The organism is Aureibaculum luteum, assembly GCF_003449015.1.
Lineage (GTDB): Bacteria > Bacteroidota > Bacteroidia > Flavobacteriales > Flavobacteriaceae > Aureibaculum > Aureibaculum luteum.
Genome location: NZ_QRGD01000004.1, coordinates 230,686 through 288,356, shown reverse-complemented (window position 1 = coordinate 288,356; position 57,671 = coordinate 230,686). Strand labels below are relative to the sequence as shown.

General features: G+C 30.5%; 49 protein-coding genes and 1 pseudogene (2 of these 50 only partly in view). 21 read left to right on the top strand and 29 right to left on the bottom strand.

The window, feature by feature from the left end:
• From katG to D3P13_RS11885, 4 genes are all read right to left on the bottom strand, one after another.
• A protein-coding gene (katG, locus tag D3P13_RS11900) for a catalase/peroxidase HPI (RefSeq protein ID WP_117882672.1) crosses the window boundary here: on the bottom strand, positions 1-1,361 show its 5' portion. It extends 886 nt beyond the left edge of the window; the window shows 1,361 of its 2,247 coding nt (coding positions 1-1,361); it begins with the start codon at positions 1,359-1,361; its stop codon lies off the left edge, out of view.
• A gap of 604 nt (positions 1,362-1,965) precedes the next feature.
• Complete coding sequence (locus D3P13_RS11895) at positions 1,966-2,589, bottom strand: class I SAM-dependent methyltransferase (RefSeq protein WP_117882670.1); 624 nt, start codon at positions 2,587-2,589, stop codon at positions 1,966-1,968.
• Positions 2,590-2,907: 318 nt separating this feature from the next.
• A complete protein-coding gene (locus tag D3P13_RS11890; protein WP_117882668.1) occupies positions 2,908-4,440 on the bottom strand; it encodes a sulfatase-like hydrolase/transferase in 1,533 nt (510 codons plus the stop codon).
• Positions 4,441-4,880: 440 nt separating this feature from the next.
• Positions 4,881-6,557 carry an RluA family pseudouridine synthase gene (locus tag D3P13_RS11885; RefSeq protein ID WP_232829176.1) on the bottom strand — a complete coding sequence of 559 codons (1,677 nt, stop codon included), beginning with the start codon at positions 6,555-6,557 and terminating at the stop codon, positions 4,881-4,883.
• 525 nt (positions 6,558-7,082) lie between these two features.
• On the opposite strand from D3P13_RS11885, the gene recQ reads away from it, so the two are divergent.
• Complete coding sequence (gene recQ / locus D3P13_RS11880; RefSeq protein ID WP_117882666.1) at positions 7,083-8,861, top strand: DNA helicase RecQ; 1,779 nt, start codon at positions 7,083-7,085, stop codon at positions 8,859-8,861.
• Between the two features lie 152 nt (positions 8,862-9,013).
• Here recQ and D3P13_RS11875 read toward each other — a convergent pair whose 3' ends face one another.
• The 4 genes from D3P13_RS11875 to D3P13_RS11860 all read right to left on the bottom strand — a co-directional run bounded on the left by D3P13_RS11875 (position 9,014) and on the right by D3P13_RS11860 (position 13,935).
• On the bottom strand, positions 9,014-9,922 hold the full coding sequence (locus D3P13_RS11875; protein WP_117882664.1) for a hypothetical protein: 909 nt from the start codon (positions 9,920-9,922) through the stop codon (positions 9,014-9,016).
• A gap of 86 nt (positions 9,923-10,008) precedes the next feature.
• Positions 10,009-10,374: a DUF2200 domain-containing protein gene (locus tag D3P13_RS11870; protein ID WP_117882662.1), complete on the bottom strand. Its 366-nt coding sequence runs from the start codon at positions 10,372-10,374 to the stop codon at positions 10,009-10,011.
• Positions 10,375-10,492: 118 nt separating this feature from the next.
• Complete coding sequence (locus D3P13_RS11865) at positions 10,493-11,221, bottom strand: hypothetical protein (RefSeq protein ID WP_117882661.1); 729 nt, start codon at positions 11,219-11,221, stop codon at positions 10,493-10,495.
• 155 nt (positions 11,222-11,376) lie between these two features.
• A complete protein-coding gene (locus D3P13_RS11860; protein ID WP_117882659.1) occupies positions 11,377-13,935 on the bottom strand; it encodes an ATP-dependent Clp protease ATP-binding subunit in 2,559 nt (852 codons plus the stop codon).
• Between the two features lie 221 nt (positions 13,936-14,156).
• On the opposite strand from D3P13_RS11860, the gene gyrA reads away from it, so the two are divergent.
• Together gyrA and D3P13_RS11850 are read left to right on the top strand one after the other, a co-directional pair.
• Positions 14,157-16,676, top strand: a complete 2,520-nt coding sequence (gene gyrA, locus D3P13_RS11855) for a DNA gyrase subunit A (RefSeq protein ID WP_117882657.1) — start codon at positions 14,157-14,159, stop codon at positions 16,674-16,676.
• A 33-nt stretch (positions 16,677-16,709) separates the two neighbouring features.
• Positions 16,710-17,981, top strand: coding sequence for a tetratricopeptide repeat protein (locus D3P13_RS11850; RefSeq protein WP_117882655.1), 1,272 nt, complete (start codon positions 16,710-16,712; stop codon positions 17,979-17,981).
• A 116-nt stretch (positions 17,982-18,097) separates the two neighbouring features.
• Here the strand turns inward: D3P13_RS11850 and D3P13_RS11845 are convergent, their stop codons facing one another.
• Both D3P13_RS11845 and D3P13_RS11840 read right to left on the bottom strand, forming a co-directional pair.
• Positions 18,098-18,868: a C40 family peptidase gene (locus tag D3P13_RS11845; protein WP_117882653.1), complete on the bottom strand. Its 771-nt coding sequence runs from the start codon at positions 18,866-18,868 to the stop codon at positions 18,098-18,100.
• 10 nt (positions 18,869-18,878) lie between these two features.
• A complete protein-coding gene (locus tag D3P13_RS11840; RefSeq protein WP_117882651.1) occupies positions 18,879-20,054 on the bottom strand; it encodes an acetyl-CoA C-acyltransferase in 1,176 nt (391 codons plus the stop codon).
• Positions 20,055-20,248: 194 nt separating this feature from the next.
• Here D3P13_RS11840 and D3P13_RS11835 point away from each other — a divergent pair, with 194 nt between their 5' ends.
• The 10 genes from D3P13_RS11835 to cls all read left to right on the top strand — a co-directional run bounded on the left by D3P13_RS11835 (position 20,249) and on the right by cls (position 27,899).
• Positions 20,249-22,321, top strand: a complete 2,073-nt coding sequence (locus D3P13_RS11835) for an HD family phosphohydrolase (RefSeq protein WP_117882649.1) — start codon at positions 20,249-20,251, stop codon at positions 22,319-22,321.
• Positions 22,322-22,529: 208 nt separating this feature from the next.
• Positions 22,530-22,859, top strand: coding sequence for a YtxH domain-containing protein (locus tag D3P13_RS11830; protein WP_117882646.1), 330 nt, complete (start codon positions 22,530-22,532; stop codon positions 22,857-22,859).
• Positions 22,859-23,206, top strand: coding sequence for a phage holin family protein (locus tag D3P13_RS11825; RefSeq protein ID WP_117882644.1), 348 nt, complete (start codon positions 22,859-22,861; stop codon positions 23,204-23,206). Before D3P13_RS11830 ends, D3P13_RS11825 begins: the two co-directional genes overlap by 1 nt.
• A 9-nt stretch (positions 23,207-23,215) precedes the next feature.
• Positions 23,216-23,419 carry a hypothetical protein gene (locus D3P13_RS11820; RefSeq protein ID WP_117882642.1) on the top strand — a complete coding sequence of 68 codons (204 nt, stop codon included), beginning with the start codon at positions 23,216-23,218 and terminating at the stop codon, positions 23,417-23,419.
• Positions 23,420-23,683: 264 nt separating this feature from the next.
• Positions 23,684-24,574, top strand: a complete 891-nt coding sequence (locus tag D3P13_RS11815; RefSeq protein WP_117882640.1) for a mechanosensitive ion channel family protein — start codon at positions 23,684-23,686, stop codon at positions 24,572-24,574.
• Between the two features lie 131 nt (positions 24,575-24,705).
• Positions 24,706-25,164 (top strand): hypothetical protein, encoded by a 459-nt coding sequence (locus tag D3P13_RS11810; RefSeq protein WP_117882638.1) that lies wholly within the window; start codon positions 24,706-24,708, stop codon positions 25,162-25,164.
• A gap of 46 nt (positions 25,165-25,210) precedes the next feature.
• Entirely contained in the window at positions 25,211-25,372 is a 162-nt protein-coding gene (locus D3P13_RS11805; protein WP_117882636.1) for a DUF1328 domain-containing protein, read from the top strand.
• 124 nt (positions 25,373-25,496) lie between these two features.
• Entirely contained in the window at positions 25,497-25,946 is a 450-nt protein-coding gene (locus tag D3P13_RS11800) for a ferritin-like domain-containing protein (RefSeq protein ID WP_117882634.1), read from the top strand.
• A 147-nt stretch (positions 25,947-26,093) separates the two neighbouring features.
• Entirely contained in the window at positions 26,094-26,432 is a 339-nt protein-coding gene (locus tag D3P13_RS11795) for a hypothetical protein (RefSeq protein ID WP_117882632.1), read from the top strand.
• Positions 26,433-26,477: 45 nt separating this feature from the next.
• On the top strand, positions 26,478-27,899 hold the full coding sequence (cls, locus tag D3P13_RS11790; RefSeq protein ID WP_117882630.1) for a cardiolipin synthase: 1,422 nt from the start codon (positions 26,478-26,480) through the stop codon (positions 27,897-27,899).
• A 72-nt stretch (positions 27,900-27,971) separates the two neighbouring features.
• Here the strand turns inward: cls and D3P13_RS11785 are convergent, their stop codons facing one another.
• The 3 genes from D3P13_RS11785 to D3P13_RS11775 form a co-directional block, all read right to left on the bottom strand.
• Positions 27,972-29,156, bottom strand: a complete 1,185-nt coding sequence (locus D3P13_RS11785; protein ID WP_117882627.1) for an acetate/propionate family kinase — start codon at positions 29,154-29,156, stop codon at positions 27,972-27,974.
• A gap of 52 nt (positions 29,157-29,208) precedes the next feature.
• Complete coding sequence (pta, locus tag D3P13_RS11780; RefSeq protein ID WP_117882625.1) at positions 29,209-31,302, bottom strand: phosphate acetyltransferase; 2,094 nt, start codon at positions 31,300-31,302, stop codon at positions 29,209-29,211.
• An 83-nt stretch (positions 31,303-31,385) separates the two neighbouring features.
• Complete coding sequence (locus tag D3P13_RS11775; RefSeq protein ID WP_117882623.1) at positions 31,386-32,351, bottom strand: cadherin repeat domain-containing protein; 966 nt, start codon at positions 32,349-32,351, stop codon at positions 31,386-31,388.
• A gap of 379 nt (positions 32,352-32,730) precedes the next feature.
• Here D3P13_RS11775 and D3P13_RS11770 point away from each other — a divergent pair, with 379 nt between their 5' ends.
• Positions 32,731-33,075, top strand: coding sequence for a single-stranded DNA-binding protein (locus D3P13_RS11770; protein ID WP_117882621.1), 345 nt, complete (start codon positions 32,731-32,733; stop codon positions 33,073-33,075).
• Between the two features lie 81 nt (positions 33,076-33,156).
• Here D3P13_RS11770 and D3P13_RS11765 read toward each other — a convergent pair whose 3' ends face one another.
• The 5 genes and pseudogenes from D3P13_RS11765 to D3P13_RS11745 all read right to left on the bottom strand — a co-directional run bounded on the left by D3P13_RS11765 (position 33,157) and on the right by D3P13_RS11745 (position 38,665).
• Complete coding sequence (locus D3P13_RS11765; RefSeq protein ID WP_117882619.1) at positions 33,157-34,356, bottom strand: hypothetical protein; 1,200 nt, start codon at positions 34,354-34,356, stop codon at positions 33,157-33,159.
• Positions 34,353-35,189: a type 1 glutamine amidotransferase gene (locus D3P13_RS11760; protein ID WP_117882617.1), complete on the bottom strand. Its 837-nt coding sequence runs from the start codon at positions 35,187-35,189 to the stop codon at positions 34,353-34,355. The genes D3P13_RS11765 and D3P13_RS11760 overlap by 4 nt, the downstream gene beginning before the upstream one ends.
• 181 nt (positions 35,190-35,370) lie before the next feature.
• On the bottom strand, positions 35,371-36,468 hold the full coding sequence (locus D3P13_RS11755) for a carboxylate-amine ligase (RefSeq protein WP_117882615.1): 1,098 nt from the start codon (positions 36,466-36,468) through the stop codon (positions 35,371-35,373).
• A 408-nt stretch (positions 36,469-36,876) separates the two neighbouring features.
• Positions 36,877-37,824, bottom strand: a pseudogene (locus D3P13_RS11750) (ATP-grasp domain-containing protein); the annotation flags it as partial.
• 121 nt (positions 37,825-37,945) lie between these two features.
• Complete coding sequence (locus D3P13_RS11745; RefSeq protein ID WP_117882613.1) at positions 37,946-38,665, bottom strand: alpha/beta hydrolase-fold protein; 720 nt, start codon at positions 38,663-38,665, stop codon at positions 37,946-37,948.
• A 140-nt stretch (positions 38,666-38,805) separates the two neighbouring features.
• Between D3P13_RS11745 and D3P13_RS11740 the strand changes: the two genes are divergently transcribed.
• Positions 38,806-39,624, top strand: coding sequence for an alpha/beta hydrolase (locus tag D3P13_RS11740; protein ID WP_117882611.1), 819 nt, complete (start codon positions 38,806-38,808; stop codon positions 39,622-39,624).
• 93 nt (positions 39,625-39,717) lie between these two features.
• Here the strand turns inward: D3P13_RS11740 and D3P13_RS11735 are convergent, their stop codons facing one another.
• The 6 genes from D3P13_RS11735 to D3P13_RS11710 form a co-directional block, all read right to left on the bottom strand.
• Complete coding sequence (locus D3P13_RS11735; RefSeq protein ID WP_117882609.1) at positions 39,718-40,215, bottom strand: DUF2911 domain-containing protein; 498 nt, start codon at positions 40,213-40,215, stop codon at positions 39,718-39,720.
• A gap of 31 nt (positions 40,216-40,246) precedes the next feature.
• Positions 40,247-41,086, bottom strand: a complete 840-nt coding sequence (locus tag D3P13_RS11730) for a DUF2911 domain-containing protein (protein WP_117882830.1) — start codon at positions 41,084-41,086, stop codon at positions 40,247-40,249.
• An 84-nt stretch (positions 41,087-41,170) separates the two neighbouring features.
• Positions 41,171-42,811 (bottom strand): gliding motility-associated ABC transporter substrate-binding protein GldG, encoded by a 1,641-nt coding sequence (gene gldG / locus D3P13_RS11725; protein ID WP_117882607.1) that lies wholly within the window; start codon positions 42,809-42,811, stop codon positions 41,171-41,173.
• A complete protein-coding gene (gene gldF, locus D3P13_RS11720) occupies positions 42,808-43,521 on the bottom strand; it encodes a gliding motility-associated ABC transporter permease subunit GldF (protein WP_117882605.1) in 714 nt (237 codons plus the stop codon). Before gldF ends, gldG begins: the two co-directional genes overlap by 4 nt.
• 81 nt (positions 43,522-43,602) lie before the next feature.
• Entirely contained in the window at positions 43,603-43,887 is a 285-nt protein-coding gene (locus D3P13_RS11715; RefSeq protein ID WP_117882603.1) for a putative quinol monooxygenase, read from the bottom strand.
• Between the two features lie 109 nt (positions 43,888-43,996).
• Positions 43,997-44,815, bottom strand: coding sequence for an SAM hydrolase/SAM-dependent halogenase family protein (locus tag D3P13_RS11710; protein WP_117882601.1), 819 nt, complete (start codon positions 44,813-44,815; stop codon positions 43,997-43,999).
• Between the two features lie 137 nt (positions 44,816-44,952).
• Here D3P13_RS11710 and D3P13_RS11705 point away from each other — a divergent pair, with 137 nt between their 5' ends.
• A complete protein-coding gene (locus tag D3P13_RS11705) occupies positions 44,953-45,900 on the top strand; it encodes a PhoH family protein (RefSeq protein ID WP_117882599.1) in 948 nt (315 codons plus the stop codon).
• 31 nt (positions 45,901-45,931) lie between these two features.
• Positions 45,932-46,879: a phosphoribosylaminoimidazolesuccinocarboxamide synthase gene (locus D3P13_RS11700; protein WP_117882597.1), complete on the top strand. Its 948-nt coding sequence runs from the start codon at positions 45,932-45,934 to the stop codon at positions 46,877-46,879.
• A 67-nt stretch (positions 46,880-46,946) separates the two neighbouring features.
• Here D3P13_RS11700 and D3P13_RS11695 read toward each other — a convergent pair whose 3' ends face one another.
• From D3P13_RS11695 to D3P13_RS11675, 5 genes are all read right to left on the bottom strand, one after another.
• Positions 46,947-49,208, bottom strand: a complete 2,262-nt coding sequence (locus tag D3P13_RS11695; protein WP_117882595.1) for a M1 family metallopeptidase — start codon at positions 49,206-49,208, stop codon at positions 46,947-46,949.
• A 161-nt stretch (positions 49,209-49,369) separates the two neighbouring features.
• A complete protein-coding gene (locus D3P13_RS11690) occupies positions 49,370-50,698 on the bottom strand; it encodes a coiled-coil domain-containing protein (RefSeq protein WP_157972903.1) in 1,329 nt (442 codons plus the stop codon).
• Between the two features lie 158 nt (positions 50,699-50,856).
• A complete protein-coding gene (locus D3P13_RS11685; RefSeq protein ID WP_117882591.1) occupies positions 50,857-51,351 on the bottom strand; it encodes a DUF6702 family protein in 495 nt (164 codons plus the stop codon).
• A 64-nt stretch (positions 51,352-51,415) separates the two neighbouring features.
• Positions 51,416-52,249 (bottom strand): carboxypeptidase-like regulatory domain-containing protein, encoded by an 834-nt coding sequence (locus D3P13_RS11680; RefSeq protein ID WP_117882589.1) that lies wholly within the window; start codon positions 52,247-52,249, stop codon positions 51,416-51,418.
• Positions 52,239-53,018, bottom strand: coding sequence for a carboxypeptidase-like regulatory domain-containing protein (locus tag D3P13_RS11675; protein WP_117882587.1), 780 nt, complete (start codon positions 53,016-53,018; stop codon positions 52,239-52,241). The genes D3P13_RS11680 and D3P13_RS11675 overlap by 11 nt, the downstream gene beginning before the upstream one ends.
• Before the next feature lie 550 nt (positions 53,019-53,568).
• Between D3P13_RS11675 and D3P13_RS11670 the strand changes: the two genes are divergently transcribed.
• From D3P13_RS11670 to D3P13_RS11655, 4 genes are all read left to right on the top strand, one after another.
• Entirely contained in the window at positions 53,569-55,296 is a 1,728-nt protein-coding gene (locus D3P13_RS11670) for an HAD-IIIC family phosphatase (RefSeq protein ID WP_117882585.1), read from the top strand.
• Positions 55,297-55,306: 10 nt separating this feature from the next.
• Positions 55,307-55,549 (top strand): acyl carrier protein, encoded by a 243-nt coding sequence (locus tag D3P13_RS11665; RefSeq protein WP_117882583.1) that lies wholly within the window; start codon positions 55,307-55,309, stop codon positions 55,547-55,549.
• A gap of 155 nt (positions 55,550-55,704) precedes the next feature.
• Positions 55,705-57,060: an MBOAT family O-acyltransferase gene (locus D3P13_RS11660; protein ID WP_157972902.1), complete on the top strand. Its 1,356-nt coding sequence runs from the start codon at positions 55,705-55,707 to the stop codon at positions 57,058-57,060.
• 11 nt (positions 57,061-57,071) lie between these two features.
• A protein-coding gene (locus D3P13_RS11655) for a hypothetical protein (protein WP_117882579.1) crosses the window boundary here: on the top strand, positions 57,072-57,671 show its 5' portion. The gene runs 339 nt beyond the window's last position; the window shows 600 of its 939 coding nt (coding positions 1-600); the start codon lies at positions 57,072-57,074; the stop codon falls past the right edge of the window.

Genomic DNA, 57,671 nt, shown 5'->3' with positions numbered 1-57,671 from the left:
GGCACATCAGTACCAAAGTATCTTGCTTTTGGTCCCATATCTCTATGCGTTAATTTGAACCAAGCACGAGCAAAAGTATCTGAAAAATAGTGTTGATCGTTCATAAATTTTAATGAGATCTCTTTATAGATAGGATCTACTTTCATGGCCATATCGGCATCAGTCATCATTGGGTTATGACGAATACTTGAATCTTCAACATCTACAGGTCTGTCTTCCTCTTTTATACTTATAGGTTCCCATTGCCAAGCACCAGCAGGACTTTTAACTGACTCCCATTCGTGTTTAAACAACATTTCAAAAAATCCACCATCCCATTTAGTAGGGTGTGTAGTCCATGCTCCTTCAAGTCCGCTTGTTACTGTATCGCGACCTTTTCCTGATTTATTAGGGTTGTGCCAACCTAAACCTTGTGCTTCTACATTTGCAGCTTCAGGTTCTGGTCCCAAAATACTAGCATCGCCATTACCATGTGTTTTCCCTACTGTATGTCCGCCTGCCGTTAAAGCCACAGTTTCTTCATCATTCATAGCCATACGTTCAAAAGTTTCACGTACTTGAGCCGCTGTTTTTAATGGATCTGGTTTTCCGTTAACTCCTTCTGGGTTCACATAAATTAACCCCATTTGTACTGCAGCTAAAGGGTTTTCCATAGTTGAAGGTTTGTCTACACTATCATAACGTTCGTCACTTGGTGCTAGCCATTCTTTTTCTGCTCCCCAATAGGTATCTGTTTCAGGATGCCAAATATCTTCTCGCCCAAAAGCAAAACCAAAGGTTTTTAAGCCCATATCTGCATAAGCAATAGTACCTGCCAAAACAATTAAATCGGCCCAACTTACTTTATTTCCATATTTTTTCTTGATGGGCCATAATAATCTTCTTGCTTTATCTAAACTAACATTGTCTGGCCAAGAATTTAAAGGTGCAAAACGCTGATTACCTGAGCCACCACCACCACGACCATCAGAAATACGGTACGATCCAGCCGAGTGCCAAGACAGCCGTATGAATAAACCTCCGTAATGCCCCCAGTCTGCTGGCCACCATTCTTGACTGTCAGTCATTAAAGCATGCATATCTTTAGTTAATGCCTCAATATCTAATTTTTTTAGTTCCTCATGATAATTAAAATCTTGACCTAAAGGATTTGTTTTAGTATCATGTTGATGTAAAATGTCGAGATTCAGTGCATTAGGCCACCAATCCATAACAGATTCTTTTGTAGTAGTATTTCCTCCGTGCATTACTGGGCACTTGCCTGTTGACGAAGAATTATTCGCTTCAGAAAGAACAGCACCTCTTACTTGTCCATGATTTACTGGGCATTTACTTTCATTATCTGATTTATTATTTTCCATATTAAAAGTTATAAAGATTTAATTTTTTTTTTGTGTACCAAAACTAGCCTAATTCTTAGTTGTAATTATCAATCGATAATGTTCATATCTTATTTAACTATAAGTATAATTTATAGAAAATTGTAATTGTATAAATTACGTATATACACAACTTGTAAAGCAACTTATGTGAGCGTAACCAGTTTAATTGATTATTCTCATTTTACAAAACAGCAGATGCTTTAACAGTTTAAAAAGGAGATACAATAAAATCAATTACTGAAAAAAAAGATGCAATGAAATGAGTTATAACTCCTGTAAATAATAGTTAATTACTTATTATATAAATAATTGCTGATTTTAAAACTTAATTTATAAGTTGTTTAAATTTAAGATTTTAGTGTCTTAATTTACGCTATTTTATTGAATTTAACAAATTTTAAAAGCATTGTTGTGGTTGCTTTTTTTGTATTTGAAAACACTTATTTATAATTACGATCTAAAGTATTTAATATGTTTTTTTCCTCATTTACAAGTGTAGAGTGTCTTTTTCTAATTGCTTTATATGAACCATAGGTTAAAGTCAAGCTGATAATTCACTTCAGTTTTAGGTTTGTATTAGAGTTTATTTCTCAAAGACAAAGGAAATTAATCTAGGAAGTTCGTTTTCATTTTTTTTATCAAACCATTCTTTTATTTCCACTAATTTTAATCCATTATTTTTAGCATTTTCAATATATTCTGATATATGATGAATATATACTTCTAGTTCCTGAGTCTCACTTTCAGTTTCATATCGTGCTTTACTTCCAGAGTACTGTTTAAAAGGATGTAATTCACTTATAAAAAATAATCCATTTTTCTTTAATTTCTTATTTGCCTCATTAAAAATATGGTCTAAGTCTATGATATGTTCAAGTGTTAAGCTACTGGTTATAAGGTCTGCAAAGTTATTGTCAATATCCCAATTTTCAGTTAAATCAGCTTTTTTGAAAATCACTTTTTCACTAATAATTTTTTCTTTTGCTTTAGTCAACATTTCTTGTGAAAAATCAAGCCCAATTATTCGGTTGGCTTTTTTTAATAACCAATTTGTATTTTTTCCTGTTCCGCAACCTAGCTCTAATACATTTTCAAATTCATAGTTGCTTAATGTTTCAATGGTAGCTATTTGATCTAAATCCCTTGTTCGATTTTTATTTGTATCATATTGGTTAGCCCAAATATTATATGCTTTTTCTATACTCATTGTGTTATTTTAATATTTCCACCCTTAAATTATGACAACAGGTTAAAATTCCTTGAAAGTCAGATTGGGATGATAATTTATGTACAATATTTGGTGTTTGCAAGTCTAAATATATCTGCAATCTTATTTCGATTAATAATTAAATTACATTTTTTTCGGCTCTTAGAGATTGAGAATGTTGGCAAAATACTTTTAATACAGGCTTTAACTAAAGCTAAAGAAAGAGAGTATCTTGATCAAAATTAAAGAAGTAATCTATTGATAAAGAAATGAATATTTCTAATTCAATATGTTATTAGAGCTATTTCAACCCTTTTTTTACTTGTATAGACCATTATAAAAATCTCCGTCACAGGCAATTAAAAGTTTACTTTTAAGTTCGTCTAATTTCTCAGGAAAATCTTTTGATAAATTTTTTTCTTCTCTAAAATCATCAGGTAAGAAATATAATTCAAATGCATTATTTTTTAAATAGGTCCTTATTTTCCATCCGTTCTTAGTAATAAGTGTAGGGCCTAAATAAGAAGAGTATACTACAAAGTCGTGTTCATGTTTATTACTTTTTTGAATCAATTCATCATAGAATGAAAGACCATCAGTTTTATACTTCTTAGAATATCCTGTTATTTCTGCAATGGTAGCTAAAATATCATAATTAGCTATAAGTCTCTTGCTAACTCTTCCTTTTTGGATCGCTTTTGGCCATCTAACAATTAAGGGTACATTGATTCCTCCTTCAAGATTACTTCTTTTTAATCCAGCTCGACCTCCATTACCATTAAAAACATCACCTGCTAAATTGCTGTAGTATTTTCGTTCATAATCATCAAAACGTTCTCCAGTTTGCATATTTGTATAAGGCTTAAGAGTTCTCCCTGATTTACTATAATATATTTCATGCCCGTTATCCGCAGTAAAAATTACAATAGTGTTCTCATTAAGATTGTGCTCTTTAAGTTTTGATAGAATTTGGCCTACATTATCATCCAAAAGTTTAACCATAGACGCGTATTCTTTTTCAATTTGAGTTAATCGATTATTATTAATGAAATCGGGGTGTACTTTGGGTATAGAAACGGGACCATGTGGTAGTTGAGTTGGAAAATATAGAAAAAATGGATTATCTTTATTAGTATCAATAAACTTTATAATGCTATCCATAAAGATGTTCTGAGAATACATTTCTTTACCCTTCATGTTCCACCGTTCTTTAAAAGTTTTTGGAGTTTCAGGCTCTCCAGATTTTCCGGAATTATTGAGAGTATTCCCTTTTATATTTATCATTTTACCATTTTCAAATAGAAATGGAGGATAAAATCCATGTGCCCTTAAATGATCTAGGTAACCAAGATAATAATCCCAACCATGTCGTTTCATTTGTTTGTCTGTAGCAGAAAAACCCCATTCCAATTTACCAAATTGAGCTGTTTTATACCCCCTATTTTGTGCCACTTCTCCTAGAAAAACTTGTCTGTTAGGTATTGGAGATAACTTTTTATTTATGGTTTCTTCAATTTCATTTAAAGAAGATGGTTCCGCATTAATATAGGCACCTCCATTTGTTATCTGGAATCTTTTTTGATGGGAATCGTGAAAACCTGTGATAAGTGAAGCTCTTGCTGGTGCACATAGCATATTCGAATATGCCCGCTCGAAACGAATTCCTTCTTGGGCCAATTTGTCTATGTTGGGTGTTTTAATAATTCTTTGTCCTTCATGGCTAAGCAACCCAATGCCTAAGTCATCTGCATAAATTAGGATAATATTTGGTTTTTTTGATTGTGCTATTGACTTGTAACAAGAGGCACAGAGAAGAAAAATAATAATTGGTAATAATATTTTTTTATTCATAATTAACTAATATTTTTTTATTTGATAAAAACGGCACCATAAGTTTTCATATCTGAATCTTTTTTAATTTTTGCTTTTGTATGAAAACTAAACCCGCTTTATAGTCCGAAATATCAAATTTAATTAGACTATATTTTCCTTTTGAAATGTCATGTGTTAATGTGTTCTCAGTTATGTTATTTTCATTTTTAAACAAATCTATATCATTAGCGAATTTTTCGGTAAGTTTTTGTTTTAGAGTGCTACACTCAATTAGTTCTTTTAATTATAATAGATTTGATGTCTAACTTTGTTAATATTTCAAAGTTAATAAATAAGCTGAATTAATTGCTCTTATAAAAGTTAATTACGGCTAGAGGTTTGAGAATGAATAGTAGCTACATTATGCGTTTTGCTCTTTATAACATGATCTTTTAATTAAAATGAAAAAGGAGCGATTATTAAAATTCGGCTTTTTTATGAAATATCATTTTTTGCTTATTTGTAGGATGTGAAAACTCTAATGTATCTGCATGTAAATACAATCGATTAGATTTTTTTCCATATAAATCATCACCAACAATAGTAGTATTTAGGCCTAATGAATGAGAAGCATGTACCCGTAATTGATGTGTACGTCCAGAAATAGGGTAGAAGTGTATTTTCGTTTTTCCATTTTTTCGTTCAATAACTTCCCAATTTGTTTCTGCAGGTTTCCCGTGTTCAAAACAGACCAACTGTCTTGGTCTGTCATCTAAATCAACTCGAAGAGGTAATTTTATTGTTCCGTTATTTCCATTTACAATTCCGTCCAACAATGCTGTATAACGTTTGTGTACCGTTTTGTTTATAAACTGACTTTGTAGATTTTTGTGAGCTTTTTTGTTCTTTGCGAGTACTAATATACCAGAAGTAGACATGTCTAATCGATGTACTATAATTGGTCCGGAAATATTTTTTACTTGTTGCTTAACTCGGCTATATACCGAATCTTTAATGTGGATGCCAGGTACCGATAAAAACTCAGCAGGCTTGTAAACAACAATTAACTCTTCATCTTCAAATATAGTTTCAAGTTCTTTACCAATAGCAGGGTTTTTTAATAATGGATTTGTATCCATATCAATACCCGATAACATATGTGTTAAAATAGGTTTGCACTTTCCTTGACAAGCTGGATAAAATTGTTGGTGTTTTCTTATTTCTTTATTTGGTGATTGTCCCCACCAAAATTCAGCCATTGCAATAGGTTTAAAATTGTTTAAAAAAGCAAATTGTAATAATTTAGGTGCGGCACATTCTCCAGAGCCAGCTGGTAAATTTTCCACAGAAGTTTCGGCAAATAAATCGGTTAAATTTTTGACTTCCTTTTTTGAATTTAAAAAGTGATACTGTTCAGATAAATACTGTTGCAATACTATTGATTTGGCTTTACGTTGCTCTTTTAATTGTGATATTTTTGTGGTAAAAACCGAAAGTTTATCTTTGATAGGTCTTAAGGTATATGCCCAATAGCGATTTACATTATTGAAAAAATATTTTGATTCTAAACTTTCTTTACTTAATGTTTCTTCAAAATTAGCATAAGCCTCTGATGATAATTCGGATTTTGCTTTTCTTCTTTGTAAGTCTCTATTTATTTTAGCCGCCTTTAACGCCTCCTTTTTTTCTCTAATATCAATAGCTGCTTTTTTATTTTCAGATTTATATTGAACTAATAAATCTAAATACTCAGTATTGTTTAATGAATTTTCTAAAGCTATATTGATGGTGTTTAAAGCCTTTTTTTCTTGCAGAAAATAGGAATCTTTAGTGAGCATATCATAAACAGGTGGAACAAATTTCTTATGGCTATTTTTTTCTGCCAACGTCCCTGAAACTGCTGTGATATATCCTATTTCGTTTTGATGATTTTCTACCACCAACACTCCAAACATTTTTCCTATAACCAATCCTTTTTTAGAAGTGTCTAACCCGAAATTATGTTGAAAATCGGTTTGTGTTTTTAAATAATTTTGCACTTCGTTTGCGGCTAATTTGCACAAAGGGTGAGGTTCATAATAAAATGGAAAGGTAAACTTACTAGGAAGTTCAATTTCGTTTATAGAAGTAGAAAAGTGTTGAAAATATTTTTGCACAATTGTTTGAGTAAAATTCTGAGCAAATATATTGTTTTGGAATTTCAATTCAAATGTAAAATCACATTAGCGTTTCAATCAGGTGAACCGAAGATCGTTTTAAAATGTCTCAGTACGGTTTCAGTCCATAAATTAATACATGTATTTCCGGCTATGAATAATTGAGTACATTCTGCTAAAAACGAATGTAATTAGTTATCAGCCGAATACTATTTTTAAGAAGTTCTATGTCTGCAGAGAAAAAATCGAAAAAAAGTATTTCAAAAAATTAAAAAAGAGCATTAAGGCCTGTAGAGGTGCATCTTAACTGTTATTTTTATAAAACAAATATTTTAAACGCATTAAAACAAAGTACAATTGACATGAAACTTAGGAAACAACTCTGAAATTAGTACCTTTGAATCCAGAAAAAAATCCCAAAATTTTATTATTATCACAAATAAGCATTATAAAAGTGTTTATGGTGAAAAGGTAACGGAAATAGGATATATAAACCCATTAAACACAAAATAGCATAAAACAATAATGATAACCGCAAAAACGACTTTAAACCTTTTAAAAACTCATTTTGGGTATAGCAGTTTCAGACCTCAACAAGAAAGTATTATCAATGATATTTTATCTGGAAAAGATGTAATGACCATTATGCCCACTGGTGGTGGAAAATCGATTTGCTTTCAGTTACCTGCCTTAGCACTTTCTGGCACAACTATTGTAATTTCGCCCTTAATTGCTTTGATGAAAGATCAAGTAGATTCCTTATTGGCAAACGGAATATCAGCTTCGTATTATAATAGTAGTCAAGAAAGTTACATACAAAATGAGACACTTAAAAAGCTGCAGGTTGGAGAGTTAAAATTATTATATGTGGCTCCTGAAAGTTTACAAAACTTAATACCCCATTTTGCGTCAATAAAAATTAGCCTAATTGCAGTAGATGAAGCTCATTGTATCTCTTCTTGGGGGCACGATTTTAGACCTGCCTATACTAAATTAGGACATTTAAAAAAACAGTTTCCCAATACATCAATTGCCGCATTTACGGCTACGGCAGATAGTGCAACGCAACAAGATATTGTTACACAATTAAATATACCAGAAGCTGAAGTACATTTGTCTTCTTTCGATAGAAAAAATCTGTATTTAGAAGTGCGGCCAGGTAATAATAGAATAGATCAAATTTTAAAATATTTAGATTCTCGTCCTGATGAAAGTGGTATTATTTATTGTTTAAGTAGAAAAAGCACAGAAAAATTAGCATCTAAGTTAAATAGTAACGGATTTAAGGCGAAAGCCTATCACGCTGGTTTATCAGCTGACGAACGTAGTAGTATTCAAGAGGATTTTATCAATGACAGAACGCCAATAATTGCAGCAACTATTGCATTTGGTATGGGCATCGACAAAAGTAATGTGCGTTGGGTTATCCATTATAATATGCCAAAAAATATTGAAGGCTATTATCAAGAAATAGGTCGTGGTGGTAGAGATGGACTTCCAGCAGATAATTTGTTGTTCTATAGTTATGCTGATGTGGTAATGCTTAGGAAATTTGCTAAAGGCAGTTCTAATGAAGAATATCAAATTGCCAAACTCGAAAGAATGCAACAGTTTGCAGAGGCTCTAAGTTGTAGAAGAATTGCTCTTCTCAATTATTTTGGTGAACACTTTACCGAAAATTGTGGAAATTGTGATATTTGTACATCACCACCTAATTATTTTGATGGTACTGTTTTAACTAAAAAAGTATGCTCTGCAGTATCCCGATTAAATGAACAAGAAGCAACGGGAATGGTAATTGATGTATTACGTGGTGCTCAAAATGCACAAGTATTAGAAAAAGGGTATCAGAATATTAAAACCTACGGAACAATCAAGGATACTTCGTGGGTTGACCTGCAGCAATATGTAATACAGATGATTAATCAAGGTATTTTAGAAATCCGTTTTCACGAAAATGGACGTTTGGTTTTGACACCTTTAGCAAAGAAAGTTTTATTTAAAGATAAAAAAGTGCAATTAGCTATTTTACCCAAGCTAGAGGATAAAATAGAGGACAAGGTGGTTACATCAAAGGCCCCATCTAATTTATTTCAGAAACTACGAGAACTACGATTGGTTATTGCAAAGGAAGAAAAGGTTCCTGCATATATCATTTTTAGTGATGCAAGTTTAAAAGATATGGAAAAAAAGCTTCCTAAATCTAATGCAGATTTTAAACAAATTCAAGGGGCAGGAAAAGTGAAAATAGATAAATACGGCAGTCGGTTTATGGGTGTAATTTCAAGACATCAGGCAGAATAATAAAAGCTTTTATAACGGAAAATTATAAAATTTTTGAGCTATTAAAATGATAATATTAAGTTAATCATCTTATTTAGATTTAAATACTTAACAAGCTTAATGTTAAGTGTTAGTTTTTTTTTATCTATTAGTTTTAATAATCATTTTTTTTATTAATTATTGTTGGGGTCAGTACTTTTTATTACAGTTCCGTTTTTAATTGAATTTTCAGTTTCTTCAGTAGTCATTAAAATTATTTCTGGTTGATTTTCACTTCCTTTTGTAGCTTTTTGTTTTGTAGCTATATCAGATACAATTTCATTATCTCCATTTTTTTTATAATTGTCTAGCATCTCTAAAGTTTGCGTATAATCATAATCCATTTGATCCTCACCATACTCCTTTAGTAAATTATGTAATTGGACGTAACTAATCACTCTGCTATCAATATTCTTGAATAATTCTACTGAAAAATGTTTGTTTAACATGGTGTACGTTTCTGTTTTGTATTTTAAATCTAATGTACCAGCTACTAACTGATTCGTAATTACATTAATTTCGTCAAGTAAAGCCTTAACAGAGCTATCTTCAAACCCTTTCTTTTTAAACTGGGTATTTGGACATGTATTCATGTCTTCGGTATTTTCTTCAACGTTTTTAAAATGAGCTCTTAAAATAGTGGCTATTTTTAATTTGTTTTGAAAGAATTGTTTGTCAACCCTATACGTATTCATATTGTTAAAACGACCAAATTGTTCTGGTATCACATAGGTTATAAAAAAATCTTTATATCCTTTTGGGGTTGCATTTTTAAGAATTTTCTGATCTATAAGTGATTTTTCAATATCCTTAAACGAACTTTCTCCATTAATTAAAGTTTCATAAAGACAATCGGATAGATAATTAGTGGTGTCAGTAACTTTGTGATTTACAGATGTAATACTTGGCTCACTATGGGTAGAATTTAAATTTGTAACAACAATATTTGTTTCTGAATTATCTTCTTTGTCCGTAGTTTTCGTATTGCAATTAAAAAGAAAAATAGAGCTTAAAAGTACTATTGATATTGTTTTGATTCTCATGTTTAATAGGTTCTAGTTTATTCTCAATTTTAAGGTTTATGTTTCGTTGACTCTTTTAAAATTAAATGTCGTGGTGGGGTACTGACTTATGTGTTTCTTATTATTTTCTCTAGTTTACGACCCTTAGCCAACTCGTCTACTAACTTGTCTAAATACCGGACTTGTTGGGTCAATGGATTTTTTATTTCTTCTACACGATAGCCACAGATAACACCAGTGATTAACTGAGCATTAGGGTTTAAAGTTGCTTTTTGGAAAAATAATTCAAAAGTCATTTTATTTTCAATGAGTTCTTCTATCTTTATAGTATTAAAGCCAGTTAACCATTCAATTACGTAATGTAATTCTTCTTTTGTTCTGCCTTTTTTCTCAACTTTTGAAAGATAATGAGGGTATACAGATGCAAATGTCATTTTGGCAATACGCTCATCATGATGACTTGTGTATTTCATATACTTGAAATTTGAATGGTTTTTATAAAGTGAAGTTTATACTCAGTTAAGTTATTTTTATTTTTCATAAATATATAGAAAACATAAATAATAGTAACACTATGTATTGATCAGCTATTTAACCCCAATCTGCATACAAAAGCACTTCATTCTTCTTGTTATCTAAGAAAAGATGAATACGGTCTTCTCCAAAATTGATATAGTTGTAACCAGTTACAGACCCAATAAATTGTTTGGTTTCTTTGCTTTCGTTGTTGTTTTCTAAGAGTTCTATAAAAGATTCAAAGTCATTATAATCAATTTCACCGCCAATATTTTCAAAGATTTCTCTTTCATGGCCGCTATTTGCATCAGAATAGAATCCACCTTGAATAAATTTTCCTGTTTCTAAGTATTTGTCCCGTGTTATCCAATAATTAAAAAGTCCTTTTGCATAATGATAATAATCAAAATCATTAGTGTTTCTTTTTTCAAGACTTTTGTTTAAATTACTTTCATTGACTTCGTTTCGTTGCTGTTGTTTTAAAAAGCTTGTTTTATTTTTGCGATATTCTTTATCGGCTTCGTTATACCATTTTTCAACTTTTTTAAAAGCCTTAACTCCATCAAGTTTACCATCAAAAAGGTATTTATTACCGTCACGGATAAATTTAATATAATTATAATCGAAAACACCTGGGTCTAAATCATCATCAGGGTCGCCATTTCCCCAGACAGAAACAAAGTGCACTAATCCTTCACCAAGGTTGTGTTCAGCTAAATCAATAGTTAATAATGGGAAAAATATGTATTTGTAATGCTCTTTTGGGAATTTAAATACCTCTTCTATGGTTGGAAATAATTTCATATCTGTTTTATTAGGGTAATTAGTACTAATTACGTTTATGTTTATATTTTGTTTTAAAGTTAATTATTTTGATAAAAAATAATGTTATTAGTGTGGAGTATAACAAAAAAAAAGTTGCCAATCGGCAACTTTTTAAAAAAATATGTTATTGATATTTACTCTTCTTTATTTTCTTCAACTGACTTTTTTGCTTTTTTAATTTTAATAGTCAGTTCTTGTTTGTCTTCATCTAAATCCATGAAAATGGTATCATTTTCTTTCAGTTTAGCGTTGACAATTTCTTCGGCTAGAGCATCTTCAATATACTTCTGTATGGCTCGTTTTAAAGGTCTCGCACCATATTGGCGATCAAAACCTTTGTCAGCAATATAGTCTTTGGCTTTTTCGCTCAATATAAGTTTATAGCCTAATCCATCAATACGATCCAACAATTTTGCCAATTCAATATCGATAATAGCGTGAATATCTTCTTTTTCTAAGGCGTTAAATACGATTACATCATCTATTCTATTTAAAAACTCAGGAGCAAAGCTTTTCTTTAAGGCGTTTTCTATAACACCTTTAGCGTTCGCATCCGCCTGTGAATTTTTAGAAGCGGTACCAAAACCAACACCAGCACCAAAGTCTTTTAATTGTCTGGATCCAATATTAGAAGTCATAATGATAATAGTATGTCTAAAATCAATTTTTCTACCTAAACTATCGGTAATATAACCATCATCTAAAATCTGCAAAAGCATGTTAAACACATCTGGATGGGCTTTTTCAATCTCATCCAACAGAACCACAGCATAAGGCTTGCGTCTTATTTTTTCAGTCAATTGTCCACCTTCTTCGTAACCTACGTATCCTGGAGGTGCTCCAATTAATCTAGAGATTGCAAATTTCTCCATGTATTCACTCATATCTATGCGAACTAAAGCATCTGGAGAGTCAAATAACTCTCTTGCCAATACTTTTGCTAATTGTGTTTTACCAACACCAGTTTGTCCTAAGAATATAAATGAACCAATCGGTTTGTTTGGGTCTTTTAGTCCAACCCTGTTTCTTTGAATGGCCTTTACAACTTTTCCTACAGCCTCATCTTGCCCGATAACTTTACCTTTTATCATATTAGGTAAGTCTGCAAGTCTAGAGCTCTCAGCTTCAGCTATTCTATTTACAGGAATACCAGTCATCATTGAAACTACTTCAGCAACATTATCTTCAGTTACAGTTTCTTTATTTAACTTCGATTGTTCTTCCCATTCTTTTTGAGCTATTTCTAATTCTTTTTCTATACGTTTTTCATCATCACGCAGACGTGCAGCTTCTTCGTATTTTTGACTTTTCACCACATTGTTCTTCAATTCTCTAACCTCTTCTAGTTGTGTTTCAAGTTCAAGTACTTGTTTAGGTACAACAATATTGGTAATATGAATTCTAGATCCTGCTTCATCCAATGCATCAATAGCTTTATCTGGCAAAAATCTATCGGTCATATATCTATTGGTCAATTTTACACAAGCCTCAATAGCTTCATCGGTATAGACTACATTATGGTGATTTTCGTATTTATCCTTAATGTTATTCAAAATTTGAATGGTTTCTTCAACAGAAGTTGGTTCAACCATTACTTTTTGAAAACGACGCTCTAAGGCCCCATCTTTCTCAATATTTTGTCTAAACTCATCTAAGGTAGTGGCTCCAATACATTGGATTTCGCCTCTCGCTAATGCGGGTTTAAACATGTTAGATGCATCTAAAGAGCCTGTAGCTCCACCTGCACCAACAATGGTATGTATTTCGTCAATAAACAAAATGATATCATCGTTTTTCTCTAATTCATTCATTAGAGCTTTCATACGTTCTTCAAATTGACCACGGTATTTTGTACCGGCAACCAAGCTCGCTAAATCTAATGAAACAATACGTTTGTTAAACAGAATACGCGATACTTTACGTTGAATTATACGTAATGCCAAACCTTCAGCTATGGCAGATTTACCAACACCAGGTTCACCAATAAGTATTGGATTGTTCTTTTTTCTACGACTAAGTATCTGCGAAATACGTTCAATTTCCTTCTTACGACCTACAACAGGGTCTAATTTACCTTCTTCTGCCATTGCAGTAAGGTCACGACCAAAGTTGTCTAATACAGGAGTTTTTGACTTTGTATTTGCTTTTGCTGGTTTAGCACCAGAACTGCCAAAAGGATTTTGTTTAGGTTCGTCAAATTCGTCACCCTTATCACTTTCCGCGGTTGGGGTTTCTGTAATGTCTACTTCGTCAGTAAATAATTGTGAAAACAATACTTTTACTTCGTTGTAGTCAATATCAAACTTATTTAACAATTTTGTGGTAGGGTCATTCTCGTTACGTAAAACGCATAACAATAAATGGGCTGTACTTACCGCATTACTCTTAAATAATTTAGCTTCTAAAAAAGTTGTTTTTAATGCTTTTTCCGCTTGTTTTGTGAGGTGTAAACTTTTTTTATCATTGCCTGCCGCATTGTCAGTATTGGCAGGACTCAAACTCTCAATTTTCTTACGTAGCATCGCTAAGTCAACATCCAATGCATTTAAGATATCAATTGCATCACCATTAGCTTTACGTAATAAGCCCAGCATTAAATGTTCTGTACCAATAAAATCATGCCCTAGTCGTAATGCCTCTTCTTTGCTATACGCTATTACATCTTTTACTTTAGGTGAAAAATTATCGTCCATTTTATAAAATTTATAGGGTAAAATTACTAGATTTTTTTTAATAATAATTGCAAAAGTTGTACCGAACTTTTGGGTTGTCAGTAAATTTATGAAAAACAGTATGTTTACTGGTGCTAATTGTTAATAAATAATGATAATAAATACATTTTTATATAACTTGAAAAAAGCAGATTTGTTGTATATTGCTCTCTTAAATTTAATACAAAAAATAGATAAGTTTTATGGAAGAAGGTGAAAAATTAATTCCTATTAACATTGAGGATGAAATGAAGTCATCTTACATTGATTATTCAATGTCAGTGATTGTATCTAGGGCGTTACCAGATGTTCGTGATGGTTTAAAGCCAGTACACAGAAGGGTATTGTTTGGGATGCACGAATTAGGGATTAAAGCAACAGGAGCTCATAAAAAATCTGCCAGAGTAGTGGGTGAAGTATTAGGTAAGTACCATCCACATGGTGATACTTCCGTTTATGATGCAATGGTACGTATGGCTCAAGATTGGAGCATGCGTTATCAAATGGTTGATGGTCAAGGTAACTTCGGTTCTGCCGATGGTGATAGTCCGGCTGCCATGCGTTATACAGAGGTTAGAATGCAAAAAATATCAGAAGATATGCTCGCTGATATTGAAAAAGATACCGTAGATCATCGTTTAAATTTTGATGATACGTTACAGGAACCAACGGTATTACCTACGCGTATACCAAGTTTATTGGTAAATGGTGCGTCAGGTATTGCTGTAGGTATGGCCACAAACATGGCACCACATAACTTAACTGAAGTGATTAATGGTACCATTGCGTATGTAGATGATAATGATATTGATATTGATGGATTAATGCAACACATTAAAGCACCTGATTTTCCTACAGGAGGAACAATTTATGGTTACGACGGTGTTAAAGATGCCTTTCATACGGGTAGAGGGCGTATTGTAATGCGTGCAAAAACAGTTTTTGAAGAAGTTAACGGTAGAGAGTGTATTATCGTTACTGAATTGCCATATCAAGTAAATGGAGCCGATTTAATGAAGAAAACGGCTGACTTGGTTAATGATAAGAAAATTGAAGGTATCGCTTCGGTTCGTGATGAAACAAGTAGAAAAGGGCGACGTTTAGTATATGTATTAAAAAGAGATGCAATACCAAATATTGTTTTAAACAAATTATATAAATATACAGCTTTACAAACTTCGTTTAGTGTAAATAATATAGCATTGGTTAATGGGCGACCAGAAATGTTGAATCTTAAAGATTTGATTAGACATTTTGTAAACCATAGACATGATGTTGTAACACGTAGAACTAAGTATGAATTAAATAAGGCTGAAGCTCGTGCTCATATTTTAGAAGGATTAATAATTGCTTCTGATAATATTGATGAAGTTATTAAAATTATTAGAGCTTCTAATAATGCAGATGAGGCAAGAAATAACTTAATTGAACGTTTCGAACTCTCTGAAATTCAGGCTAAAGCAATTGTTGAGATGAGATTGCGTCAGCTTACTGGTTTAGAGCAAGATAAGTTAAGGGGTGAGTATGAAGATATTATGAAATTAATTATAGACTTAAAAGATATTTTAGCCAGTGAGTCTAGAAGAATGACCATTATTAAAGATGAATTAATCGAAATTAGAGATAAATATGGTGATGAGCGTCGTTCAGTAATTGAATATGCTGGTGGTGATGTAAGTATTGAAGATATGATTCCTGATTCTCAGGTTGTTGTAACTATTTCTAATGCTGGTTATGTAAAGCGTACGAATTTAGAAGAGTATAAAGTTCAAAATAGAGGTGGACGTGGACAAAAAGGAGTTGCTACTAGAAATGAAGATTTCTTAGAGCATTTATTTGTTGCTACAAATCATCAATATATGATGTTCTTTACACAAAAAGGGAAAGTATTCTGGATGCGAGTCTATGAAATACCTGAAGGTAGTAAAACCTCTAAAGGTAGGGCGATTCAAAACTTAGTTAATATTGATCCTGATGATAATGTAAGTGCATTTATTTGTACACAAGATCTTAAAGATGAAGCGTACGTAAATAGCAACTATATTATAATGGTTACTAAAAATGGACAAACTAAGAAAACTTCTTTAGAGCAATATTCAAGACCTAGATCAAATGGTATTAATGCTATTACAATAAAAGAAGGTGATGAATTGTTAGAAGCTAAATTAACTGATGGTAAAAGTCAGATAATGATTGCAATCAAATCTGGTAAAGCTATTCGTTTTGAAGAAAGTAAGTCTAGACCAATGGGTAGAAATGCTTCTGGTGTTAGAGGTATTCGTTTAAAAGATGATAAAGATGAAGTAATTGGAATGATTTCATTGAATGACATGGAAAGCGATGTACTTGTAGTATCTGAAAAAGGATATGGTAAGCGTTCTAGTTTAGATGATTATAGAATCACTAATAGAGGTGGTAAAGGTGTAAAAACTATAAACGTTACTGAAAAAACAGGTAAATTAGTAGCTATTAAAAACGTAACTGATGAGGATGATCTTATGATTATCAATAAATCGGGAATTACGATTAGGATGGCGGTAGCTGATTTACGTGTAATGGGTAGAGCAACACAAGGAGTTAAGTTGATTAATATCAAAGGTGATGATTCTATTGCAGCTGTAGCTAAAGTAGTTCATGAAGAAGTGGATGAGGATGATGTTGAAGAACTTGGCACGGATATTGAAAATAACCAAACCGATCAAGTAAGTGATCAGGAAGAATAACAAACAAAAATGAACACTAAATTTTAAACAAAAATGAAAAAAGTAGTATTATCGATGTTGGCATTATCTATGAGTTTGTCAATTTTCGCACAGAAAGACGAATTAAAGGCTGCTGATAAAGCCCTTAAAGGTGAAGATTTAGCTAAGGCTAAAGCTTCAATAGATCAGGCAGAAGGATTAATAGCTAATGCAGATGCTAAATTAAAAGCGAAGTTTTATTTCTTAAAAGCGAAAGCTTATTATGAAATAGGTAAGAAGCAGCCTGCTTTGGCCGCGGATGCTTATGATGTAGCAGCTCAGAGTTTTACAGAATTAATTGATTTTGAAAAAAAGTCTGGGAAAGCAAAATATACGGAAGAAGCTCAACCGTTATTAAATAGTTTAGTTGCAGATGTATCTAATAAAGGTATTAAAGAATATCAAGAAAAAGATTATGCTACAGCTAAGAAAACACTTTTGCAAACTTATAATTTAAGTAAAAAAGATACTGTCTTTTTAGAGTATGCAGCAACTGCAGCCTATTTAGATAAAGATTTTGACACTTCACTTACACATTTTAATATGTTAAAAGAGTTGGGTTATACAGGTATCGCAACAACGTTTTCTGCGATTAATGTTAAGACTAATGAATCTGAAAATTTTGGTTCTAAAACGGAAATGGATCTAAGAGTTAAAACGGGAGAATATAAAGATCCCAAATCAGAGACTTCAGAATCAAAAAGAGCAGACATAATCAAAAATATAGCATTGATTTTGGTTGAAAAAGGAGAAACTGAAAATGCTATTGCAGCAGTAAAAGAAGCAAGGAAAGCAAACCCAGATGATTCTGATTTAATTTTTACAGAAGCTAACATTCAATTAAAATTAGGTAATAAAGATGAATTTGCCTCTTTAATGAAAGAAGCTATCAAGAAAGATCCAACAAACCCTAGCTTGCATTTTAATGTAGGTGTTATTAATCAAGAACAAGGTCGTTTAGAAGAGGCTAAAGCTAATTATGAAAAAGCTATTGAGTTAGATCCTAATTATGGTGATGCTTATTTAAATATGGGTGCATTAGTTTTGGAAAAAGATAAAGAGTTGGTTGAAGAAATGAATAAAAACTTAAGCAACTTTAAAAAATATGATGAGATTAAAGCTAAGCAATTAGATTTGTATAAAGTAGCTTTACCATATTTTGAAAAGGCTCGTGAAGTTAAAAAAGACAACATGGATGTTGTTAGAACATTGATGAGTATGTATGAGAATCTTGAAATGGATGACAAATACAAAGAGATGAAAGCCCTATGGGATGCTTCTAAATAATTAGTCTTAAAATAAAAAAATGCCTTCTGGATACAGAGGGCATTTTTTTTGTTTGTGATATACGAGAAAGTCATTTGATCTTATCTTTCCTTTGTATATATTAGGTTGGGATTCTTTTAAAATATCTTCTTAATAACTCTTAGCTTGTGAGTATGTTTTTTAAGGTCGCTATTGTAAATACCACTATGATCAAGTTGGTCAATTCTAACTTTCCCACTGCAATGGATAATATGATGGTTGGCTAAGATAATACCAACATGAATTATTTCACCTTCACTATCATCAAAAAAAGCTAAGTCTCCCGGTTCTGACTCTTCGATAAAACTTAAAACTTCACCTTGTGTTGCTTGTTCAGATGCTTTTCTTAATAGTGAATATCCATTTAATCTATAAACCATTTGGGTAAAACCTGAGCTGTCAATACCGAATGATGTTCTTCCACCCCACAAAAAAGGTGTATTTATGTATAAGAATGCGGAATTTATAATGGATGCTTTAGATCGTTTCTGATATGTAACATTACCTTCAAAAATAAATGCTTCATCCAATAAGTTAAAAGATTTTTCTGCATAAAATGGTAATCTGGAGCCTAATAGAACCGATGACAACCTATGCTTTTCATCTTCAATAAAATCAACTAATTCATTTGTAACTATAGTCTCCGAATTGTTTAAATCATCATAGTAGTCTTCAGAAATTTCAGTGTGTTGAATGCTTTCAATCCAACCTTCACAGTGATCAAATTCTAAGCGAATTTTAACCCATTCCTTATTTTCTTGTAAGACTTTATAATGATCTCCAAAAAGGATTTGAGAAATCATTTCACTGGTATGATCAGCAATCATACGTAAGGGAATAGTACTTAAGTTACAAATACCGTACTTCATTAAGAAATGCTTAGTTGTTTTCAATTACGATAGCACTAGCACCACCGCCACCATTACAGATAGCCGCTGCTCCTAACTTACCGTTATTTTGTTTTAGTACATTTATTAGTGTAACTATAATTCTAGCACCAGAACAGCCTAGGGGATGCCCTAAGGATACAGCACCGCCATTTACATTAACCTTTTCAGGATCTAAACTTAGAATTTTTGTATTGGCTAAACCTACTACAGAAAATGCTTCATTAAATTCAAAATAATCAATTTCATCTAAAGTTACATTTGCTTTTGAAATTGCTTTAGGTAAGGCTTTAGCTGGAGCAATTGTAAACCATTCAGGTTCTACAGAAGCATCTGCATATCCTTTTATGGTTGCTAGTGGGGTTAAATTTAACTCAGCTGCTTTTTTCTTACTCATTAATACAAGAGCAGCTGCACCATCATTTAATGTAGAAGCATTTGCTGCTGTAACGGTACCCTCTTTATTAAAAACAGGTCTTAGATTAGGAATTTTATCCATCATAACATTCTTATACTCTTCATCTTCTGTAATGATAATTGGGTCGCCTTTACGCTGAGGTACTTCAACAGGAATCACCTCATTATTAAACTTACCTTCTTGCCATGCTTTTGCTGATCTCTTGTAAGAAGTTATTGCAAAGTTATCTTGATCTTCTCTAGAGAATTTGTATTCGATAGCACATAAATCACCACAGGTTCCCATATGTTTGCCATCATATACATTAGTGAGCCCATCCTTTAATAATCCATCCTCCATGCTTATAGGTCCCATTTTTTTTCCAACTCGTCCATTAAGATAGTGAGGTACCATTGACATGTTTTCCATACCACCTGCAACTACTATTTCTGCATCACCTAATTGAATAGCTTGAGCTGCCTGCATAATGGCTTTCATACCTGATGCACAAACCTTATTTACAGTTGTACAAGGCACTGTATCTGGTATTCCAGCAAATAAAGCGGCTTGTTTTGCTGGTGCTTGTCCTAGGCTAGCCTGTAAAACAGAGCCCATAAGTACTTCATCAACCAATGTGGGGGCCAAATTTATTTTTTCAAGAGCTCCTTTTATAGCAGTGGCACCTAATTTTGTGGCTGGTATGCTTGATAGGCTACCTAAAAAACTCCCAATTGGAGTTCTAACAGCGGAAACGATTACAACTTCTTGCATATTTTTAAATGGGTTTAAGTTTTCAATTGAACCACTTCATCTATAAAAAGTATAAAATATTTTATACTAAATTCATCAATAATGGTTTGATTCTGCGAATTTAGTTATTTTTACAGTTATTATTAAATAATTGCGGTACTTTGTACAATTGTTAACAGTACGCACTAAGCTATATGTTAGTATAAGAAAGACTAATGAAAAAATTCAACTTCAAAAATTTTTTAAATACCCTATATCAAAATCACGCATTAGCATATAAAATAGTTCTATTTATTGTTACCGCTTTTGCCATAGTTTACATGTTTCCAAAGGGTGGACATTTTAAATATGAATTCCATAATGGTAAACCTTGGCAGTACGAAAATTTATATGCTCCGTTTGATTTTGCCATTCAGAAATCAGAACAAAAAATTGATGAAGAAAAGAAAAATATTACTTTAAATAAAAAGCAGTATTTCACTTCAAAAGAGGGTGTTATAGAAAAAGTAAAATCAGAAGTAGAAAATGATCTTACTGATAAATCGCAAGACTCTATCCTGAATGATTATAATATTCCTAGAATTGTTAAGTATTCAAATAACTTAATTTCTGCAATTTATAAATACGGTTTTATTAATGAAAGCGATGTGAATAGAGTAGAGGATAAGCAGCTTATCGCTTTAAGGAAAGGGAATACAATTACTGATTTAGTATTTGACCGTTTTTTAACTTCTAGTGAAGTAAATAAATATTTAGTAAATAATATAAATGATTCTAGATATAAATCATTATCAAATTTTTTAATACCTCTTTTAAAGCAAGCTTTACAACCTAATATTTTCTTTGATGAAGAATTGACTGATAAGATATTAGAAGATGAATTGAATAAAATCTCCTATACCGAAGGGTTAGTTACAGAAAATGAAAGAATTATTTCTAAGGGTGACGTAGTTGAAGGTGAAAAATTGCGAATTTTAAATTCATTACAAAAAGAATACTTATCTCAAGTTTGGAATCAATCAAATTACAATTGGATTGTTTTTGGTTATGTTTTGTTAGTAGCCTTGAACTTATTAATGCTATTCTTGTTTTTACAAAAGTATAGATCTGTTATCTATGAAAATAATACAAAAGTCACGTTTATATTTTTCAATATTTTTCTAATAGTATTGTTGGTCACATTAGTAGTTAAGTATAAAGTAGATTATTTGTATGTGATACCCTTACCGATTTTACCAATAATAATTAAGGCATTTTTTGATGCTCGTTTGGGCTTATTCACACATGTTTTAACTGTTTTGTTACTTGGTTTTATTGTACCCAACAGCTTCGAATTTATCTTTTTACAGATTATTGCTGGTATTATTACCATATTAACCGTTTCTGAACTACACAGAAGAGCAAATTTATTTATTTCAATAAGTCAAATTACTTTAGTGTATATGATTGCTTATTTCGCCTTCTCAATAATCCAGGAAGGGAATATGGAGAAAATAAATTGGCAGTATTTTATTATGTTTGCCTTGAATGGTGTGTTGTCCTTTTTATCTTTATTTCTTATTTTAATTTATGAGAAAACATTTGGGTTGGTTTCTGATGTTTCTTTATTAGAAATGTCTAATACTAATTCTAAATTATTAAGAGAATTGGCAGAGAAAGCACCTGGTACTTTTCAACACTCTATGCAAGTTGCAAATTTAGCCGAAGCATCTGCAAATGAAATTGGTGCCAATGCGATGTTGGTGCGAACTGGAGCTCTGTATCATGATATTGGTAAGATGTTGAATCCTAAATATTTTACAGAGAATCAGACCACAACGGTTAACCCTCACAATGAACTAAGTCCAAAAGATAGTGCTGAAATAATTATTAATCATGTTATTGATGGAATAGAACTAGCTAAAAAACACAGGTTACCTGATCGGATTATAGATTTTATTAGAACGCATCATGGTACTTCATTGGTGTATTATTTTTATAAGCAACAAGAAAATGAAAATCCACAGGATTTAAATGTAGAAGATTTCTCCTATGGTGGACCAATTCCTTTTTCAAAAGAAACTGCAATTTTAATGATGTGTGATGCAGCTGAAGCTGCTTCTAAAAGTTTAAAAGAGCCAACTGCTCAATTAATTGATGATTTAATTGAGAAAATCGTTGCTAGTCAAATGGCAAACGGACAATTTATGAATGCTGATATTACCTTTAAAGAAATACAAATTATAAAAAAGGTAATCAAAAAGAAATTAAATAATATTTATCATTTAAGGATCGAATATCCAGAATAAAGGAAAAGTAAAACATCTTTTCATCTACCTTTTAAAGGCTAATTATGCCGCTATGGTGTGACAATTAAAATCGATCAAATTAGCAAATCCGTTAATCTTTTTTTTATTTGAGTCAAGCTCTTATTTTATTAATTTGCAATTTTGCTTTGTTATTAAATCAGAGTATATTTAATACAACTTAAAATTATTAACCTTAAAAACACAAACAATGAGTAACACATCAAATACATTATTAGGATTATTAACAGGAGCAATTGCAGGGGCCGCTATAGGTATACTTTATGCTCCAGATAAGGGAGTGAACACTAGAAAAAAGATTGCTGATGGAGCTGTAGATGCTAAAGACACGTTTGTTGAAAAAGCAACGGAAATTAAAGATACAGTAGTTCATGCTGCTAAGGATAGAAAGGTAACATTAGAGGATCAAATGGAATCTATCGTTTCTGATGTTAGTTATAAAACCGATGACGTAATAAGTACATTAGAAAAGAAATTAGCAGAGCTAAAAAAACAAAATAAAAAATATCAAAAAGCATAATGAATATTTTTGAATCTATAAATGAATCAACTACCAATGCTGTAAAGTCAGGGGAGAATTATGTAAAAAAGACAGAGGAATATTTAAAACTAAAAATATTTCAACAGTTGTCGTTTTCCTTAAGTATGTTGGTCAAAATAGTTTTAGTTGGAGGATTCATTTTTTTAGGACTAATTTTTTTGTCCATTGCAGGTGCTTTAGCCCTAGGAAAAGTTTTAGATAGCGTTTCTTTAGGAATATTAATAGTAGGTCTAGTGCTTTTACTATTTGCAGTTATAGCTTTTTTACTAAGAAAAAAAATAGATAAAACCATTATCAGTAAATATTCAAAATCGTTTTTTGATTAAAATTCAACTATGAGAACATATAATTCCTTTGACGAAATAGACTTTGAGCTTAAGCGACTAAATCTTGAACGTAAAATTGCTTGGGAAGAGATAAAACAATCCGGTAATAAAGTTCAAGATAATCTCACTCCAAATAATTGGATTATGCCAATTTATAGTGGGTTTAAGAAATTTGGAATTTACTTTTTACTGAAAAAGTTATTTAAAAAATAAATTAAACAAATAAGTTTGGTTGGTTAATTTAGGCTGTTTAGATTTTATATCTAAACAGCTTTTTTTTCTCCTAATTTATTCAATCGGAATACTCGTTTTTTTTTTTTTTGAAATTTCTATAGTTAAAGGCAGAATTTGTATTGCTTTTCGAAGAGATTTTATTTAAAGTATTATGTGTCATTTCAGTTAATATTTTTTGTATAACAGCACCTCTTTTATCTCTTAAGGTAGTATCCTACACCTGTAAACAAAAATATAAAAATAATGAGAAAACAATTTATAGAAGCATGGTCCAAAATGATAAATAAGTTAGTGTCTTGGTTAGACGCCATAATCGTTAATTTACCAAATATTATTATTGCGATTATTGTATTTATAAGTGTCATATTTATATCTAAGTATGTAAATAAAATAACCCTCAGAATTCTTGATAAAGGGAAGTTGCAAAAGAGTATGAAAAACGTTATTTCCAAATTAATGGCAATGATTACAGTTCTAATTGGATTCTTGTTGATATTAGGAATTTTAGACCTTAGTAAAACATTAAATACAATATTGGCTGGTGCAGGAGTTGCTGGTCTGGCAGTTGGCTTGGCTTTACAAGGGGCTTTGGCAAATACATATTCAGGTATCATACTTTCTTACATTAAATTTGTAAAACTTGGAGATTGGATAAAGAGTAATGATTATGAAGGTGAAATTGTAAATATAGACTTAAGAGCTGTCACACTAAAGCAAATTGATAACAATCTGGTTTACATCCCCAATAAGCAAGTCGTAGAAAATGCGATTAAAAACTATTCAAGAACAAATACATCTAGAGTGATACTTGATTGTGGCGTAGGGTATGAATCCGATTTAGATTTTGTAAAAAAACTTGCTGTAAAAACTATAACAAATCATTTTGATTCTGTGGAAAGCGAAAGTGAAGTCCTTTTTTTATATAAAGAATTTGGGGATAGCTCCATAAATTTTGAATTAAGATATTGGATTAATTCCACATCAGGTTTGGAAGTTGCCAAATCAAAAACAGAAGCTATTATACAATTGAAAAATGCGTTTGATAAAAATAATATTAATATTCCTTTCCCAATTAGAACTTTAAATATTCCTGATATGAAACTAGGGGATAGAATTTTAACCATAGCTAAATAAATATATTTTTTAGCGATAGCGTTACAATTTTTAGTTTATGAGCAAAATAATGCTAATAATGTAACTTATATTTAATTATAATTAAATCGGAAATTAAATCAACTTTTAAACTATATATAAATCACTATAAGATGAAAAAAAAGGAATCTAAAAACTTAAAACAGAAGAACAAAGAAAATGACAACTTACTAAGTAAGAGTATCAAAATAATAACAATGACGATGGTTTTCTTAATATTTATTTCTTGTGGAACGGCAAAGAAATTTCCGTTATCAGATTTAGTTCCAGCTGCGGAAATTACAGCGAGTAAGAAACAAGACAGTAATAACAATTATGTAATTGAAGTTATTGCTAAAAACCTAGCAAGTGCAAATAGACTTGACCCTCCAAAAAACAATTATGTAGTGTGGATTGTTACAGAGGATAACGGGATAAAAAATATAGGTCAATTAGCTAATAAAAATGCTAAAAAAGTTGAGCTAGAAACGACGACGCCATTTAATGTTAAAGAAATATTTATCACAGCAGAAGACGAGGGTAATATTACTTATCCATCCGGAATTGAAATAACTAGAACAACCCTTAAATAAAATAAACTCAAAACCAATTATTTATTAATCTTTAAAACTCAAAACTATGTTACGCTGGACAGTCACTTTTATAATTCTTGCAATAGTTGCCGGAATCTTCGGGTTTGGCGGTATTGCAGAAGGAGCTGCAAGTATTGCAAAAATTTTATTTTTTATTTTCATTGTACTTTTTATTATTTCCTTGTTTACAGGAAGAAAAAAGATATAATAATAGTAAATGATTAAATGAATTTCAGCAAACGGAATTAGTACTTAAAGCATGAAAAAGTAATGTAGATGGTATGTTGTAGAACATCATAAAATAATTTACAACTCACATAAAAATATAAATTATGACAAAATATAGTGAAATTGTAGGAGATAAATTAAATGCTATTCTTGAAAAAAATTTTGATGCAGAAAAAGGATATACGAAAGCAGCAATTAATGCAAAAAATGAAGCGTTAAAGAACTTTTTTAAAAATAAAGCTCAAGAACGGAAATACTTTAAAAGTGAATTGAAATCTGAAGTTGCTTCGTTTGGACAACAATTCGAAACGAGTGGCTCAATAACTGGAGCAGCTCATAGAACGTGGATGGATGTAAAAGCATTATTCTCATCAGAAAATGATGAGTCTATGCTCGAGGAAGCTATGAGAGGTGAAAAAGCATCTGTTCAAGAATATGATGATGTATTAAAAGAAACAAGTTTACCAGTAAGAACGCAGAATGTTCTATTAAAACAAAAATCACAAATTGAAAAAACATTATCGACTATTAAAACATTAGAAGATTTAAAATAAGTCAGTTTATGTAAAATAATTCTAAGTTAGAATTTAAATAGTTTTTTTTCCTCACAGATATTATTAACGTGATAATAAAAAAATGTGATTCCCTGAGAATCTTCAATTATAATTGAGGATTCTCATTTAATTTAAAATCAAAGACTCATGGAGCAAAATGAACGAGATTATATAAAAGTATATCAAAACAAAGGCTATATCAATGAATATAGAATGATTGATGGAAAATTAACTGATATAGAAACAAAAAAAGAATATAGTCCAAAGGATATTTATATCGTTGCGGAACATCGATTTGAAGGTATGAGTAATCCTTCAGATTTATCAATTTTATACATATTTGAAACCAATGACCTTTTTAAGGGAAATGTGTTAGCAGGTTATGGACCTTCAAACGAAAGTGCATTATCCCAGTTTTTTTCGGATATACCAAAAGAACAGTTTTCTAATGAGAAAAATGTTGATTATTGCGAAAATGAAGGGTAATCCGTATTTTATTGTACCTTTAAATTACATTACAATTAATTTTATATGCTTACCATCTTTTTTATTATTTATATTATTTCTGCATTTGTTGCGGCTGGTAGCATAATTTTATATGGCTGTAATCCTTCTAGGTCATTGGGATGGCTTTTAGTAATAATCTTTGTTCCGTATGCGGGTGTTCTTTTTTACGTTTTATTTGGCGTTAACCGAAGAGAATTTAAGATTTACACCTTAAAGCATACCGTAAAAAGGAGGTTATTCGACCAAAATTATCTAAAACATAGTGCTTCAGGTAAGAAAGCTTCTTTTAAATCTACTAAAAAAAAGAAATTAGAAGCTTTACTAAAAAACAGTTCTAATTATCCCGCAATTCCAGGAAATAAGGTTACTGTTTTAAGTAACGGTGCTACTGCTTATAAATCTATTTTTGAGAAATTAGAAAAAGCTGAAAACTTTATTCATATTGAATTTTATATTTTTGAAGATGGTGATATTCTTGAAAGGTTATATCAAATATTTAAAAGTAAAATAGCAGAAGGCGTAAAAATTAGAATGATTTATGATGCGATTGGAAGTTTTGATTTAAAAAGAAAATCAATAAAAAGATTTAAGGATTTGGGTGTTGCTGTTTATCCCGTTTTACCGATTAAATTTGGAACAATCATATTTACCATTAATTTTAGAAATCATCGAAAAATTATAGTTATTGATGGTGATGTTGGTTTTACTGGTGGTGTTAACATTAGTGATAAATATGTTAGGTCTCAATCAGAATTAGGAATCTGGGATGATGAACATCTGTGTATTGAAGGTCCGGCAGTTGAAAGTCTTCATAATATTTTTATTAAAGATTTTTATTTCGCTTCAAATGAAGAATCTATTTTGGATGAAAAATTTCATAATATAATAAGTGAAAAAGGAGACTCAACAGTGCAAATAGTTTCGAGTGGACCAGATTCAAAACATCCCACTATAATGTATCAATATTTAGGTCTAATTAATTTGGCTGAAAAATCTATTTATATTGCAAATCCTTATTTTATGCCAAGTAGACCGTTATTAGAGGGACTTAAAATGGCGGCCCTAGAAGGCATTAATGTAAAAATATTAGTACCAGCAAAGTCGGACTCTAAATTGGCTCATTACAGCATGAAATCTTATTTTCGTGAATTGTTGGAAGTAGGAATTGAAATTTATAGAAGTAGTAATTTTTTACATAGTAAAATTATTATCACGGATATTGAAATAGTATCTGTAGGGTCAGGTAATTTTGATCATAGAAGCTTTGAACAAAATTTTGAAGCCAATGCACTAATTTATGATAAAAATGTAGCGAAAGAAATTACGGATAATTTTTTAAAAGATTGTGAAAAAAGTAATCGCTTAACATTAGAAGTACATAAATCTCGACCATTTTACAGTAAGGTAATAGAAGGTTTTGCTAGACTGTTTAGCCCATTGTTATAGGTAATATTTACTTTCATTATAGAAAGTAATAAAGAGAATAAAACAGGAACGAATATAACTAAGGTCAACCGATTAGTTACAAAGACGATACGTTTGTTGTGCTATTTCAAGTTCTTCATTTGTCGGAATTACTAATACCTTAGTTTTTGATTCTTTTGTGTTAATTTCTCTTAACTCTTTAGAACGAATATTATTTTTAGTTTCGTTTAATTTAATACCTAAATAATTCATATCTCTACAAGTCAACGCTCTTAAAGCACTTGAATTTTCACCAATTCCTGCAGTAAAAACAATAGCATCTAGCCCGTTTAATACGGCTGAATAGGCACCAATATATTTTTTTATACGATAGGCATTCATTTCTAAGGCTAAAATGCATTCTTGATTACCATTAATTGCATGTTCTTCAATTTCTCTTAAATCGCTGTAACCAGTTAACCCTAACATACCACTTTCTTTTGTAAGCATCGTGTTCACTTTATCTAAGTCATAGCCTAAATTATTTACGAGATAAAAAATAAGAGAATGGTCAATATCTCCACATCTAGAGCCCATTATTAACCCATTTGATGGAGCAAATCCGAGACTATGATCTATACTTTTTCCATCTTTTACAGCAGTAATACTGCATCCATTGCCTAAATGGATTGTAATTATTTTTGATGCTGATTTTGGTAAATACTCAATTGCTTTTTCTGTTACATATTTATGACTAGTCCCATGAAAACCGTACAGTTGAATGTTGTTATTATCGTAAAACTTATTTGGAATGGCATACTTTTTAGCCTTCATCGGTATTGTTTGATGAAAGGCGGTATCAAAAATAGCAATCTGCTTTGCATTTGGAAAAATTTCTTCGGTAAGAATTATACCCTCTAAGTTATGAGGATTGTGTAAAGGTGCTAATGGAATTAAAGTTTTTATTATATTTTTTACTTCGGGAGTGATCATTGTAATATCAGAAAATGCATTACCACCATGTACCACTCTGTGACCAATAGCATCAATTTCATTTGTATCATTTATAACCCCTTTCTCGGCATCCAATAAATAATCTGCAATTTTTTGCAAACCGACTTTATGTGTTTCTATATTATCGACAATATTTATATTATGATTTTCAGTTTTATATTGAAAAATGGCATCAATTTCTCCAACACGTTCTACAATACCTTGACAAAGTACTTTTTCAGATGGCATTTCAATCAATTGAAATTTTATTGATGAGCTACCCGCATTGATGATTAATATTTTCATGTATCTTATTTTATATTTAATTCAAATAACAATTATTAGCAACCAGGTATTTTTAAAATCCCTGTGCTTGAATTGCTGTTATTATTACAGTATTGTATATATCGTCTACTGTACATCCTCTACTTAAATCATTTACAGGCTTATTTAAACCTTGCAAAACAGGGCCAATAGCCAAGGCTTTGGTTTCTCTTTGAACTGCTTTATAAGTGTTATTTCCAGTATTTAAGTCAGGAAAAATAAATACGGTGGCTTGTCCTGCCACTTCAGAATTAGGTAATTTACTTTTTGCCACATTCATGTCTACGGCTGCATCATATTGAATTGGTCCTTCAATTTTAAGATTAGGACTCATTTCTTTTACTAATTCTGTTGCTTTTCGCACACGATCTACATCTTCTCCAACACCCGAACTACCAGAAGAGTAGGATAACATTGCTATTTTCGGCTCAATACCAAAAGCTAAACTCGTTTCTGCTGAAGAAATTGCAATTGCTGCTAATTGCTCAGCAGTAGGGTTGGGGTTAATTGCACAATCGCCATAAACGGTAACTCTGTCTTCTAAACACATAAAAAACACAGATGAAACCACAGAAACACCTGGTTTTGTTTTAATAAATTGTAATGCCGGTCTTATAGTATGCTGTGTAGTGTGTGCCGCACCAGAAACCATTCCGTCTGCATCACCTTTGTAAACCATCATACTGCCATAATAAGATACATCAGCCATTAAATCTTTGGCCATGGCTAGATTAACGTTCTTATGTTTTCGAAGTTCGTATAAAGTTTGAGAATAATCTTCAAAGTGTTCAGATTCTTCTGGATTTATAATATTTATTTTATTTAAATCTAATGAGATATCTAATTGCATTAATTTATTTTCAATTTCTGCTTTATCTCCTAATAATGTTATGTTTACAGCATTTGTATCCATTAATTTTTTAGTCGCTAAAAGTACACGGTCATCTGTACCTTCAGGTAATACAATATGTTTTTTATTAGATAAAGCTCTTTTTAACATGTTGTATTGAAACATTCTAGGAGTAATACCATTGGCTTCAAAGGTGATTAATCTTTCTGCCAATGCATCAACAGGTATATGTTTTTCAAATATTTGAATTGAATTAGTTATTTTATTTACGTTTTCTGCATAAATTTTAGGTTGTATAGCTCCAATTCTATTGGTAATTGAATAGGTTCCACCTTGAACAGAAATTACTGGAATTACTTCAGAAAGTCCCTCAATAAGTTGATTTATAGGTTCTTCAGGTAATAATCCTCCTGTTAAAATTACGCCAGAAATAGGAGGGTAGTTTGCCGATATGTTCGCTTGTAATGCTCCTAATATTATATCAGCTCTATCTCCAGGTGTTATCACCAGGCTATTTTCTTTTAAATGAGTGAGGTAATTTCTCAATTGCATTGCACCAACGCTAAAGGCTCCTGCTTCATTATTAATATAAGCTTCGCCAAATAAGACCTTACCATTAAGTTCTTCAACAATTTCTTTAACAGTGGGATTTGCCAAAGATTTGTTTAACGGTATTACACCTGAAAGTATTTTTTCAGGTAAGTTTTTTTGCAATTCATTTTTAATCAATTGAACATTTTCTGGTTGTACCTTATTAGCAATTACCATTAAGACTTCTACTCCTTTATCTTTAAAGGAATCATAGGCCATATAAAGATTTCCTATTAAATCATCTAAGGATTTTCCTACACCGGTGGAAATTAAAATTGTAGGAATTCCCAAATTTTTAGCAACTAAAACATTGATATCCCATTCTATTATAGCACCCTCACCAGAAAAATCTGTACCCTCTACCAATATAAAGTCAAAACGATCTTCAATAGCTTTATACTTCTCAATTATTTTGGTAATGATTTCATCATCCTTATTTTGATTATTTTTATGAATGATCTCACTTCTAGTAAATGCAAAGGCCTCTTCATAATTCATTTGTATGTCAAAATAACTGAGAATGGTATCGATGTGATTATCCTTTTTCCCACTTTTATAATCATCAATTATTGGCCTAAAATAGCCGACCTTAGCAGTTTTGCCTAATAGCATTTGCATTAAACCAATAGAAATAATTGACTTACCACTTTTGGCTTCAGTAGTGGCAATATATACAGCTTTGTTCATTGTATTCTCGTGAAAAATTATACCTGCAAATTTACTAAAATAACTAGTTAAAGATATGATACTTGTCAGGTTTTCTTAATATTTTACCACTGTTTTTGAGTTGTACTTAAACCTTGATGTAGCCATCTAACTCCTGACGCTCCATCACTTCCATAATTGTCATCGTTAAGATCATTTACATTTGAATTAGACCAATAGTATTTTCCCGGTTGTCTTTTAAAACTTAGATAAGAGTTTTCAGACTTGTAAAGTCCCATATACCCATTATTTGTAGTTGGATTATTATTGTTTTTAATTACAAAACAGAATATTTTTGAAATGGTAGAAGAATGTATTGGTAAAGCATTACCAACATCTGTAAAACCAGAATAATTAGAGGTACTAGATTGCTTTACTTGCGTGTTAGCAATATTATTGCCTTTTACTTCATACTTAAAAGCAAATATATAACTATGGTCAGGCATAGCCGTTTCTTGATTTATGTTTGCCATTGTCCATCCATTAAATGGGCCTAATTGAATCTCGCTAGTATAATCAAATTCAGAACCTGTTGAACCGTGTACAGCAACACTATTTAAATTGTTGTATAACGTATTGTATTCATTTTCTGTTACAAATACCCATTCATTATCTGCCGCGGCTATATAGGCAGCTTTTGAAGCTGATAAAAAAAACGCCAAGTCATCAGTATTGTTAAGCGTAATCGTTGCCTTAATGGTTTTCGTTAAACTTTTGCTCTTAATTTCTATAGAAGCGGTAATCGTTTGATTTGTTTCATAATCAAACGTGGTTGCATTAGCAACACTTAATATTCCATTAGTATTATGTATCGCTAAACTACCATTTGGAGATTGACTTTTTATGGTAAAAGATAATTTGCCTTCGTTACTAGTGGCTTCAATTTTTCCAATTTCAGTATTTATCAATTGATTTTCATCAATAGTTTGAAAAAAATCACTGGCTGTGATTTCAGGATTAATATCATCTGAAGCACAGGAAAATACAGTTAAAACAACAAAACCGATAATTAATTTATTTATTTTTTTCATTAATTCTCTAATTGATAGATTAGTGAAAATAAAACGGTTTAGGGTAGTTGTTATTGTGTTTTATAGCGAGTTTAGAATCTTTATAAAGGGGTCATTTCTAAGGTTTAAATTAAAAACGTTTAATAATTAAAAGGATTAGGCAATTTTTTTAACAATGTATAATTTGAGTTAAAAGTCACTGAAAGAGTATTTTAAAACAATTACAAACGACTACATTCGACTACAAACGAAAGTAATTACTTAACAACCGAATACAATTTGTTACTGGTTATATGTTTGCAGTGTCGAAATCAAAATATAGTATTTGACAAATTATTTAAAAAGCCCTAGAACGAGTCCGGGGATATATCTTAACTGTTTAACCATTAAATTAAATATTATGAACGCACTTAGAAACAAAGTACAGTTGATCGGAAACTTAGGAGACAATCCTGAAATCATTACCTTAGAATCAGGTAAGAAATTAGCGAAATTTTCAATAGCTACAAATGAAAGCTATAAAAATGCAAGTGGAGAGAAAGTAACAGATACCCAATGGCATAATGTAATTGCCTGGAATAAAACTGCAGAGATCATTGAAAAATACTTAGCAAAAGGTAATGAAGTTGCTGTAGAAGGTAAATTAACAACCAGAAGTTATGATGATAAAGATGGAAATAAAAAATACATCACTGAGGTTGTAATTAATGAACTTTTGATGTTGGGTAAAAATAAAAGTGCCTAATTAAAAAGTTTCAGAATTAAAAAAATCATTAAAAAGAGTCAAGACAAAAAGGTTGTCTTGACTCTTTTTTATATAGGTCTATTATGCGTTCTCGAAAAAACTAATAGAAGACCCAATCCATGTATCTTCAGTTAAATGAGAAACATTAATTAGTTCACCTTTACTCATTCTGGTTAAGTTGATAACGGGTTTTAATTTGTTGGCTGCTTCGTCCCAAATATAAAGGATACGTAATTCTACCTTAGAATTTTTTTCCGTATTTGTTTTCACTAAAGAGGCGTAGTTTACTTTTTGTTGTAGTATATAATTCTCTTTATCCTTTATATCATTAATAGTTTCTTGTGTTGGGTAGAGATTTATTCCTTTACCTGCAAAAGAAAAGAGGGGTTTAAGTACATATTTATTGAGATCTAAATCAGTAGGGTAATCATTTAAATAATAGGATTTTGGTATGTATTTATGTTTTAATAAAGGCATAATACATTTAGAAATCATAAAAAACCAATCGGGATGTGTAACCCATTCTACGTCAAGGTTATCATTTAAATTTATGTTGGTTTTTAAGTCTTTTATTTGCAATAATTCATCTAAAATTACACGATTATATATACGATGAATAGGTGTTTTTACTCCGTCTTTTATATAAAATAGCTTTTTACCTTCTTTAATAATTTGGGTCATACACACCACTTCAATACCCAAGGCTTGTTTCGTTGCCCAAAAATCTATTCTGGTTTTTTGTTTATCAGGATAAAGTTCCATTAAAATTACATTCTCAGGTTTCTCATCACTTAAAATTACTTTTCTAACTTCCTCTATATATGTTTTATCATTTAGCTTACTGAAAAAATAATGAAAATCTCCTTTTGGAAAATTCTTGTAGTGTTTTAAAACGGCTTTACCTAAAAAGGGTTGATAAAAAAATAGGGTAGGGAAGGCCTGCAATTCTATTAATTGCGGTACAATATTGCCATTTCCATCATCACAAAGTCCAAAATCTATAGCTAGAAAATGAGGTTTGCCCATGGGACTAGGTGATTGTAATGACTTTGGTATAAATTTTTGTCGAATTTCATCAAAATCAATTTTCCATAACTGTTCAATAATAGAATTACAGGCATCAAAAATTTTATTTTCTAAGGATGCATCTATAAAAACAGGAGTTTCAGAAATACGGAAAGCACATTCTTCTCCAAAAGTATCTTTTACATCTTGTTGTAAGTTATCATAGTATTCATCTTTAAAATTTTCATTAAAAGCATTACGAATTTTTGGTATCATACAGATGCTAATTTTGATTGTTTAATTTTTTCTGCCGCCATTTCTAAAAAACGAGGAATAATAATACTATTCGTTCTTAAAATCTTATCATCATCGTTTAATTGATTTATCATACTTAGGTATTTCTTTTTACCATATTTTTTGATTACTAAAGCCCGTTTTTCTTCTTGTTGAAAATAACGTGTCATTCCTTCAGCATCAGCCTCTGGATGAAACTGTGTTCCGAAAATTTCTTTGGTAAATCGGATAGCCATTACTGCTCTTTCTAAAGGTACATCTGGTCTTATTTTTTCTCTACAAAGAATATTACCTTCTAAACTATTAAGTTTCCATTCTTTCGGCATAACGACTTGATAGTCTCTTGAGTCAACCGCATAGAAGGGATCTTTTAAACCTTCAAAAAGAGGTTCATTAAATCCATTTTCTGTTTTATGGATAGGCAGTATTCCAAAAGAAGTAGATCTTCGTTTAGTTACTTTAGCAATATCCCAATGTAAACACGCTAATTGAAAAGAGTGACAGATTAAAAAGAGATGTTTCTTTTGATGCTTGAATAGGTTTTGACTTAAAATTGAATCAATTAAATTAAAATAGTCTTTTTCCCATTGTGAGCCCGTTAATTTTGGAGAACCAGGACCACCTGATGATATGTAAATATTATATTTATCTAGTTTCGGAATTTCTCCTTTAACTCTTACTTCAAAAACATCAAAATTACCTTTAATACCTTCTTGAGCCAAAAACTGACCTACCAACATTTTTATACAACGCATACCTTCATTTGGTACACCTTCATTCATATCTAAAATTGCAATTTTATAAGTACTCTGCATTCTTCTTCTTTATCTTTAAATTTAAAAACAGTCTGTATATTTTTGGATTGTTTTCGATTCGATTAAAAACTAAGTTCTAAGACGCATTATATTCAAACTTTATTGCAGTTGCCAAAAACTTAGCTTTGCAAATAAGTCTTAAAAATACGTTGAACTATTTGTTGCATGCAAAATTACGCTTCTATAAACCTTTTGCCGTTTGTTCTACAATATATTTAACAACTTCTTTTAAATCGCCCGTTTCTTCAAAGACTTTTAATTGTCTATCAGCACCCGAACCTTGTTCTAGCATTTGATATACATAATTCACTTCGGTGCGGCATCCAAGATCATCAACTACATCATCAATAAATTCTAGTAATTCTTGAATTAATATTGCAAATGGAACTTCTTCTTCTTTACCAAAATCTATAAGCTTTGCTTCTATACCCCAACGGGCTGCACGCCATTTGTTTTCATTAATTAAAATACGTCTGTATGATCTAAAACTTTGATTTTTTGAATGTAATTTACTCAGTTTTGCTATTATACATTGCATAATTGCGGCAATACATGTTACTTCATCAACGGTCATCATCATATCACAAACCCTAAATTCTACTGTAGGGTAGAAAGGATGTAAACGAATATCCCACCAAATTTTCTTGCCATTATCTATACAATGTGTTTTAACTAAAATATCTACAAATTTATCATACTCAGCAACACTAGAAAAATAAGGAGGAATTCCTGTTCTTGGAAATTTATCAAATATCTTAGAACGAAATGACTTAAAACCTGTTTCTCTGGCTTCCCAAAATGGAGAGTTGGTAGATAATGCATATAAATGCGGTAAAAAATAACGAGCCACATTCATAATATGCAAACCTTCTTCACGATTAGGAATACCCACATGAACATGCATACCAAAAATTAGATTGGAGCGAGCAACATCTTTCATTTCAGCAATCAATTCATCGTAACGAGGATTGTTAGTAATCAATTGTTCACTCCAATTTGAGATAGGATGCGTACCTGCCGCTGCTACTTTCAATCCTTCTTTTGAAGCCAAATCAATTACTTGCTGACGTAAATATGAAACTTCGTCTCTAGCTTCTTGAATATTCTCACAAACATTTGTACCCATTTCCACCACAGATTGATGCATTTCTTCTTTAATACGTTCTTTTAATAAAACTTTTCCACCTTCTAAAATTTTAGACATATGGGAACGTAATTTTAAAGTATCGCCATCTAGAATTTGAAATTCTTCTTCTATACCAAGGGTGAATTTATGCATATCTGTGGTTGTGGATTAATGATTAATTAATTTCTATTTTTTCTTAGGCGTAGTTTTAGGTTTTGTCGCTGTTTTTTTAACCGTTTCTTTTGGTTTTGTGACTGCTTTAGGTTTAGTTACAGTTGTTTTTTTAACTGCTGCTTTTGGCTTTGTAGCAACCTTTGGTTTGGCATCAGCTTTAGGTTTGGCTACAGTTGTTTTTTTAGCTACTACTTTTGGCTTCACAACAACTTTGGGTTTTGCATCAACTTTGGGAGCAAGCTTCACAACTTTTTTAGGTGTTGTTTTTTTTGCTGAAACCTTTTTTACTTTTTTGGCAGCGGCATTTACTTCTTTTTTGATTACAGATTTTTTAATCTGATTTGCCGATTTTAATTTAGATTTTTTTGTCTTTGATTTTAAGGGTGTAATGGCGTTTGTTAAAAAAGTACCCCAAGAAGTATTATTTTGTTTTCCCTTATGTGCAAGTGCTTTTTCAACTGCTAATTGAGCAGAATGTTCAACAATCCAATCAAAATTAGTTTGTCCCACAGAATTAATATCGGCATCTGGTGCAGGATTGCAAAAATCTATAGCATAAGGAACTCCATTTCTAATGGCAAATTCAACAGTATTAAAGTCGTAACCTAAAGCTTCATTCAACTTAATCGTATAATCATGAATTGTTTTCATTAACTTCTTGTGTTCTTCACCTTTAGTTTTAGGCTCAGTTACATAACGTAAATGAGGTTCATTTCTAGGTTCATATGGCATAATATGAACATGCTTTTGTCCTAAACAATATACGCGATAGTAATCTTCAAATACAATTTCTTCTTGAAGCATCATTACCAATTGTTCAGTTTCAGCATGTTTTTCGAATAAATCATCAGCATTTTCAACACGATAAACACTTTTCCATCCACCGCCAGAATGAGGTTTCATATAGGCAGGAAAACCAATGTAATTAAAAATATAATCCCAATCTAAAGGAGCTTTTAAATTTCTAAAAGACTTGTCAGTAGTATCATCTGGCCTAGCATTAGAGGGTAATAAAATAGTTTTTGGAACTGGTACTCCAATTTGAAGTGATAAACAATTATTAAAGAATTTTTCATCAGCACTCCACCAAAAAGGATTGTTGATTACTGCTGTACCCATTAATGATGCATTTTTTAAATAGGCACGGTAAAAAGGAACTTCTTGCGAGATTCTATCAATAATGACATCATATCCGTAATCTATACCTTGCTGAACTTTATCGATACTAACTGCTTCAGCAACTACTTTACCTTTTCCTAATTCATTAACTCGATCTATGAATGCCCATGGAAAAGTATCTTCCATTCCGAATAATATTCCAACTTTTTTTGCCATAATATTTTATTTTTTTGATTTTATAATTTAATTAATTTTCAGCTATAATTTACCTGTATTTCAAATGCAAATTCTAATTATAAATAGTGTTTATAATCTAATTTATTTATTATAAATTTATCTAAGATTGCGGAAAATATTTTTCTACATATTCAGGAAAAACCATTTTCCACAAAGGCCAATCATGTTCTATCCATTTTTTTTCATCATACCAATACGGTATTCCTTTTGACTCTAAAACACTTGCCATGTTTTCGTTTTTGGGCTTGCAGCTATCCCAATCAGATGTACTTAATACAATTTCCATGTGGTTGTATTTCCATGATTCTTCATCTACCATAAACTCATTAGGGCAGTTGTAATAAATTCTCATATCGTCTGAATTTGGTGTGAAATTTCTAATATTAAATACACCAGATAGTGAAAATAAATGTGAAACTAAATCAGGAAACCGAAATGCTGTGTTAGCCGCATGATAGCCTCCAAAACTACAACCAGCAACCGCTATTCTATGGGTGTTACATTCATTTTGTATATAAGGAATCATTTCATTTTTAAGAAACTGCATGTATAACTCATAATTATATATAATTACATCGGTTGGTAAATCATCTGCATAAAAGCTTAACATATCTAGTGTTTCTATATTATAAAGCTTTATTCTACCTTCTTCAACAAATCGCATAACGGATTCGTTTAAGCCAAAATCATTGTTTTGTGTATATTTACCTCCAGAGGATGGAAACATCAATATAGGATGTCCCCAATGTCCTGTCACTTCAAGGTTAATATTTCTATTTAATGTATTTGAATAATATTGAGTATGTTGTACTTGAGCCATAGCTTGGTTTAGTCTTTGTTTGTTAAATATAAATAAAAATGTTATACAATGTTATCATAGATATGGAAATAATTTATTTTATGATTCTATATCATTTAATTTTTAATTAATCGTTAATATTGCACACTTTAAAATGAATAATGGGTTTTAGTATAGATTATATAAGTTTGAATGGGAGTTTTTTTTCAAAAAATCTTGATAGAAAGGTTAAGTTCCGTTTGATGGCACCAGGTAATTACAGGAGCTCTGAAGAACGTTTTTCTGTATTATTAATGAATGACGGCCAGGACTTTAGAGCGATGGGCTTAGAGAAAACAATTTCTGAATCTTATTTAAATAAAAATAATAAACCATTTGTTTATGTTGGGGTTGAGGCAAATGAAAATAGAATTCATGAATACGGTACTGCATCATCAGGTGATTTTAAAGGAAGAGGAAAAAAGGCAGGAAATTATTCTAAATTTATTATTGAGGAGTTTATACCTTTTTTAAAGGGAGAGTTTAAGGTTTCTTATGAGCCTAAAGATTGGGTTTTGGCAGGAATGTCTTTAGGTGGTCTTACCGCTTTTGATATTGTTTATAATAATGCACATTCTTTTAGTAAGGTAGGTGTTTTTAGTGGTTCATTTTGGTGGCGTAAAAAGGCATATGTAAAGCATGATTATGCAGATAGAAGTCGAATTATTCTAGATGTTATTAAAAATGGATCTTATCATCCTCATCTAAAATTTTGGATGCAAGTTGGAACTTTGGATGAAAATGCAGATAGAAATAACAATGGAATAATTGATGCTATAGATGATACCAAAGACGTTATTAAAGAATTATCCTTAAGAGGGTATTCTGAATCGCATGCTATTCGCTATGTAGAAGTTGAAAATGGAAAACATAATTTAGCAACATGGGGTAAGTTGTTTCCCGATTTTATAAAGTGGGCGTTTAATTATAATAACGAGTAAATTTAATAGAAGCGAAGTATAGTCATAAATACAAAATAAAAAAGCCCAAAACTTCATGAAGTTTTGGGCTTTTAAAATTATATAAAATTGAAATTATTGAATAGTTACTGGAATTGTCAATTTTACTTTTTCCCAAGCAAACAATATAGAATCATCCATTATACCAAAAAACAATTGTTCTTGGTTTTCGTCACCAAATTCAGGGGTAATATCTATACGTAAAGCATCTTTACTTTCATCGTATTTACTTGAACCCCAAGAATCATTTACCGTGTTAAAAATTACGGTCCAATTTCCACTTTTATTAGGAATAATAAAAAAACCATACTTACCGGCGGCTAATTCTTCACCACCAATGGTTACATCTTTATCAAAAGAAACCGTAGTATTTTCATTAGCACCAGCTCTCCAAACTTTACCATATTTTTCTAAACCACCCCAAACGGTTCTTTCTTTTACACTTGGAGCACCATAATCAACAGCAACACTTACACCATCAATTTTACCATCAGCTTGTTGTCTCGGACTTTTTTGAGCACAACTCAATGTGGTTATTAATGTAAAGACTAATAATATTTTTAAATTTTTCATTTTTTGAAATTAATTTATTGGATTAAATGTTTTACTTAGACCACTCTGCAATAGATGCTTTATTCATTTTTATATAATCAGCATTTCCTGCTTTTTCAGCTACTTCTAAAGATTTTTTTGCTGATTCAATAGCTCCTTTTTTATCACCTAAAGCTGCTTGTATCAATGATTTTTCTCTTGTCATCCAAAAGGCATTTTTATTCATCTCCGTTGCTTTATTAGACCATACTAAAGCTTGTTTTAAGTCTTTACCTGAACTTCTATAGTAACTAGCAGCTCCATGATAATCATTAGCACTTGGACCACTCATTACATTTTCAATACTTTTTGCTGCGATAGCATCCGTTGGTACAGTAAATTTTACGCCAACATAGGTTTTTTCCCACATGATGCCCAAAACTCCAGAATTATCAGTTAAATCGTCAAAAGTGATTGTAAATGACTGAATATCCATTGGAATTTCTTGAGTTTTTACAGAAGTTTTTAAAGCTACTTTGCTATCATCTAATGTCTGTGGAGCTCCACTACCTGCATATTCCGTGTAGAAATAAACATCCCAAGCTGTTGCAGCTGGCTTAGTGAAAATTGCATAGGTTCCTTTTTTAAGGGTATCACCATCAATAATTACATCATCACTAAAAGTAATTTTTGTTCTTGCGTTAGCACCTGTTCTCCATATTTTGTCAAAAGGAACAAGGTCACCAAAAATAGTTCTTCCTCGCATAGCAGGTCTAGAATACTCTAATGCTACATCTGTTAAACCAACAGTTTGTGTTAATGTAGAACCTGGACTAGGAGCAGGTGTTTTTATCTGAGCCGTGATACTCAAAGTACCCAAACATAAAAATAAGATTAAAAGTTTTTTGTACATCATAATTGTTATTTAGATTTATTTAAGTTAATTAGTTGCTAAAGATACTAAATCCTAACATTGGCAATTTTCTTTAACAAAATTTTAACTAAATCTACGTTTTCTAAGAAAGGTGAAAACGAATCCAAAAAGAGCAAGAATTACCAATGGCAATATTACATTAATCATTTGCCAGAAAGTACGTTCTGTATATGCTTTTTCTTTATCTAAAAACTGAAGTTGTATTTTCTTATTACGGAGATCTAATAAACCTGAATCATCTAATAAATAGTTGATGCTATTCATTAAAAATTCAGCGTTACCATATCGAACACCTTTATATTTATCTACACCTAATTCAATGGGTTGGCCTTTTACTACTTCATTGGCAATTACATCACCATCAGCAATGATAATCATTTTATTGGGATTGCTTACTTCTTTGTAGCGTTTAGATTCAAAAGGTTTTACACGGCTTGCATACGCTGAAGTAAATTTGCCTTCTAATAAAACACCTAAAGTTTGATAACCTTTATTGTAATCTTTTTTCTCTGGAGTTTTTTGAATATCATTCAATGAAATAATTATAGGAGTTCCTACTGATTTTGAAAACTCAGAACTTTGTAAAAGAATTGTTTTTTTGATTGAATTCTTTAAGGTATCAATAGTATTTGCAAATTTTAAATTAACAGGATCTACACCTTGAGTAATTGGATGATCGTTTTTTGAAGTAATAAATGGGTAGTAATGCCAAATATAATCTTTTAATTGAGCGGTGTTACCTAAGTTTCCATCTTCCAATTTAATGGTGGAGCTATAGGCATCTTTAATGAGATCATAATTTAATCTAACTCCATAACTAAATAATAAATCTGTAAGATTCAAGTCTTTGTTAAATGCAAGACTTTCACCAGTACTCATTAAACTATCTAACTCTGCAGTAACATTATCTATTAACCACAATGTTTTTCCTCCATTTGTTATATATTGATCTAATGTGAATTTTTCCTGTTCTGAGAATTTTTCCTGAGGTTTTGCAATAATTGTTAAATCATATTTGGATAATTGTTCTAGCGTTTTCTCAGGCTGTTTAGCTACAGAATCTAAAGTAAAAGGAGCTAGTTTATAAAATTGATTCAATTTACTTAGAAAGCTCACTAAGTTAATGTCATTCAATTCTCCATTGCCTTTTAAAATAGCAATAGTTTGACTTGATTCTGAAGATACTTTATAAATGGCTTCTGAAAAAGCAAACTCTAAATTTTCTATCGAGTTTTGTAATTGTTCTTCTTGATTCTTTACAGAACCTTCAGAAAGTAGATTTATATTTTCAGTCTTACCTTTATAAGTTATGGTTGCCCAAGGAAAAATAACAGCTTCTGATAATTTACCATCTTCTTGAACAGTCAATCTACTGGGTTGTAATCCTTGCTTTATTAGTTCTTCTGCAGTATCTAAAGGATCTATAAACTTATATTTCACACCATCGTTTATACTGTATAATTCTTCTAAATGTTGTTTGGTTTCGCCTTGTAAACGTTTAAATTCAGAAGGGAAATCACCTTCTAAATACACTTTTATAATAGCATTTTCTTCTAAGTTGTCTACTATGTTAATTGTAGTTTTAGATAAGGTATAACGTTTGTCTTGTGTAAGATCTAAACGTTTATAATATTTTTTAGCGAGTACATTTATTGCAATTAAAGCAATGATAGCAATGAGTATTTTGGAGATATTATTTTTCATTCTGCATCTAATTTTAACCGGGTTAGAAACAAAAAGAAAGTGGAAACAGACACGAAATAAACAATGTCTTTTGTGTCAATAACACCGCGACTAATACTTTTAAAATGATCAAACATACCAAAACTTCTTAATGATTCAGAAATGTCTAAATCAGCCAATGCTTCAAATCCATAAAAAATAAAAAATGATATAAAAATGGCAATTATAAAGGCAACTATTTGATTGTTTGAAAAGGTAGAGGTAAATAATCCAATTGAAGTGAAAGTTGCTGCAATAAATAACAAACCCATATATGATCCTAAAGTACTACCTATATCCAAATTATTGGGAGGGTTACCTAATTTCAAAATGGTGAAAACATAAATAAGAGTCGGAATTAAAGCTAAAATTATTAATACTAAAGCACCTAAAAATTTACCCAATACAATCTGCCATTTACTTATTGGTTTTGTTTTTAATATTTCAATGGTCCCCAATCTGAATTCATCTGAAAAAGTTCTCATGGTAATTGCAGGAATTAAAAAGAGAAAAAACCAAGGAGCAATAAAAAAGAAACTGTTTAAGTCAGCAAACCCTGCATTAAGTATATTAAAATCACCATTAAAGACCCATAGATATAGACCGTTAATTATTAAAAACACCGCTATTACCAAATATCCTATTGGTGAGGCGAAAAATGAATTAAGTTCTTTTTTAAAAATTGATATCATTTCAGTGATCTTTTGACCTTTAATTTTTGTTCGTTTTCTTTGTTAACTTCTATTATTTTTCTAGAATGTTATAGGGAAAATTTATTGTCTCTCAACACTCCATGCTTCTGGTCTATTATTAAATAAAACTTTAGTTTGTGTCCAAACATTATTAAATAAATCAGAATTTCTGTAATTTTCTAAGTCTTGCTCATTATTCCAATAACTATATGTAAAAAATACATTGCTATTATTTTTATCTCTTAGCAATTCTAAATGAGTACATCCCTTAAAATTTTTAATTTGTTCTTTATGGGCGTTAAAAGTACTTAAGAATTTATTAATTTTTTCTTCTTCAAAGCTCAGTTTTACTATTCTTATTAACATAATTGAAATTAATGATAATTATATCCTTGATTTATTGTGATTTTTTACTAGTAATGAGAAGACAAGATACGTTGGTTTTATTCCTGTAAAATTAAAACAAATACCAATTCTACAAAAACTTTACAGTTATAGAGTCCCTATAACCTAAGCCTAAAAGGGTAGAGGCACCTCCAACCGATTTTAAATTACTTTTATAAACGGCAATTTCTAAATAATCAGCGGCATTAAAAATGGCTAATTTCTCACCATCATATTGTCTTTTTTCAGGAGGCAATTCAAAGTTTATTAGTTCATTGTATTTCAAAAACACCTTTTTAAATTTGTAATGTCTTGCACTTACCTCAAATAGCCTATTTTTACCAACTTCATTAAATAGCTTTTTGGTTATGTTAGAAATAACATTGCCATAGTTGTCTATATAAATAATGGTTCCAACAATTTTATCGTTCTCTTTATTTATAAATGGATAAACTTCGTTTAATTGCTTAAAATCGCTAATAGGTTTTCCTATAACTTCTAATGTACCACCTCTTGCAATATGACAAGCTACTTTTACAAAAGCAGAATAGCTGGTAAGTGTATTGTGTATTGTAATTTCGACCATTTTATCAGGGTTAATTTCTGAAGCAATCATCGAAATAATTCCATTATCAGCACAGATAAAATAATGATCATCTAAAAATATGGCAATATGCTTGTTTTCAACACTAAGTTCAGAATCAACATCTATAATATGGATGCTCCCTTTCGGAAAATTCTTATATGCATTTTTAAGAATATAGGCTGTTTCTGTAATGTTAAAGGGGGTGATTTGATGAGAAATATCAACAACTCTAGCATCACTCAGTTCATTATAAATAGCACCTTTTATAGCACCAATAAAGTGATCTTTCGTTCCAAAATCAGTTGTTAATGTTATCAAAGACATTTGTTGATTACTTATTGAAAAAGAGAGTGATTAATAACCTATTAAATTGTTAAATTTGTATTGCAAAGCTAATCAATATCTAATTGATTACCACATAATTTTTAAGCAGTTTTATTATAATTTTAAAATATATTCATTTGAACGAAAGAATTATTGAATTAACAGAAATTAGTCCAAAAGATTTTTTTGGTACACATAATAGCAATATAGAACAACTTAAAAAATACTTTCCTAAACTTAAGATAATTGCTCGAGGTAATAAAATTAAAATTTTTGGTGAAAAGGAATTGTTAGACGAATTTGAAAAACGTCTTGAAATGCTTATAAAATATTTTGATAAATATAATAAGCTCGATGAGAATAGTATTGAGCAATTACTAACGTCTAATGGTAGTACTCAAAAAAGTTCAGAGAAAGACAATGAAGTATTAGTGCATGGTGTCGGAGGGAAATTAATAAAACCTCAAACTGAAAATCAACGTAAAATGGTCGTTGATATGAAAAAAAATGATATGCTTTTTGCGGTTGGACCCGCAGGAACAGGGAAAACATATACGGCTGTAGCTTTAGCTGTGAATGCTTTAAAAAATAAAGAAGTTAAACGTATTATTTTAACACGACCAGCTGTGGAGTCAGGAGAAAACTTAGGGTTTTTACCTGGTGATTTAAAAGAAAAATTAGATCCTTATATGCAACCTCTTTATGATGCTTTGCGTGATATGATTCCTTATGAAAAACTAGAGACTTATATATTGGGAGGTGTAATTCAAATAGCACCCTTAGCTTTTATGCGAGGTAGAACATTAGATAACGCTTTTGTAATATTAGATGAAGCACAAAATACAACACATGCTCAGATGAAAATGTTCTTAACAAGAATGGGTAAAAATGCCAAATTTATAATTACAGGCGATCCAGGACAAATAGATTTACCGAAAAGGCAAGTATCTGGCTTAAAGGAATCGTTATTAGCCCTAAAAGATATAAAAGGGATAAGTATAATACATCTTGATGATAAAGATGTAATAAGACATCGATTAGTTAAAGAAATAATAACCGCATATAAAGGAATAGAAGTAGAGTAAATCATATTTTTCAGCATTAAAGACACTTAAAATGAATACTATAAATCATACAAATTTTAATTTCCCAAATCAAAAAGCGGTTTACCGTGGTAAAGTACGTGAAGTTTATAATATTGATGATAAACTTTTAATAATGGTTGCCACAGATAGACTTTCTGCCTTTGACGTAGTTTTGCCAAAGCAAATACCGTTTAAAGGTCAGATATTAAATCAGATTGCCACTAAAATGATGGAAGCAACGGCTGATATCGTACCTAATTGGTTAATCGCTACACCCGATCCTAATGTGGCTATTGGTCATTTATGTACTCCATTCAAAGTAGAAATGGTTATTAGAGGTTATATGTCTGGCCATGCTGCAAGAGAGTATAAGGTTGGTAAGAGAATGCTTTGTGGAGTAGTGATGCCAGATGGAATGAAGGAAAATGATAAATTTTCAGAACCAATTATAACACCGGCTACTAAGGCTGAGGAAGGAGATCATGATGAAGATATTTCAAAAGAAGATATTATCGCCAAAGGTATTGTGAGTAAAGCGGATTATTTGGTATTAGAAAAATATACAAAAGCACTTTTTGCTAGGGGAACTGAAATTGCCACAAAGCGAGGTTTAATTCTAGTAGATACTAAATATGAATTTGGCAAAACGATGGATGGTAAAATTGTTTTAATTGACGAAATTCATACACCAGATTCTTCACGATATTTTTATGCTGATGGTTATCAGGTAAGGCAAGATAGGGATGAAGATCAAAAACAATTGTCTAAGGAGTTTGTTAGACAGTGGTTAATAGCAAATAAATTTCAAGGTTTGGATGGTCAGGTTGTACCTGAAATGTCAGATGAGAAGGTGTTAGAAATTTCTGAACGTTATATAGAACTTTACGAGAATATTACTGGCGAAAAGTTTCAAAAATCAGATACTACAGATATTTTAAAAAGAATTGAGCAAAATATTAATACTTATTTACAACATTAAGTATAATTAAAATGCCCTAATCAGTTGTGATTAGGGCATTTAACAAAAAACTCTAAATTTAAAAACACTAATTTTTCAATTTGTCCTTGAATTGTTCAAATTGGTTATTTTCAATTTTTTTAGGCCAACTATTGTTGGTTATATCTATATCTGCTGTTTCTAAGTCTGGATCGACTACAATATTAGTGATTTGTTTTGAACTGGCAAAAATTCTTTTTACTCCATTGTCTTTTTTACTCCATATTTCAGCAGGAAATTGCTTTCTCAACTTGCTACCATCTTCGTATGTAAGCTCAACAATCAGAGGTAATACAAGGCCTCCTGGCTTTTCAAAAGTAACCTCATAAAAATAATTTGGAGCTGTATTTAAATTCTTTTTTTCTTCCTTAGAAAGATTTTTTAAGTAACTATTAATAGCGGTTATATCTGTCGCTTTCTTAGCTTTACTTTTATCCTTTAAGTCATTTTCAGCTATAAAATATACTAACTCATCAGGGTTTAAACCATATCTAGTGGCTTTTGCTTTATCTTCTTCACTTCCTTCATTTGATAAATAATATTTTTTAACTTCTTTAATTCCGACATCATTATAATCAGTAGTATAAAACCATCCCCTCCAAAACCAATCTAAGTCCATTGCTGAAGCATCTTCCATTGTTCTAAAGAAATCAGCAGGTGTAGGGTGTTTAAACATCCATCGTTTTGAATAGGTTCTAAAGGCATAATCAAATAATTCGGGGCCCATTATAGTGCTTCTTAGCATCCATAAACCGGCAGCAGGTTTGGCATAGGCATTTGGACCGAAATTATAAACATGATCTCCCTGACTCATTATTGGAGATAAACGATCTTGATCAATACTCATATACCTAACAAGATCTTTTGGTAAACTACGTGTTTTGAAGTTTGGGTCATATTTATATTCAGCTAGTATTTCTACAAAAGAATTGATGCCTTCATCCATCCATGTCCATTGGCGTTCATCAGAATTAACAATCATTGGGAAGAAGTTATGCCCCACTTCGTGGGTAATAACACCAATCATACCGTCTCTAACTCTGTCAGAATAAGTACCATCTTCTTTTGGACGACCAAAATTCCAACAAATTTGTGGATACTCCATTCCTTGACGTGCTGCATTTATTGAAATAGCCTTATGATAAGGATAGTCAAATGTATATTTAGAATATTCCTTTAATGTATTTGCTACCACTCTCGTAGAATGTTTTTCCCATAATGGATTTCCTTCTTTCGGGTAATAAGAATATGCCATAACAGTTTTCCCATTAATATCAACAGCCATAGCATCCCATATGAATTTACGAGAAGTTGAAATACCAAAATCTCTTACATTTTCCGCATAAAATTTCCAAGTTTTTGTTTTTTTAGCTTTCTTTTTCTCAGCTTTTTCTGCTTCTTTCTGTGTAGCGATAATAACAGGGTTGTCAAATGATTTTTTGGCGTTGTCTAAACGTTTTTGTTGATCTTTAGTAAGTACATCTTTTGGATTCTGAAGTACTCCAGTTGATGCGACAATATGATCTTCAGGTACTGTAATGTTTACAGTATAATTTCCAAATTCTAAGGCAAATTCACTACGTCCCCAAAACTGCATATTTTGCCATCCTTCAACATTGTTATAAACTGCTAAACGTGGAAAAAATTGAGCAATAACATATAAATTATTATCATCTTTCTCAAAATGCTCATAACCAGATCTACCTCCATCTATAAAATAATTATTTATTTGATACCACCACTTTATTTTGAATTCAAAAGTTTCACCTGAGGCTAAAGGTTTAGGTAAATTTATACGCATCATTGTACTATTTACCATATAAGACAAATCTTTATTGTTATTGTTTTTTACATAATCTAAATGAAACCCTCCAGGAAATGATTGTTCTAAATTATCTTTGGTGAATTTTTGAGCAGACGTAAATGTGTTACGCATTTTCGATTCTTTAATATCAGGTGTTTTAGAATCAGGAGCCCTCATGTTCTGATCTAATTGAATCCAAAGATATTCTAAAGCATCTTTAGAATTATTGTGATAGGTAATTTCTTCATCCCCATATAGTTTTTGAGTTTCATCATCAATAGTAATATTCATAACATAGTCTACCTGCTGCTGTGTATAAGCATGTCCAGGTGCTCCAGAAGCAGTATGTTGGTCATTTGGTGTTGGTAATTCTTCCTTAAGCTGTCTAAATTTACTAACGTCTACATGGCCAGACTTTTTTTCTTTTTTATCGGTTTGTTTTTCTTGACTGATTGCAGTTGTCACTATAAATAAAAGAGAAAGGATTGATATTGTAATTTTTTTCATTAAATAAATGGGTTTGTTGTTTTAACAAATATGGAGCAATTTAATTCATTTGATTTTATTGTTGGTTCAATTGTTAAAGTTTAACAATTTTTTATAAAATCATTTTTTTTAATTGGTGGGAAATGTTTAATTTAAAGGTATTTGGCAACTAACAAAAGACTTTAATTACTAACTTTTTTAACTTGTCCTTGAAATTTTTCAGTATTGTTCAAGTCATTTTTACTTTCAGCTTCCCTTCTTTTCTCTCTATCTGTAATCGATTTAATTATTCGTGACTTTTTTATCGATTGTATTTCTTTCTGTCTAAAAGATGTTTCTAATTTTTTTGCTATATATTCATCTCTTTTTGTCCTTTGTTCAAGTTTTAAGTCAGACATATACAATTGTTGCTGTTGCTTTCTGTTTTTATTTTTTTGATTGTAAAGAGCTGCTAGTTCTTGTTCGTTTTGTTCTGATTTATCTAAAATAGCTAATTGATTTGCTATTTTTATTTTTTCTTTAATTCCAATAATCTCATGAGCTAATTGTTCATTCTCTTTAAGTTTATCAGAAATAATGGCCGAATTCATTTCTTTTGAATGCTCTTTGAAATCTATACGGTCCATAATAGCTTGTTGCTCTTTCGCTTCCTTTTCCGCCATTAACTTATCATTATTAATTGCTCTTTCGTCTTTTTGTTCTACCTGCTGTATTATTTCTTTTTCTCTTTTATCTAATTTTTTTAAAACAGCTTCTTTATTATGATCGCTAATTTTCTTTTTAAATTCAAAAATTTCATGAGCCAATTGTTCATTCTGACTAATTTTATCATTTATAATCACTGAGTTTCTTGCTTTTGATTGTTCTTTGAAATCAATACGATCAATAACCTCTTGTTTTTCTTCAATTTCTTTTTGAGTTAGCACTATATTATTTTCAAATTGAATTTGTTTTTTTAAGTCAATTTGTGTTTTTATTGATTGTTCTCTGTCATCTAATTCATCTAAAATAGTGAGTTGAATTTTATTTTTTGACAATTCTTTGTTTCGAATATTATCAATTAAAAGCTGTTCATTTTGTTCTAATTTACTAGAGAGTAATGTTGTGTTTTTAGTTGCTATTTGCTCTTTTTTCTCTATCTGATTTGAATAAGCTAATTCTCTTTCTTGTTCATTTCTAGCTAATATTTCTTTATTTTTTAATATTAAAATGTTTTTGTCTTCTAACCTTATAATAAGGTTATTTGTTTTTTCTTTTTGTATTTCAACAGCTAGTTGCTGTAATGTCAACGTTTTTTTGTTTTTTTCGACTAAAATGGAATCAGCTCGTAGTTCTAATATTGCTAATTCTTCTGCTTTTTCTAATTTTCTTTTGTCTTTTCGCTCTCTCTTAGTTAAAATTGCATTTGCTTTGGCTAGCTGTCTCTCTCTTTTAAATGCTGTTCTTAATGAATCTGCAGTGTATAATTTGGCTTTAACCCTTGATTCTTTATCAGATTCTATTTTTGCCAATTTTATTTTTAATTCAGATTTTGAGTCGTAAATGGTATCGTTTTGGCAATAACCAAAATAAATATTAAAAAGTAAGAGTAGGAGTAAAGCGTAAAGTTTCTTCATAGAATTTTTATAGCAATTTTTCTTTTTACAAATATAACTAAAGATTGTGCCATTTAAAAATTGAGTATGTCCTTTGAAGCTTCTTCTGTTAGGAAAAAAGTTTTTTTAACATCATTAATATTTAATTTAATAATATTTTTTTGAGAAGGAAAATATTCCATTAGCATGGTGTCAGATATTTCTATGCTCTTAATTGATTTAATATTTGAGAGTTCTAAATATATATATACAATGTCGTTTTCATACTCTTTTCCTAAATATTGATAGTTGTAGATTTTTGAATCAATTTTAATTTTAAAATTATCTTTTATATATTTAGAAATAAGACTATTATATTCTTTAGATTCATCTTTTACTCCTAGTTCTATAGAAATGTTGTTTGTTTTATTGATAACTTCTTGAAGATCATCAATAAAAATTCTCATGGTAATTTGAACACTTTCGTTTTCCGACTTAAATTCTATTTTAATAAGACTGATATAATATTTATGTACAGAAAAAGCAAAAAGAGGGAGTAGTAATAATAGAAAAACTTTTGATTTGTTCATAAGAGTGATTAAGTACTAGGTTGTATAAGTTACAAATCTATTTAAAAATAGCAGTTTTATTAAATTAATTCTGCGTTTTAATTTTTTCGAGATAGATTTTACTTTCCGATATTAGAATATCAATAATTTCAATTTTTTTATCATCCGCATATAATCTTGCTATGCCTTTCGGTAAACAAGAAGCAATAAATTCTTCTATATGATTTGGTGGAATCTTCAACGTTTCTGTATAGAAAACATCCCCAAAATCAAGTCGGATATTTTCAGGAGCAGCGATTACTTTATTAGTGTAACGTCTGTCCATTTTTTTTATATTTTTTTTGGTTGCACCAATTTTTGAGACCTCTTTTACAATAGGTTTTAGAATAAAACCTGCTATTGCTAAAAGGTTAAGGTTCATGTTAGGCATTAGTTGGCTATCACTTGAGGTGCGACTTCTAGAAGCGTTATCCCACTTTACACTAACTAAATTCAAGTCTATTTTTGAAAAGTCTAAGACACCATCTTTAACATTTTTGGCAATTTTGATTTCATCGGAATCAACAGTCATATTTCCTGTAAGGTTGTGTTTAATTTCAACTTCATCTAATTCATTGGTCTTTTGAATTAAATCTATACTCAATAATTTATTTTTAATGTGATTATTTGTAATAGGGATCTCTAAATAATAAAATTGAATACCTGTAATAATTAAGGTGTCATTTTCTTTTGTTTCTATTGTAAATTCCCCTTTAGAATCAGTAATGCTTCCTTTTTTTGAATTTTTATTAAGTATATGTATATTTTCAAGTTCTGCACCATCACTTTTTATATTTCCATAAATGGTAATTCTTTCTTGTTGGGCAAAGCCAACACTACTTAAAAAAAATATAATGTAGAGAAAAGTGTTATTCTTCATTTTGTAATTTTTTTAAATACAGTTTACTTTGTTTAAAAAAGATATCTATGACTTGGAGGTAACTTTTTTTATGAAATAAAGTTATAATATTTTTAGGAACACAGAATTTTATAAAATCATCAATGTTTTTACTTGGAATTTTTAACGTATAAATGAAGAAATCATCTTTAAAGTGAGTCCTGATTTTTTTATATAATAATTTGTTTTGTACTAATAACTTATCATCTTCAATTAGTTTTTTTAGTTTACGATGTTTTTTTCTATTGCCAGAAATAATATTATAAATATTATCAATACCTCCCGCTTGACCCAATAATGTTTTTAAGATAACAACATGAGTTTTTTCTTGACTGTAATACGCCAATTTTCTATCAATTCCTTTAAGTGGTTTTTTATCAGCATTGGGCAAGTTTAATGCCCTTGCCATATTCTCTCGTTTTCTAAGATAAACTTCTTTAAGTTCATTGGTTTTAATAGTCAATTCAACTTGAATAGATTTGTTGTCAATGTTAGTTTTTGTAATTACTATTTCTTTACTAATGAACTGAATTCCCCTAAAAAACAGGGTGTCCAAAGGTTTTGCTAAAATAGAAAACTGACCTTCTGAATTTGTAATGGTACCTTTTTGGGATGTTTTATTTATGACATGTAGATTTTTTAAATCTTTTTCATCACTTATAATACTACCATAAAGAAGTGTACGGTCTTCCTGAGAAGTAACACTTATGGAATAGAGTAGAAATAGAATTAGGTAGGTTGATTTTTCCATTTCTACAAATTAAATCTATGAATTGCCAAATAAATATTAAATCAATTGTAAATTTTTGTTAAAGATTTATAGATATACTCTAATAATACATGAATTAATTTTTTTATTTTTAATATTCTAAATACATAACAGACATTTTTCTTTGGGTAATCATAAATGAATATTAATTAGAACTTAATTTAAACTAAAAGCAGTCGCATTTATTAGGGATGATTATTTTATATTAATTGAATCCAAAACTTTTTAATTATTACAATAAGAATAAATTCTATTCGTTTATTTTAATCCATATATTTTAAAAAATATTAATTTTTTTTTAGTAGTAAAAAGATCTTATTTTTGTCAGAAATTGATTCAATAATTAATTATTACTATTTATTATATTAAAACCCAATAAATATTGTTCAAAACATTAGGTATTAATTAGCATCTCTTAGTCTTTTCGATTTGTGTATTTTGATAAGTTTTGTGTGTATAATAAAATTTTTATATAAAAAGAAAACAAAGTTTATAAAAAGCAATTAATTACATATTTATAATATAATTTTTTATGAAGGATATAACTTTTCGGTCGTTAAAAAAAAACTTAAAAAAAGACTTTTCTAAATTTAAAAAACTTAAAATTGCTGTTTTAGGTGATTCTGCAACACAGATGTATGTGCAAGCCCTAAAGGGGTATGGTTATGAAATTGAAGTTGATTTTGAGATTTTTGAAGCAGATTACGATCAAATTGAACTTCAAACGTTTGATCCAAATTCAGAATTCTATGAGTTTAAAGCAGATTATGTAGTAGTTATATATTGTATAAATAAATTATATAAAAAGTTCGGAAAGCTCGAAAATGAAGAGAAGTCGAAATTTTCTGATAAAATTATATTTGGTTTTAATGCTTTGCAACAAGCAATAAATAAAAGTTTAAATACAAAAATTATTTTTTTTAACTTTAATGAGATAAACGATTCGGTTTTTGGTAATTTTGCGAATAAGACTGAAACTTCATTTATTTATCAAACTAGAAAGATTAATTTTGAGTTAATGGATCTTGCAAAAGACTTAAAAAATGTCTTTATTCAGGATATTAGTTTATTGCAAAGTCAATACGGGGCTGAAGCACTTATGGATAATAAGTTCTATGTAAATACAGAATTGTTTTTCAAAATTGATATTCTCCCAATTATTGCGAAAAATACTGCTGATATTATTCAATCTATTGAGGGTAAATTTAAAAAATGTTTGATCCTTGATCTTGATAATACTATTTGGGGTGGAATAATTGGCGATGACGGAATTGAAAATATACAAATAGGAGATTTAGGCATAGGAAAAGCGTTTACAGAACTTCAAATTTGGGCTAAATTATTGAAAAATAGAGGGATAATATTGGCTGTTTGTAGTAAAAATGACGAAGTTAATGCAAAAGAGCCATTTGAAAAACACCCAGAGATGATTTTAAGGCTTGATGATATATCTGTTTTTGTTGCCAATTGGGATAATAAGGCCGATAACATAAATTACATACAAAAAGTTTTAAATATAGGATTTGATTCCATGGTTTTTCTAGATGACAATCCCTTTGAGCGTAACATGGTGCGATCGCATATAGCTGATGTAACAGTACCTGAATTACCTCATGACCCTGCTGAATATATGACTTATATTAGATCCTTAAATCTCTTTGAAACAGCCTCCTTTACTAACGAAGATGAAATAAGAACATCTAAATATCAAGTTGAAGCGAAAAGAGCAGTTGCTCAAGAAAAATTTGTTAACGAAACCGATTTTCTTGAAAGTTTAGAAATGGAATGTAAGGTTGAACCTTTCAATAAATTCAACACTCCAAGAGTAGCACAATTGACCCAACGTTCAAATCAGTTTAATTTACGGACTATTAGGTATTCTGAACAGGAAGTCGAAACCTTGCGATATGATGAAAGCTGTGTAACTAGAGCATATTCACTTAATGATAAATATGGTGAATACGGATTAATAAGTTTGGTAATTTTAAAAAAAAGTGATCCGAAAACTTTATTCATTGATACATGGATTATGAGTTGTAGAGTGCTCAAAAGAGATGTGGATAAGTTTGTCTTGAATACCTTAGTTCAAGCCGCTCATGATAATAAATGTGATACTATTATTGGGGAGTATATACGAACTGCAAAGAATAGTATGGTTGAAAATCATTACAAAGATTTAGGCTTTTCAAAAGAGGGTGATTTTTGGAAATTAAAACTAAATAAGTATAAAAAAATGAATTGTTACATAAATAAAATATAAAATATAAAAAATGGAAAAATCAGATATTTTAAAGGAGGTAAATGAAATATATATTGACGAACTTGATAATGATGAGATTGTCTTGACTTTTGAAACGAGTGCAAATGATATAGATGAATGGGATTCGTTATCTCACGTAATGTTAATTGTTGCCATTGAAAAACATTTTAAAGTTCGCTTTAATTCTTCTGAAATTCGCGGTTGGAATAATGTAGGTGAAATGTGTGATTCAATATTCAATCATATTGGATAGTTTTTTTTTACATGTATTTATTGAAGATTTAAAGTTTATTTTATAATAATTTCTAACTAATGATATTTAATTCAATCAATTATTTTCTATTTCTTCCAATAGTATTTTTATTATATTATCTTATTCCTAATAGATTCCGCTGGATACTTTTATTAGTGTCAAGTACAGTTTTTTATTCGATTGGTGGAGTAGAGACAATTGCTGTCCCGATAATAATAATCATTAGTACTTTTGTTAGTGCAATCCTAATTGAACGTAATTCTGATCCAGGCATAAAAAAAAGGTATTTTTGGTTAGGTTTAATTATCAATTTAGGTCTGCTTGTTTTTTTTAAATATATTAATTTCTTTATTGCAACCGTCTTTGATGGTTTTGAAATAGTAAAAAAAATGAGTCATGAAGGGCTTGTTAATACTTATCAGCCGATTGAATTACAATTAATTGTTCCTTTGGGTATTTCTTACATTACTTTTCAGGCAATTGGTTATTTGATTGAAATAAAGAGAGGTAGTCATATTGCAGAGAAAAATTTTGGTTATTTTGCAACATATTTAATGTTTTTTCCAAAATTACTTTCGGGTCCAATTGAAAGAGCACATAACTTTTTACCTCAACTACAACTTGAACATAAGTTTGATTATGACCAAGTTGTTCAGGGGCTAAAAAGAATTTTATGGGGGCTGTTTTTAAAGGTGGCCATAGCCAACAGACTTGCGTTATATACGAGTGCTGTTCTTGATAATTCAGAGCATCATACGGGTACGACCTTACTTATTGCATCATTATTCTATACTTTACAAATGTTTACTGATTTTTCAGGATATACTGACATGGCAATCGGCTCTGCACAAGTATTTGGTTATAAGTTAACAGAAAATTTTAATGCACCTTTTAGTGCAAAATCAATTGCCGACTTTTGGCGTAAATGGCATATTACACTTTCATCTTGGGTTAATGATTATATTTATACACCCATAGTAATTAACAAAAGAGATTGGGGCAAAAGTGCTGTAGTTTACGCTGGAATGGTTACATTTCTTATTCTTGGATTTTGGCATGGAGCAAGTTGGAATTATATAATTTTTGGATTTTTACAAGGTGTTATTTTGGCAATTGAGTTTCTGACAAGGAAATCAAGAAAAAAAATGAGAAAACATATTCCAAATTGGCTAAATTCAATTATTGGTATGTGTTATACCTTTCTTTTCTTTACTTTTTCTTTAATTTTTTTTAGAGCATATACAGCAAGTGATGGTATTTATATTGTAAGTAAAATTTTTACTGATTTAGGAGCAACATTTTACATGGGAGATATTGGTATTTTTTCTTATTCATTGATAGGGATTTTAATAGTTGCTATACAAGGTATAGTGAGCGTTTATTACCCGAAGTTTAAACTTCTTAACAACGATTCTAGATATATTCGTTTTTTAACTATTTTATTTTTAGTGGTATACATAATTTCCTTTGGAGTTTTTGATGGTGGTCAGTTTATTTATTTTCAGTTTTAAAAATTATTCGAATGTTTAAATTATTTTATAAATTAGTAATATTGTTTCTAGCTTTTATACTTGTCGATTTCTTGCTTGGATTTACTTTAGATAGTATTATAGACAAATCTCCTGATGGAAGATATTTCAAAGCACAATATTCACTTGAAAGTAGTAAAGAAGATATTATGATTTTTGGGGCATCTCGTGCAGAATGTCATATTGCACCCTCTATTATTGAACAATCATTAAAAATGACTTGTTGGAATGCAGGAAGAGGAAATCAAACCTTGCCTTTTTGGATTAGTATGGCAGAAGGGATTTTAAAAAGACATACGCCTAAATTAGCCATTTTAGATATTGAGGCAGATTATCTAAGTAGTGGTTTGTCTGGTTCATACGAACCCTCTGCTGGTATGCTAAGGCCCTTTTATCGAGAACATAAAGAAATTAGACCAATGATAAACAAAGTTTCTGTTTTTGAGCAATATTTTAATTATTCTAAACTTTATGCTTATAATTCTAGTTATTATTACCTGTTGAGACCATATTTGATTAAGGGATTAGATGGTAAACTTGAGGATAAGGGTTGGAAACCTGTTACAGGTCAAATGCAACCTGATAATTCAACC

Excerpts from the sequence above, each read along its gene's own strand:
- D3P13_RS11760 (WP_117882617.1), bottom strand. The coding sequence starts at position 35,189 with ATGCAGAGTACTTATAAAATTGCAATTTTAGATATGAATGAAGGTGTA.
- gldF (WP_117882605.1), bottom strand. The coding sequence starts at position 43,521 with ATGATATCAATTTTTAAAAAAGAACTTAATTCATTTTTCGCCTCACCA.
- D3P13_RS11670 (WP_117882585.1), top strand. The coding sequence starts at position 53,569 with ATGAAGGATATAACTTTTCGGTCGTTAAAAAAAAACTTAAAAAAAGAC.
- D3P13_RS11695 (WP_117882595.1), bottom strand. The coding sequence starts at position 49,208 with ATGAAAAAAATTACAATATCAATCCTTTCTCTTTTATTTATAGTGACA.
- D3P13_RS11715 (WP_117882603.1), bottom strand. The coding sequence starts at position 43,887 with ATGTTAATAAGAATAGTAAAACTGAGCTTTGAAGAAGAAAAAATTAAT.
- D3P13_RS11825 (WP_117882644.1), top strand. The coding sequence starts at position 22,859 with ATGAATATTTTTGAATCTATAAATGAATCAACTACCAATGCTGTAAAG.
- D3P13_RS11675 (WP_117882587.1), bottom strand. The coding sequence starts at position 53,018 with ATGGAAAAATCAACCTACCTAATTCTATTTCTACTCTATTCCATAAGT.
- gldG (WP_117882607.1), bottom strand. The coding sequence starts at position 42,811 with ATGAAAAATAATATCTCCAAAATACTCATTGCTATCATTGCTTTAATT.
- D3P13_RS11800 (WP_117882634.1), top strand. The coding sequence starts at position 25,497 with ATGACAAAATATAGTGAAATTGTAGGAGATAAATTAAATGCTATTCTT.
- D3P13_RS11830 (WP_117882646.1), top strand. The coding sequence starts at position 22,530 with ATGAGTAACACATCAAATACATTATTAGGATTATTAACAGGAGCAATT.
- D3P13_RS11730 (WP_117882830.1), bottom strand. The coding sequence starts at position 41,086 with ATGTACAAAAAACTTTTAATCTTATTTTTATGTTTGGGTACTTTGAGT.
- D3P13_RS11785 (WP_117882627.1), bottom strand. The coding sequence starts at position 29,156 with ATGAAAATATTAATCATCAATGCGGGTAGCTCATCAATAAAATTTCAA.
- D3P13_RS11835 (WP_117882649.1), top strand. The coding sequence starts at position 20,249 with ATGAAAAAATTCAACTTCAAAAATTTTTTAAATACCCTATATCAAAAT.
- D3P13_RS11680 (WP_117882589.1), bottom strand. The coding sequence starts at position 52,249 with ATGAAGAATAACACTTTTCTCTACATTATATTTTTTTTAAGTAGTGTT.
- D3P13_RS11685 (WP_117882591.1), bottom strand. The coding sequence starts at position 51,351 with ATGAACAAATCAAAAGTTTTTCTATTATTACTACTCCCTCTTTTTGCT.
- D3P13_RS11845 (WP_117882653.1), bottom strand. The coding sequence starts at position 18,868 with ATGAAGTACGGTATTTGTAACTTAAGTACTATTCCCTTACGTATGATT.
- D3P13_RS11765 (WP_117882619.1), bottom strand. The coding sequence starts at position 34,356 with ATGATACCAAAAATTCGTAATGCTTTTAATGAAAATTTTAAAGATGAA.
- D3P13_RS11870 (WP_117882662.1), bottom strand. The coding sequence starts at position 10,374 with ATGAAATACACAAGTCATCATGATGAGCGTATTGCCAAAATGACATTT.
- D3P13_RS11860 (WP_117882659.1), bottom strand. The coding sequence starts at position 13,935 with ATGGACGATAATTTTTCACCTAAAGTAAAAGATGTAATAGCGTATAGC.
- D3P13_RS11890 (WP_117882668.1), bottom strand. The coding sequence starts at position 4,440 with ATGAATAAAAAAATATTATTACCAATTATTATTTTTCTTCTCTGTGCC.
- D3P13_RS11805 (WP_117882636.1), top strand. The coding sequence starts at position 25,211 with ATGTTACGCTGGACAGTCACTTTTATAATTCTTGCAATAGTTGCCGGA.
- D3P13_RS11740 (WP_117882611.1), top strand. The coding sequence starts at position 38,806 with ATGGGTTTTAGTATAGATTATATAAGTTTGAATGGGAGTTTTTTTTCA.
- cls (WP_117882630.1), top strand. The coding sequence starts at position 26,478 with ATGCTTACCATCTTTTTTATTATTTATATTATTTCTGCATTTGTTGCG.
- D3P13_RS11745 (WP_117882613.1), bottom strand. The coding sequence starts at position 38,665 with ATGGCTCAAGTACAACATACTCAATATTATTCAAATACATTAAATAGA.
- D3P13_RS11815 (WP_117882640.1), top strand. The coding sequence starts at position 23,684 with ATGAGAAAACAATTTATAGAAGCATGGTCCAAAATGATAAATAAGTTA.
- D3P13_RS11840 (WP_117882651.1), bottom strand. The coding sequence starts at position 20,054 with ATGCAAGAAGTTGTAATCGTTTCCGCTGTTAGAACTCCAATTGGGAGT.
- gyrA (WP_117882657.1), top strand. The coding sequence starts at position 14,157 with ATGGAAGAAGGTGAAAAATTAATTCCTATTAACATTGAGGATGAAATG.
- D3P13_RS11775 (WP_117882623.1), bottom strand. The coding sequence starts at position 32,351 with ATGAAAAAAATAAATAAATTAATTATCGGTTTTGTTGTTTTAACTGTA.
- recQ (WP_117882666.1), top strand. The coding sequence starts at position 7,083 with ATGATAACCGCAAAAACGACTTTAAACCTTTTAAAAACTCATTTTGGG.
- D3P13_RS11795 (WP_117882632.1), top strand. The coding sequence starts at position 26,094 with ATGGAGCAAAATGAACGAGATTATATAAAAGTATATCAAAACAAAGGC.
- D3P13_RS11700 (WP_117882597.1), top strand. The coding sequence starts at position 45,932 with ATGAATACTATAAATCATACAAATTTTAATTTCCCAAATCAAAAAGCG.
- D3P13_RS11665 (WP_117882583.1), top strand. The coding sequence starts at position 55,307 with ATGGAAAAATCAGATATTTTAAAGGAGGTAAATGAAATATATATTGAC.
- D3P13_RS11710 (WP_117882601.1), bottom strand. The coding sequence starts at position 44,815 with ATGTCTTTGATAACATTAACAACTGATTTTGGAACGAAAGATCACTTT.
- pta (WP_117882625.1), bottom strand. The coding sequence starts at position 31,302 with ATGAACAAAGCTGTATATATTGCCACTACTGAAGCCAAAAGTGGTAAG.
- D3P13_RS11850 (WP_117882655.1), top strand. The coding sequence starts at position 16,710 with ATGAAAAAAGTAGTATTATCGATGTTGGCATTATCTATGAGTTTGTCA.
- D3P13_RS11755 (WP_117882615.1), bottom strand. The coding sequence starts at position 36,468 with ATGCATAAATTCACCCTTGGTATAGAAGAAGAATTTCAAATTCTAGAT.
- D3P13_RS11820 (WP_117882642.1), top strand. The coding sequence starts at position 23,216 with ATGAGAACATATAATTCCTTTGACGAAATAGACTTTGAGCTTAAGCGA.
- D3P13_RS11770 (WP_117882621.1), top strand. The coding sequence starts at position 32,731 with ATGAACGCACTTAGAAACAAAGTACAGTTGATCGGAAACTTAGGAGAC.
- D3P13_RS11895 (WP_117882670.1), bottom strand. The coding sequence starts at position 2,589 with ATGAGTATAGAAAAAGCATATAATATTTGGGCTAACCAATATGATACA.
- D3P13_RS11810 (WP_117882638.1), top strand. The coding sequence starts at position 24,706 with ATGAAAAAAAAGGAATCTAAAAACTTAAAACAGAAGAACAAAGAAAAT.
- D3P13_RS11865 (WP_117882661.1), bottom strand. The coding sequence starts at position 11,221 with ATGAAATTATTTCCAACCATAGAAGAGGTATTTAAATTCCCAAAAGAG.
- D3P13_RS11875 (WP_117882664.1), bottom strand. The coding sequence starts at position 9,922 with ATGAGAATCAAAACAATATCAATAGTACTTTTAAGCTCTATTTTTCTT.
- D3P13_RS11735 (WP_117882609.1), bottom strand. The coding sequence starts at position 40,215 with ATGAAAAATTTAAAAATATTATTAGTCTTTACATTAATAACCACATTG.